The sequence below is a fragment of the Corynebacterium hiratae genome, assembly GCF_009708045.1.
GTDB classification, from domain to species: Bacteria; Actinomycetota; Actinomycetes; order Mycobacteriales; family Mycobacteriaceae; genus Corynebacterium; species Corynebacterium hiratae.
This window is the reverse complement of the sequence record NZ_VIOG01000001.1, coordinates 230,554-288,224: the sequence shown is the minus strand read 5'-3', so window position 1 is coordinate 288,224 and position 57,671 is coordinate 230,554. Positions and strand designations below refer to the sequence as shown.

Here is a 57,671-nt window from a genome sequence, read left to right as displayed (position 1 = left end):
TGAGATCCTTGAGGGCCTTGGAGGAATACTCGACGCGTTCTGCGCGGTAAATTTCCGTGGCGATGGTCTCGATGGATGCCTCGATACCATCGGCGGGATCGTAAAGCTGGTGAGAGGAGCCTTCGGAGAGGCTGTCCAAAAGGCGCTCAGCTAGCGCGGTGGCGCCGGAGCCTCCCTTGGCCCACACCTCTGCTTCCTCGAGCGCGACGTTAAAGTCTGCCGCCCACTGGCGCATGAACTCGCGCTCGGCATCGGTATCGCTGCCAAAGAGGTTGAGGGCCACCACTGGGGTCAGACCAAACTTGCGGAGGTTCTCCACGTGGCGCTCGAGGTTGACCACACCCTTCTTCAACGCTTCCAGGTTTTCCGTAGTCAGTTCCTCACGTGGCTGGCCACCGTTGTACTTCTGGGAACGGATTGTCGCCACGACGACGGCGCCGGCGACATCGAGGTCACCGAAGCGGGACTTGACGTCGAGGAACTTTTCACCGCCGAGATCCGCGCCGAACCCTGCCTCCGTAAGAACGATATCGCCGAAGCGCATCGCGGTCTGGGTAGCGAGGAGCGTGTTGCAGCCGTGAGCGATGTTGGCAAATGGTCCGCCGTGGACGAAGGCCGGGGTTCCGCCGAGAGTTTGCACCAAGTTGGGGTTGAGTGCATCGCGCATCAGTGCCGTCAGCGCGCCTTCTGCCCCCAACTCGCGGGCAGTGACCGGCTTCTGGTCATAGGTGTAGCCCACGGTAATGTCGCCAAGGCGCTTCTTCAGGTCTGCCAAGTCAGTGGCGAGTCCCAGGATGGCCATGATTTCGGATGCCGCGGTAATGGTGAAACCGGTCTCCCCCGGTACACCGTGGGCTGGGCCGCCAAGACCGGTGACGACATTGCGAAGCGCGCGGTCGTTGACGTCGATACAGCGCTGCCAGGTGATGCGACGCGGATCGATGTTGAGAGCGTTGCCTTGGTGGATGTGGTTATCGATGATGGCGGCCAAGGTATTGGTCGCCGCAGAGATGGCGTGGAAGTCACCCGTGAAGTGGAGGTTGATGTCCTCCATGGGAACAACCTGGGAGTAGCCGCCTCCCGCGGCACCTCCCTTAATGCCCATGACGGGGCCCTGGGAGGGCTCGCGCAGTGCCACGATAGCCTTCTTCCCCAGCTGGGTGAGGGCATCGGTCAAACCGATAAGGACAGTGGATTTGCCCTCACCTGCTGGAGTCGGCGAGACACCAGTAACGAGGACGAGTTTGCCGTTGGCGGGTGTATCCCCAACTTGGGTGATATCTACTTTGGCTTTGTTCTGCCCATAAGGGATAAGGGCGGGCGCTGGGATACCGGCGCGGGCGGCAATATCAGTGATGGGTTCGAGCTGGTGGGCTTGAGCGATCTCAACATCAGAAGGTTGCGTAGTCATGCCCACCAGCTTAGCGCGCTAAAGAAGTGTCTTGAGCAAAATCAAATAATTTTTTGATAATGCTAGAGAACGACTGCGCCGATGGCGTAGCACAGGAGGACCGACAAGGCGATGCTCACAGTGCCAGGAATGATGAACGGGTGGTTGAAGACAGCCTTTCCGATGCGGGTCGAGCCAGTGTCATCCATTTCAACGGCCGCCAACAGGGTCGGGTACGTCGGCAGAATGAACAGAGCGGATACCGCGGGGAAGGCAGCGACTGCAGTCAGCGGGTTGACGCCAAGGGCCAGGGCCGCAGGCATGAGAGCCTTGGTGGTAGCTGCCTGGGAGTACAACAGCGCCGCAGCAAAGAAGAGCACGATGGCCAGCAACCATGGGGCGGACTCGATGATGGACCCGGAGATAGCCTGGATGTCCTCCATGTAGTGGTTAATCAGCGTGGTGCCCAACCAGGCCACACCAAGCACACAGATACAGGCAGACATGCCAGACTTGAACACTGGGGTGTTGAGAACATCGCCAGCGGAGATCTTGGTGATCATGACGATGAGGGTTGCAGCGGTAAGCATCACCGTCATGATGGCTTCGTTACGGGGCAGAGTCGGCTCTTCGATGAGTCCTACCTGGGAGGAGGTCAGGGTGGCCCACAGCATAACGATGACGATGGCAACCAAGAAGATGATCACGGAGGTCTTGGCGCCCTGCATCGGGCTGTAGTTGTGGGAGCCCTGTGGCATCTTCACCAAGCCTTGCGCCTTGCGTTCTTGGTAAACGGGATCATCTTCGAGCTCAGCGCCTGCTCGGTTGGCAATCCAGGCGGCAGGGAAAATGGAGAGGAACGTCGCAGGAATGAGTACGGCGAGGATCTGCAAATAGCCCACGCCCATGGGCTCCAACAGGGAGGCCAGCAAGACGACGGCCGCAGAGATGGGTGAGGCGCAGATGGCCATCTGCGAGGCAACAACCGCGATGGACAACGGGCGTGAGGGGCGGACCTTGCCTTCCTTGGCTACCTCGACGATAACCGGGAGCGTGGAAAAAGCGGTGTGTCCAGTGCCTGCCAGAACGGTCATCAGCCACGTGACGACCGGGGCGTAGAACGTGATCTTCTTCGGGTTTTTACGAAGGAACTTCTCTGCCAGGTAGACGAGATAGTCCATGCCACCGGCGCGCTGCATGGCAGCGATGGCCGCGATAACGGTCATGATGATGCCGATGACATCGAAGGGGATATCTTCGCGGGTGACGGGGACGCCGGTGAGGCCCAAAAGTAGAACGCCCAAGCCGCCGGCCATACCAATGCCAATTGAACCGATTCGGGCACCGAGATAGATCGCCGCAAGGACGATGAGGATGTGCACTACAACCATTGTGTAACTCCAATATGTGCAGTTGAACTGCAGTATGGGTGGTAATTCGCGCGGCGGTCAGAACACGACCATGGCGCGAGAACTGACAGTTTTTATTCTTCCCTATTAGTGTGGCTTTAGCGAGTATTCAGGCCCGATTGTGTCCGTTTCCACAAAAGTGCGCACCGACGGCTCGGTCTCGAGAGAGGGCGTGATACCTGGTGTGGTTGAAAACGGGCACACGCCCGCGCCGCCATCATTGAGGCAGCGCGGGCGTGTGTTGTACAGCATGAGCGATTCGCTCTCGCTAGTGCTGGGCGACGATTTATTCGTCGATGTACAGCTGGCCGCGGAACTCCGGGTGCATGAGGTTTTCCACGGACAGAACCTTGTTGAGGGTTTCCTCGTCGAGCAGGCCCTTCTCCAGAACCAGTTCCTTGACTCCCTTGCCGGTCTTCAGGGACTCCTTGGCAATGAGGTCACCGTTGTGGTGGCCGATGAACGGGTTCAGGTAGGTGACGATACCGATGGAGTTCTCCACATAAGCACGGCAGACGTCAGCGTTGGCAGTGATGCCCACGACGCACTTCTCACGCAGGGTGTCGACGGCGTTGCCCATGATGCGGATGGACTGGAACAGTGCCTCACCGATGACCGGCTCCATAACGTTGAGCTGCAGCTGGCCTGCCTCAGCGGCCATGGTAACGACGTGGTCATTACCAAAGATCTTGAAGCAGACCTGGTTAACAACCTCCGGGATAACCGGGTTGACCTTACCCGGCATGATGGAGGAACCAGCCTGACGCGGCGGCAGATTAATTTCTGCCAGGCCAGCACGCGGACCAGAGGACAGCAGGCGCAGGTCGTTACAGATCTTGGCCAGCTTCATTGCTGCACGCTTGATGGTGGAGTGCAGCAGTACGTAAGCGCCACAGTCAGAGGTTGCCTCAATGAGATCGCGGGCGGTCTTAATCTCCAGACCAGTGACCTCGGACAGTGCGGCGGTGACCTGGTGGCGGTAGCCGGCCGGGGTATTCACGCCGGTACCGATAGCGGTTGCGCCGAGGTTGATCTCCAGCAGACGCTTCTGGGCGTCACGCAGGATGGCCTGCTCTTCCGCCAGGTTGTGCGCGAAGGCCTTGAATTCATCGCCAAGGGTCATCGGAACGGCATCCTGCAGCTGGGTGCGGCCCATCTTTAGGATGTCAACGAACTCATTGCCCTTGGCGTGGAATGCTGCCTGCAGGGTATCGATGCGCTCGATGAGGTCTTCCATGGCGTAGTAGATGCCCAAGCGGAAGCCGGTGGGGTATGCGTCGTTGGTCGACTGGGACATGTTGACATCATCGTTCGGGTTGATGATGTCGTAGGCACCCTTTTCCTCACCGAGGTGCTCGAGCGCCAAGTTGGCCACAACCTCGTTGGTGTTCATGTTGAGCGAGGTGCCAGCGCCACCCTGGAAGACATCCAGCGGGAACTGGTCCATGCAGCGGCCCACTTCGAGGATCTGGTCACAAGCCCAGATGATTGCCTCTGCCTTCTTCTTAGGAAGGACGTGCAGACGGCGGTTAGCCATCGCGGTTGCCTTCTTGACCTGCACCATACCGCGGATGAAATCCGGGATGGTGTTGATGGTGACGTAGGAAATCTGGAAGTTCTCGATAGCGCGCAGCGTATGAACGCCGTAGTACGCATCGCTCGGAACCTCCATGGAGCCGAGAAGATCAGTCTCAGTACGCGTCTTTTTGCTGGACGGGGACTTCGGAGCCTTGTTGGTGGCTTTTTCCTCGACCTGGGACTTCACGTCCTTGGTCTCCTTGGCCTCCGGCTGAGCATCCTTCTTAGTTGTCTTTGCCATCGGGGCTGACTCCTTGCATAAAAATCGAAGAACGATGATGGTCAGCCCCCATCGTAGCTAGGAGCGCGAATAAAATGCTTGGATTCTCCCCCTAAAAGCGGGCAATTCGCAGATCCGAGGCCAAGATTGCCTCGGCGCCGAGCCCTTCCAGCGCGTCCATCACCTGATTAGCCTGCTTGCGGGGCACCATGACGCGCACAGCCACCCACCCTTCGCGTGCCAGTGGTGAGATGGTGGGACCAGTCAAGCCGGGGGTCACAGCTTCGACGTCCGGGAGCTTCTCTTCCGCCACGTTGTAATCGAGCATGACATAGTGGCGGGCGTTGAGGATTCCGCGAATGCGGCTGAGCACAACGTTCTCTTCGGCCGTGACTTCTTCGCCCTCGCGCTTGATCACGACCGCCTCGGAAGAAACGATGGGTTCGCCAAAGGGCTTAAGCCCTTGCTGACGCAGGGTAGTTCCCGTTGAGACAACATCTGCGATCACGTCTGCGACACCGAGGTGAATCGAAATCTCTACCGCTCCGTCGAGGCGAATGACGTCAGCCTCAATTCCATTCGCGCTGAGGTGATTGCGCACAACGTTAGGGTACGAAGTGGCGATGCGCTTGCCCTGGAGCTTCGGAACATCCCACTGCTCCCCCGCTGGTGCTGCGTAGCGGAACGTCGAGGCGCCAAAACCGAGGTCCAAGACTTCGTTGAATTTCGCGCGCGAATCGAGAGCCAAGTCGCGGCCAGTAATCCCGAGATCAAGGACACCCTGCGCGACATAAATGGCGATATCTTTCGGACGCAGGAAGAAGAACTCGACGCCGTTGTCCTCATCCACTACGTTCAACGATTTATTGTGACCACGGCCCTTATATCCTGCTTCCTTGAGGATCTCCAGAGCGGCCTCGGACAGAGAGCCTTTGTTAGGGACGGCGATTTTGATCATGAGTGTGCGGTGCTTTCTACGGTGATTGCGCTGGTTGTTGAAACTGCTGGAAGCCCTCGTACTGGGCGGCCGATTAGAGGTAGGTGTAAATGTCCTCGAGCTTCAGGCCACGCTTGTGGGCCATGACTTGGAGCCAGTACAGCAGCTGCGACATCTCCTCGGCGAGCTCTTCATCGGACTGATACTCTGCGGCAATCCACACTTCGCCAGCCTCTTCGATGATTTTCTTGCCCAGGTGGTGGATCCCTTTGTCAAAAGCTTCCACGGTGCCGGAGCCTTCAGGGCGCTCGGCGATTTTCTGGGACAATTCCTCAAACAGGCTCTCAAAATTCTTCACAATGGCTTATTCTTCCACACTGCTGCATAAAATGCTTCCTCCCTAGCCGAAATCCCGACGGAAGGAGTCAACCGCTCCACCGCCCCGCAGCGAATCCGCGGCGGCTAGAGTGCGCGTAGGCGGTTGTACCAGTCGTGGACGTCGGCGGCTGAAGCGCCGTCGAGATGGCGGTGCTGGGTTCCGCGCAACTCGGTGATGACGGTCGCCTCCTCCGGTACCGCAACGTGGTCGCCCTCGGGCAACGCGATAACGGTGCAGCCGGCGTCGACAGCCGCGCGCATGCCGGCTGCAGAATCTTCAAAGACCAGGCAATCCTGCGGTAAGGCGCCTACCCGGCGGGCAGCTTCGGCATACATGTCCGGAGCGGGCTTGCCCCGCGGGACTTCGTCACCGCAAATCGTGTCCACGAAGTAGTGTCGGCCTAAAGCAGCAATCGCGGAGTCAGCCACGTAACGTTCGGTATTCGTGGTCACCATCATGGACACACCCAGCTCCTTGAGCTCACCAAGCAGCTCCGGAATACCCGGGAAAATCTCGAGGTGTTCGGCGAAAAGGGACTTGACATAGTCGAACATGAGCCGGCGGTACTTTTCGGTATCTCCCGGCTGAAGCACGACGCCCGCCTTATCGGCGCAGATGGCTAAGGTGTCCTCGAACGTGGCACCTACCGTGGCTAACCGCTCCGTCGGCGTTAGTCGGCGTCCCAGCGTTTCGGAGAGGTGGAAGGTGGCTTGCTCCCAAAGGGGCTCGGAATTAGTAAGGGTGCCATCCATATCCCAGAAGATCGCTGCGGGACGGGTAGCACCTGCAGCCTGCTCGCTATCAGTCAATTAAAAATCCAGTTCCGGTAGCTGTGCCAAGGCATCGTCATCCGCGCCGGTGGCCGCCGAGGCAGAGTGAATAAGCTCCGTGAGCTCCTCCTTTTCCTCCGGCTCCAGCACTGCGTCAGCATTCTTTCGGTTGAAGGCGGCGAGTTTCTCCACGGAGGGGCGCACCGCTGCACTCAACAGCCCACCTTCCGGATCATCGGGCAGCTTATCCAGATCATCGAGGAAGGACTCGAGGATGCTGCGAAGATCCGGGAGCACCGTTGCATCGAACGGTGCCTCCCAGAACTCCTTTTCCTCTTCCTTGAGATAATCCCCGGTGGCAAAGGACTCGAGGTTGGACATGAACTCATCTACGGTGGGCTGGAATTCGGCGCGAATCGTCATGAGCTAAATCATGCCTGAAGTTGTCTAGAGGCGCACGCCCAGCAGAGAATTAAGTGCAGTGCGCAGCAAGCCGGACGCCTCCTCATCCGAAGCACCAGCCTGCAGTGCCTTATCTGCCCATTGATCGATGACCTCAAGGGCACGTGGCGTATCGAGGTCGTCGGCCAAGGCACGACGCACGTGGTGCACGACCGCCTTGACTTCCTCCACGTTGCCTGCCGTGCGGGAAGCCGCCCACCAGCGCTCCAGCCGCTCCTGCGCGGTGTTCAGGACCGCATCGGACCAGTCACGGTCGGCTCGATAATGGCCGGCGAACACACCGAGACGGATGGCCGAAGGGTCGACGCCCGCCTCGACGAGCTTGTGGACGAACACCAGGTTGCCCAATGACTTCGACATCTTGGTGCCATCCAAACCGATCATGCCGGTATGCACATAGGACTGGGCCATGCGCTCTACACCCAACGCTGCTTCCGCATGGGCCGCGGAGAATTCGTGGTGCGGGAACTTCAGATCCGATCCGCCGCCCTGGATATCAAAGCTGGACCCGAGCCGGTTGGTCGCGATGGCGGAACACTCGATGTGCCAGCCCGGACGCCCCGGGCCAAACGGAGATTCCCAGGCGGGTTCGCCCTCGCGGTGGGCGCGCCAAATGAGCGCATCCAAAGGATCCCGCTTGCCGGGACGGTCCGGGTCACCGCCGCGCTCGGCAAAGAAGGTCTCCATCTGCTCGCGAGAATAATTCGACTCGTAGCCGAAGTTCTTCGTGGCCTCAATGGAAGCGTAGATGTCCGGGAACTCAGGATCGTCGACAACGTAGGCTGCATCGGCGTCGAGAAGCGCCTGCACCATGACCGTAATCTCGTCGATGGCCTCCATCGCTCCGACGAAGTGCTGAGGCGGAAACACGGAGAGCAGCTCCATGTCCGAGCGGAAAAGATTAATCTGCGAGGTGCCCAGTTCGCGCCAATCCACACCGTCGCGCTCAGCGCGCTCGAAGAGCGGATCATCCACGTCGGTGATGTTCTGGGCGTAATTCACGGTGTAGCCATTATCCAGCAATTGGCGGTAAATCAGATCAAACGTCAGATAGGTCGCTGCATGGCCCAGGTGAGTGGAATCATAAGGGGTAATGCCACAGACATACATCGTGGCGGTCTCCCCCTTGATGTTGAGCTTCTTTACCTCTTCATCAGCGGAATCATAGAGGTGAAGCGGCGACGGGGCGCCAGGGACGGAATCGATGTGCGGGACAGGCCAAGATTGCATGGGCACCATCCTAACGTGTGGTCCCACCGCCGCGGGCGCATGGCCGGTTAGGGGGCAAGAACCCCGAGGCCCAGCAACAGCATGACGAGAAGCCCGACAGGAATGCGGTAGGCCGCAAACCATTCGAAGGAGTGGCTGCCCACGAACTTCAGCAGCCACGCAATAGACGCATAGCCGACGACGAATGCGATGAGCGTGCCGACGAGCAGCTGGGCGCCGGTGGCAGACTGCCCCACGGTGGGGCCGAAGGCGTCGCCAAGCGAAAACAGCCCCGAAGCCATGACCGCAGGAATGGCCAAGAGGAAGCTAAAGCGCGTCGCCACCTCGCGATCCAAGCCCAAAAAGAGGCCGCCCGAAATCGTTCCTCCCGAGCGCGAGACACCTGGGATAAGTGCCAAGCACTGGCACAGGCCCATGACGATGGCATCGCGCATCGTCAGTTCCTCGAAGCTGCGTTCCTTCTTCCCTACCCTCTCGGCGATGATGAAAACGAAAGAGAAGAGCACAAGCATAGATGCGGTAATCCACAGGTTGCGCAGGTTATCCCTAATCAGGTCCTTGCCCAGCACACCCAGGATGCCGATGGGGATAGAACCGACGATGACCATCCATCCCATGCGATAATCCTGGCCGCGCTGCTCCTTGTGCACGAGGCCTATGAACCAGCCTTTGAGGATCTGCCAAATCATTCCCGCGAAGTACACGATCACTGCCAACTCGGTGCCGAGCTGGATGACCGCAGTGAAGGAGGCACCTGCGTCTTGGCCCCAAAACAGGGTGGACACGATGCGCAGGTGTCCGGAAGAGCTCACGGGCAGGAATTCGGTGAGGCCTTGGACGAGGGAGAGGATGATGACCTGCATCCATGTCATGGCTTCAGTTGTCGCTGTTGTAGTCACCCGCGACAGCCTACTAGCGCGGTCCATGGCTTCCGGTTTCCACCACGCTGACTGCTAGGATGAGGGATCGTGAAAATGCGTCGTGTTCTGCTTTCTTCTGCCCTTCTCACCAGTGCCTGCGCTCTTGCCGCCTGCAATCCCACGGTTGGTGTTGGCGCAGATCCCAATTCCGCGGTCTATGGCAAGGCCGAACCCGCCTCCTCCCCGGCGGCCACCAAGCCGGTGGGCAACGTCGTCCCCTTCGATGCCGTGTCGGATCTCGCCGCAGTCGGTGACGTCCTTGCAGTTCGCACCGATGAGTCACTCGCCGTAGGTACTGCCGATGACTTCACCGAGGAGAAGGCCACCACGGTATCCGTCGATGCGAAATGTGGCGACCTGACTGTCTCCGACCAGCACTTCCTTCTCGCCTGTGGGGATAAGGTACTGCTTTTTGATCCCCAGAAGCCTGATTCCCCCCAGGAGTTGGCAGTGAATGAGGAGACGCCGGTGACGGTGGCCGCAGAGGCCTCCAGCGGCGAGGTTTTTGTGGGCTCTCGGGAGTCCACGACTATCGGGGTCTACGTGGACGGTGAACGGAGCAGCGATATCACGGTGGAAGCAGGCTCGGATCAGCTCATCTCCGTGCCTAATCCGGATGGCGCCGACGGCATCGTCCGCATCTTCAGGGAGGACTCCACAATTCAGTCGTTGGACTGGGAGAAGGATCGCGCGGGTGGACGCCTTCGCTCTGGCCAGGGCGTGGGACAGATCGCGGGCGGTGAGGGCGCCGTGGTCGTAGCTTCAGACACCGTGGGCAAACGCGTGGCCATTTACACCGCCAGCGACGTCATCCGCCTGCATCAGTACGGAAACACCGACGGCACGCCGTGGGGCGTGGCCTGGGACGCAGAGCGTTCCTTGGCTTGGGTGACCACCACTGACAACAATCTGTTGCACGCCTTCACCGTCGCTGCGGGTGTTCCGGAGTCCGTCGGCAGCATGGCCACGGTGGCGGACGCTCAGAACGTTGCCGTGCTTGGCGACGGCACCCTCGTCACCGCCTCAGCTAGCGGTGACGGCCTCCAGTTCATCAGCGATCCGCAACTCGACGAGACACCCCGCTAACTTTCACCATCCCGCCCCTTTTGATTTTCACTTCTTTTTAAGGACACCGCATGCAGTACTCAGCCCTTGACCGTGCCCGCCACGCGGCCTACCAGGCCGCGTTGAAGGGAATGTTCAAACTCAGCCCGGAACGTATCCACGGCATCATCAATGGCGGTCTCGCCGCGCTTCAGGTCGCCTCGCCGCTTAACCGTGCGCTGGGCAAGATCGTACCGGTCACTGATCCGGTCCTAGCGCAAGAGGTCTTTGGCGTGCGCTTCCCGCGCCCGCTGGGGCTGGCCGCAGGTTTTGATAAGAATGCGGCGGCTGCCGACGTCTGGTCCCCCATCGGCTTCGGATACGCCGAGCTCGGCACCATCACCCCGAAGGCGCAGCCGGGCAATCCAGCTCCCCGACTTTTCCGGCTCAAGGCTGACAAGGCCATCTTGAACCGCATGGGCTTTAACAACGAGGGCGCGCTGGTGGCTGCCCGCAACCTACGCAAGCGCCGCTCTAACGATGTCGTGGGCATCAACATCGGTAAGAACAAAGTCACTGAAGCTGAGCATGCGGTGGATGACTACCGCCAATGCGCATCAGTGTTAGGGGATCTGGCCGATTATGTCGTGGTCAACGTCTCCTCCCCTAATACCCCGGGCCTGCGCGACCTGCAGGCGGTGGAATCCCTGCGCCCCATTATGGAGGCCGTGGTGGAATCGACGTCCTCGCCGGTCTTGGTGAAGATTGCACCGGACCTCAGCGATGAAGATATTGATGCCGTAGCTGATATGGCCGTAGAGGTTGGACTAGCAGGCATTGTGGCCACAAATACCACCATCTCACGCGAGGGGTTGGTAACCCCGGCTGAGGAGGTCGCGGCGATGGGAGCCGGCGGCGTGTCCGGCCCTCCGGTGGCTGCGCGCTCGCTGGAGGTCCTGCAGCGCCTCCACTCCCGTGTGGGCGATAAGCTGGTTCTGATCTCGGCCGGTGGTATCTCCACCCCGGAGCAGGCGTGGGAGCGTATCACCGCAGGAGCCTCGCTGCTGCAGGGCTACACCGGCCTGATCTACGGCGGCCCGGATTGGATCCGCGACATCCACCGTGGCATTGCTCAGCAGATTCACGCTCACGGCTTGAGCAACATCTCGGAGGCTGTAGGTTCCGGCCTGGAATGGGCGGACTAGACCGCCACGGCGGTCCTAGCGCAAGGTGCGGCGGATAATGACCGCACACAACCCTGCTGCGACGGCGTACAGGAAGACCACGTACTGGCCCATCGTGGTGAGAACCGTGTTGGGAAGCGCCCGGCTGGCGATGATGAGGACGAGCGCCAGGACCAGGGCGATGATCTGCTCGCGGCTGCCCCGCTGATCGCGGCGTTGGGTGCTGAATGCGCCGACGAGAAGCGCCGCACCCACAATGGCCAGGCGGCGCCATGTCCATTCGAAGGTAGCTCCCCAGCCGTCGGTAAATATGGATACGAGCCCGAATAGCGCGAGCACGGCGGCCAGCAGCATGAAGGCGCCGCCCACGCGCAGGGCGGCGGGGATGTCTACTCCGTCGGTGGTGGGGTTGGTCTCCGGATTCTTACTCATTGTGATGAGTGTAATTGGCCCTTTTAGTGGGCTTCGTACCAGCCCCAGGTAACCGCACGGCCAAGCGTGTGGAAGAAGAGGTTGAAACCGAGGACCGTTGGAGTGGCGTCCGGATCAATGTCCAGTTTTTCTACGTCAACGGCGTGTACGGCGAACAAGTAGCGGTGCGGAGCATGCCCGGCTGGCGGCTGGGGTCCGTAGTAGACGCGTTGGCCGCTATCGCCTCGCAGGCTGATGACACCGTCGTGGCCGAGGTCTTCAGCAGAGCCGGCACCAGTAGGTAGCTCGCGGACATCGGCAGGAATGTTGAAAGCCGCCCAGTGCCAGAAACCTGAGCCCGTTGGTGCGTCAGGATCAAAGCAGGTGACGGCGAAGGACTTAGTTCCCTCCGGTACGTCGGACCACGACAGCTGCGGGGACACATTCTCAGGCGCGCGGAAACGCTCCGCGATCTCTGAGCCTTCCTCGATGTCAGAGGACGTCACGGTGAAGCTGGGGACATCTCCCAACGGTGCGTAAGGGTCCGGGCCCGGGAAACGAGAGTCAGTGGCGTAGTTCACGGTGGTATCTGAAGTGTTGCTAGTCATAGATCCCTTTGTACCGGAAAGCTATATTCAGCGCGCCGATTTAGGGTGCAGACGCCATATACAGGGCTTGCGGGTGCACCGTCCGGCACGCGCAAGCGCTAACGAACAACGTACTTTCACCGGTGTGTTTTCAACCCTTAAAAGTAGCGTGAAAACATGGCGTGTAGTGCTGATTTGTGAAGTGGCACCGGTTCGGGATACAGTATTCGAGTGCCCAGCCGAGAGGCTGAACAAACACCCTAGCCCGGGTGGCGGAATGGCAGACGCGCTAGCTTGAGGTGCTAGTGTCCTATTAACGGACGTGGGGGTTCAAGTCCCCCCTCGGGCACAACCGAAACCCCGTGTTTCGCACCATCGGAAAAGATGATGTGAGACACGGGGTTCCTGCTTTCGTAGGTCCGGCCCGGCGGCCGCGGGCGCCCCGACTTGGAGGCCCCGCACAATCCCCTATCCCGCTGTAGTAATAGTGGGTTCCCGCTCTTCGACTACCGTGGCTTTCTTCTTCGACGTGACGTAGCTGTGTACTGCCTTGATCGCAATGGGAGCTACTGACAGCGCAATAATGAGCAGCATGATCTTCTCAATCGAGTTGGCGATGCCCGGAATATTGCCCAGAAAGACGCCGACGAGGTTCATAGAAAGCACCCAAGCCACTGCCCCGCTGACATTCCAGCCAATGAACTTCTTATAGCGCATCCCGGCCGTCCCGGCAGCCACCGGGATGAAGGTACGTACGATCGGAACGAACCGTCCCAGCACCAAAGCAAGAGGGCCGTGCTTGCGGAAAAAATTCTCCGCGGTGTTAAGGTACTCCAACTTGAGAAGCCGTGCATCCTGCTTAAACAACCCGCGCCCGAAGCGGTGGCCAATCCAATAGCCCACTTGATCACCCGCAATAGCAGCAACGATGCCCACGGTGATAAGCAGCCACAGTGAGACATGGAGATCGTGGCGCAGAATCGCGGCGGTCACCAGAAGGGAGTCTCCCGGAAGAAACGGAAAGAGCACGCCTGATTCGATGAATACAACGAGCGCAATTCCGCCAATCACCCACGGCCCGAACGCTTCGAGTAAGGTGGCCGCGTCCATATAGGACGTGAGGTTATGAAGAAAGTCCAAGATCCACTCCACAAAGATCATCGGTGTCAGGACAGACACGAAAGGAAAGCAGTGCGGATGAGCACCGCTCTTCAGTATCCTCCGCGAAGTCCATATCGTATGCACTGGATCGGGGCTTGCCAGCAAGTTGGGGCGAAACTGCCAGCACCTGCCCAGACGGCGTCGATATCTGCTTTACTTTCCTCGCCGCTGGGGATGGTGCGAGTTTTCTTCATGCAGCCTGAATGAGGGATCAGCAGCCTTGTAGCGCTAGGCTTGAAGCCCTATGAAATCTGGTTGGGTGCGCAGCGTCGGTGACTTCTTCGTGTCACTGGGACGATCGGCGCGGCAGAGCTTTCGTCGCTGGAGCTGGAAGCGGTGGGCAGCAGTAATCGTCGCCGGCGCGGCGTTGATTGTAGGTGCCGTGCTTGTCGACGTCCCCTCGCTCGCCGTGCTGCGTTTGTGGTCGGAGCACCTTGGGCCTTGGTTCGTTGTGGCCTTTACAGGGGCCTATGTTTTCTTCACGCAGTTTCCTATCCCCCGAACCGTATGGACGCTCGCCGCTGGACTGCTTTTCGGTCCGTGGCTGGGGTTGGCCATCTCCCTCGTGGCGCTGACCATTTCCGCTACCGTTTCCTTGCTCATTGTGCGCAGCCTGCTCGGTGAGTGGATTCGTCCACACCTCACGCACCCAGCGGTGTACGCAATCAACGCTCGACTCGACCGGCGCGGCTGGCTGGCTGTAGCGTCACTGCGGATGGTGGCGGGAGTTCCTTTTTCCTTACTCAACTATGTCGCCGCGCTGACTCCCATTTCGGTCATGCACTTCTCCGTAGCCACGCTCATCGGCTCTATCCCCACGACCGCCATCGGCGTCTTCTTTGGGGATGCGCTCACAGGCTCCACGAGCCCCTACACCATTGTCGCCTTCCTGTTAGCGGCCGCGCTCGGGGCCGTTGGGCTCATCCTTGACACGCGTTTGCCGCTTGCCCCCGGAACGCACGGCTCGGTCAAGCGCAAGGGGTAGACTGGGCCTTGTTTCTCTCTGGAAGGAGTCCCGCACTGTGCTAGCAGTCCACGCCCGTTACCGCGGCCGCTCGGTACGCCGAGCTGATTTGGTTCAACGCTCCGCCGCTGCCTTGTCCACCCTGGAAGGCATTGGTGAATTCGAGGTTCTCGGTGTCGAGGATATCTGCGCCGTGGCCTATTCCTCTTCCGCAGTCTGCGATGTTGTGATGGCGCTGCTTGCGGACGGTGATTGGGCCATCGGCATCGGAGTTATTCCCGGTCAAGGGGCTGGTGACGCCGAAACTCGGGCGGTGGCTACCGCCGCGGTCAAAGGCTCCGCTCGTGCGGGGCACGTCTACGCCAAGGTGGATCGTCGCGGAAGGGCACAGCAAGCACAGGATATTGCGGCGGCCTTCGCCCTTTTAGGCTTTGTCTTGAACAAGCGCACGATGGAGGGCCGCGAGGCCACCTCGCTGGTACGCGGCGGGCTGAACCAAAATGAGGCCGCTGAAGAACTGGGCATATCCAAACAGGCGATGTCCCAACGCCTGCAAGCTGCGGGCTGGGCGGCAGAGACCGCCGGCTGCCAGCTGGCGGTCAACCTCATCGACCGAGCAAATGCGGATTAGAGTAAATCCTCTTTGCTCAGCTCCGGTGTGGTGACGAAGTCCACGAGCCGCTCTACCGCACCGATCAGCGTGGAATCCAGATCCCGGAATGACGTCACGGCGTTGTAGACGCGGCTCCAGCCTTCCTTAGGGTCAGACCATCCAACACGGCGGCAGATGCCAGTCTTCCAGTCCTCTCCAAAGGGCACGTCCGGCCAGGCTCGCAGCCCGAGGCGCTCAGGTTTGACTGCTGCCCAGATATCAATGAAGGGATGCCCGGTAACGAGCACGTGCTCGCCGACCGTCTGCGTCAACCGCGTCTCCTTCGATCCTTCGACAAGGTGATCCGCCAAAACCCCTACGCGGCGTCCAGGGCCCGGCTGAAATTCGGCGAGACGTTCCTCGAGGTTGTCCAGACCTTCGAGGTATTCGACGACCACACCTTCCACGCGCAGGTCGTGGCCCCACACCTTTTCCACGATGGCGGCATCGTGGATGCCCTCGACCCAAATGCGTGATGGCGCGGCTACCTTCGCTTCCACATTTTCCACGCGGCGTGATCCTGAATTGGACTTGCGGGGTGCTTGCTTTTCGACGTAGCGGGTCAGCGTAACCGGCTGCCCCTCCAATAAAAATCCACCTTTGACGAGTTTGAAGACACGTGCGTTTCCGTGCCGATCCTCGAGCCGCACTACTGGGCCCCACACGGTCTTGTCAACGCCTAAGACCGCTCCCACAAAATCATCACCGCGAACCTCGACCACCATGCCTGGTTCTGCGGGTACCTCGGGGTACTCCGTCTTCTTGTTGCGTGCATGTCCGGCAAAAATATCGCCGCCATAGGGGTCCCGGGAATTCAAGCTCATAGCGGTCTACCCTATCGTCTACACTGTCCAGCCATGGATATGCGCGCCGAAGTCTGGTCCCCTCTACAAAACGTTGCCGTGTGGCTTGGAGCGTGGTTGTGGGGCCAGGAATCTACCGATGACTTCCTCGACGCTCTCACTGAGCTTGGCGGCGAGCAAGTAGCCGCTGACGGTAAGCCTTTCGTTAATGTTATGTCACTTCTAAGGCGCGAGTCGGCCGCGATCATCGAGCGCGGTGAACGCGAGCCATTGCTGCGGCTGGTCCTTTCTGGGCCCGGCGAAGCGCCGGCTCTTCCGGCGGGATCCGAGTCCGCTCAAGCTGCGGTCGAAAACCCGGCCGGCGCCATCGTTGTGCGCACCAACGATCCTGATAGGAATTTAGTGCTTATCCCCACCTACATCGCAGGTGTGACGCGGTGGACGGTGATTGAGGAAACGGACCCGTTGCCCTCGCCCGCGTGGCTGAGCCCAGGAGAAGCGGATGCGCTGCTGAGCACTGCAACGAATGAATCGGCCTCTCTCATCGAAGCAACGGGGTATCGCAGCGATGCTCTCCCCAACCCGCGGCTGACCGTAGGTACGCTGAGCGACTTCTACGACACCCCGGGCTTGCCCTCAGCGGTGCCGGGGCGTGCGGCAAAGCTCTTTGCTCGGGCTGACCGGGTTGCTGCCATTATCGAGACGGTGACTGATCGAGTCCAAGACCACAGCCTCGATCCGCAGCTTCTGCGCCTGTGGCGCCACATCCGCCAAGCGCGCATGGCGGGAGTGGCCTACGCGTTAAGCGAATTCGCACGCTAGTGAGGCTTGCGCAGCGACCAAATATCGCAGCAACCATCGGCGCAGGGCTCGCCGTTGACCGTGCACCCCTGCACTGTGACCTCGCCGAGGGACGCGGGCACACTGCCCTGCTCTAGTTCCTCGATCAGATCCACGATCAGCGATGCAAAGCGCTCAGACGGCCCGGCGGTGCGGGTGCGGTAGACACTGACGCCCATCGCATCGGCGGCCTGCTTGAGCTCGGAATCGAGATCCCAGATCACCTCCATGTGATCAGAGATGAATCCGATGGGACAGACGACGACGCCGTCGACGCCTTCCTCTTCGTGGATCCGTGTGGTGTGGTCTACGATGTCTGGTTCCAGCCACGGTGTGGCCGGGTTACCAGAGCGCGATTGCCACACGAGGTCATAGTCCTTAACGCCGGCGCCTCGGCGACGAGGCGAGAGGCCGCCGCCACCTGGCGGGAGTAAATATGTTTATCCCCTTCGTCACCTCCAACCGCATCGTGTGCCGTGGGCACTGAGTGCGCGGTGAAGAGCATGCGAGTGCTAGCCAGCTTGTCGTCCGGAACCTGCGTGTAGGCCTCCCGGACAGCGGCAGCCATTTCCTCTACAAACTTCGGGTGATCGAAGAACTGGCGCAGCTTGGTGAAGGTTATGTCTGGAAGGTTCTTATCCTCAACGTGCTGACGCAGGGCAACGATGTCTTCGTTGTATTGCCGGCAGGCGCTGTAGCCGCCCCAGGCCGAGGTGGCAAACACGGCGACGCTGCGCACTCCGTCCGCTGCCATCTGGTCAACGGCCTCTGTCCCAAAGGGATGCCAGTTACGGTTGCCAAAATAGACCGGCAGATTATGTCCGCGATCCGAAAGCTCTGCCGAGATATTGTCGATGATCTCTCGATTCAGTGCATTGAGCGGGCTTACGCCGCCGAAATGAAAGTAGTGCTCCCCTACTACTTCGAGGCGCTCACGGGGAATGCCACGGCCGCGGGTTACATTCTCCAAAAATGGAACAACCTCCTCGTTTCCTTCCGGGCCACCGAAAGAAAGAACGAGGAGGGCGTCAAATGAGGAGGGCACCGAATCGGTGCTGTGGGCGTTGCCCTGGGCAGTACGCAGTGTGTCAGTCATACAGCCCAGTCTAGCAACGCGCCTTGTTAGATCAGGCGCACGGCATAGGGGGCCATGCCGCCTTGGCGTACTGGGGTGATACTGACGTTTTGGCCAGACTGGGGAGCTTCAACCATGGTGCCATCACCAAGGTAGATCGCCACGTGCTGGTTGCCGTTCGGGCCATAGAAGATAAGGTCGCCGCGCTCCATTTCGCTCGGAGAAATCTTCGTTCCCTTCTGGTACTGGTAACCGGTGTAGTGCGGCAAGGAGATACCCACACCCGCGAAGGCATACAGAACCAGACCCGAGCAGTCGAAACCAACCTTGTTGTAGTCACCGTGGGAGTCTGCAACGCCTCCATCACGGATGCCCTTGGTAGGGCCATTTGCGTCACCGCCGCCCCACGCATACGGAACTCCGACCTGGGAGGTGGCGCGCTCAATCACGGTCTCGATCTTTGCTTCGCGGGAGGCGTCGCCCAGCGTTGCCGATGCCTCCTTGGTCACGCTGTCGGTGGTATCAAGCTCTTCTAGGACGCCGGACACATCGGAGGCAAGAAAATCCTCGTCCTCAGTGGCCGTGGTTGTGGATGCCGATTCGCTCGTCGACGTCTCGGTGGATCCCGCTGCCGTGGACCCCGTGCTCTCGCCTTCGCCCTGAAGAGCAAACAGCTTCGAAGAGCCCTGCACAAGCGCGTCGATCTCGTCCTGGGTCAAGCTGTTGTTGTGGTTAGGCTGGGACGCCGCCACCATCGAGGCGACGGTTCCAACTACGCCGATGCCGAGGGCAACAGTCTCAGGATCGATGTCACCCGGATCAAAAGAGCTGCCGCCTCGGGGCTGCCCTGTCTCCTTCTTCTCAGAGCCCGTTGCGCGAGTAGAAGACAGCTCCTGCACGTTTGGATCCGAAGCAACCGCGTTTGCAGCGCTTGAAAGTTCCTTCATCTCCTCCGCAGAGGCCGCAGGGGTCGAGCGTTGTGCTTGGAGCGTAGGAGTCTTGGCATCAGAGGCCGAAGGGCCAGCCGGTGCGTTGGTCGTGGACTCGGCGGCAGTCGTTGTGTTGGCGGGCTCGGACGGGACTACCGTGGGCTCATCGGCGTCGTCGGTGGCCTCGGTGGCGTCCTGCGTATCGCTCTGCACCTCCGAAGTCAACGCTCCATCGTTGACCTCTGTTCCAGCCTCAGGGGTTGACACTTCATTTTCGTCAACCCCCTTAGCTTGATTGAGGGCCTTATGGAGAGCGGAGAGTTGTGAGAGAAGATCATCGCGCTCGGATGCCGAATCCTTGATGGAGGCTTCGGAGGCGGTGAGCTGATCGCGTGCCGCGGTCTCGGCATCGGCGGCCCGGTCTGCGCGCTCCTCAGCAAGCTGCTGGGTCTTACGCAGCTGAGATTCCTTATTGGCCTTTTCCGTCCGCTGCTTTTCCAAGTCACGCAACACGGCCTGTTGCTTATCGGATTGTGAACGGAGATAGGACTGACGTTCAAGCATATCCGAGCGGGCATCCTTACCTGCTGCATGCGCAACAGTGTCGGAGGTATTGGCGCGGCGGTAGGCCGAACGTGAGACCTCGTCCAACTTTGCTTGCGCATCCGCGACATCCGCCTGCGCGGCGTCGAGTTGCTCGCGCGCCGTCGTGGTCCCCTGGCGTGCCTGGGCCGCCTTGGTCCGAGCGTCGTTGAGATCGACGAGCGCCCGGTTCACAGATTCGCGTTGGATACCGATGGCCGCTTCAGCTTGAGCGATACGTTCCTCGATCTGCGCGATAGCGCCGGCGAGGTCAGCGATGGACGGATTATCGGAGGATAGCAGGGAGTCGATGTTGAGCTGCTCAGGTTCCGCCGCCACTGCAGGAGTGAGCGAGGAGGCAGTAGATAAGGCTGCAGTGGTCGCAATAGCAGCGAAGGCTGCTTTGAAGCGCCGGAAGCCGAAGGATGATGTGGTGGCCACGAGAGTTATCTCCTAGACACCTACCCATGTAGTTGTGCATCCCTACAGTATTTCCTCATGGCTGGGCGAAGCCGGATGCGGCAGCAGAAAACGCCGCCGGGACTTGAGGATGTTTCTTCGCCAATAGCGAGTAGGTACTGCGGGGGTGCGTCGCCTCCCCCACCACTTCGAAGCTGAAAGGTTGCATGCGTGCCTAAGGAAAGCCGTGCGCTTCCTAGAGTTACGCCTTCGAGGCTGATGAAGCGGAGATGGATACGCGAACAAGAGTGGTCGAACGAGGCATGTACGTCCTGGCGCAGGCAGGAGTATTCCTGCGTTCGTGCTCCCTAAAGGGCACTGTGTCCTGCCAACAACGGAGACACTAAAGGTACTGCGCGGGCGCTGTGTATGCACCAACGTCTCATCAGACCGCCGCCCCAATCTTCCAGTTGCAGAGCGTCCCTCGCTCGATAGCGAGTACGCCTAGGACTAGCCGCGATCCGACGACGAAGGGGCACACATCTGGCTGAGGGCCACGTCTCTCACGGTTCCTCCTCGCTGGACGCCGCGCTCATGAAAGCAGCAACCCGCGCCCACATGGCACAAGTGCCCGCCTCCATGGCTGGCACCCAACCGGAAACCGGAAGAGCATACGGCCGCTTCTTGCCCGCTACAAAGACGCGCACAATGAAGTGTGTGAAGCCTCTTCCACTCGGAAGGTAGGTGTTTCGATTTTTAAAATTTGAACACTGGTACCGACTGCCTCGAGCAAACTGTTCTGCTACTCGCGTCAGCAGCGACACGACGTTCATCCACCAGGCGGTGAACCCCAACTGTTCCCTTCGCTCGTGGCGTGCTTCCCCACATACCCGTGCGACAAATCAATTGAGAGTCAAGGCTTGGTCCATGAACGTATGGAGCAATAGTCAACCCGTGAGTCGATACGTGAACCATACGTCACCGACACGCCATCTCGCACACTTTCCTCAGCTTTCACATCAGCCACGTGCAGCCACAGGGCATGGCAGGAGCACCTAACCTGCAATGACTTTGTTACCAAGGTGTGATTGTGATGTTTGTCACTTTTGGGTAACGCCCGCTCCTAAGGCCCTTTTTCAAGTCGGCCTGTCAGCGCATGTGAGGCGTCACGCCTTGAGGCTTGTCTCGCCGACCGCTCCCGTGATTGCCCCAGATTGCGACATCCGTCCTTCATGGCGGACTGGGGCACGATGCTCTAGCGGGCCACTTGACCCTCGGTGAAATTTCGCGGCCTGGCAAGCCCCGCAATAACGGATACCTTGCCGTTCGGCGCGCGACGCCAACCACTCCCCCGCTTCGAAAGTAAAGGGATAGTGGTTGACTTTTGCCACTTCCCCACTCCCCCTGCCGTCAAGCCCCAACGAGTAGCGAAGTGCGCGCCGTAGTTATTCCGCCTATTTTTCGGCGATCAAATTGTGCCGAGCAGACGCGCGGAAGGCTATCCATCCGACGGCCGAGGCGAGGCAGAAAAGGAGCCCCAGAATGATTCCCCATGGTGCCGAAAAATGGTCAGCGGTGGCATAGAAATCATTGAGCAGCGTGACCTGATCGAGACCGGTTGGCAACGCATCTTCGGCCGCCTCCAAGGTTGCGCGGTCATAAGAATTGCTCACCGCGGAGACCTTCATGGGCGCCTGCAGGATGACGGTGTCTAGCCCTGTCTGTTGCTGGAGGGTTGTCGCTAAGTCGCGGAGATCCGGAATCTTCTCCGGGAAGACGTCAACCACTGCGATACCGTGTCCGGGTTGTAATGAGGCTGAGATGTGGGCCTGGAGGTCGTCGTCAAGCGCCAGCTCCGGATTAGAGAAGGCAACGCCGTCGGCTGACAGCTGTGCGGCAATATCGTCTACATTTACGTCCGCCGGGATCATCTGCCACTCCTCGTTGTCTTGTAGCGCTTCGGTTCCCCAGATTCGTGGTCGAGCCTAAACCGTCGGACCCGGGCAACCCCCGCGACGCGCCGCTACCCCCAAAATGGATGAAACAGAACGCGCGTACTGTTATAGTGGTGTCGACCGAGGGTTCTTACATCTACAATGTATTAGAGAACATGCGCGTTCAAAGATCGTCGACACGCCTGGCCCCCTGAAAGGTCAGTGCTAGTCGGATAGTTCGACGAACCCTCGACAAGTGTTCGATAACCCACAAGCGAAAAGCAAGGAATGGAGCTCCTTATGACTGAAAGCCTGAACTCCTTCGGCGCCAAGAAGACTCTTGAGGTCAATGGTAAGTCTTATGACTACTTTGACATCAATGCAGTCGAGGGCCTGGAGAAGCTTCCGTACTCCCTCAAGGTTCTGGCTGAGAACCAGCTGCGCTACGAGGACGGTAAGAACGTAACCAAGGATCACATCAACGCTTTGGCCAATTGGGATCCGTCCGCTGAGCCGGATACTGAGATTCAGTTCACCCCGGCCCGCGTTCTCATGCAGGACTTCACTGGTGTCCCCTGCGTGGTGGACCTCGCAACCATGCGTGAGGCAATCACCGCACTCGGTGGCAAGCCGGACCAGGTGAACCCGCTCAACCCGGCCGAGATGGTTATTGACCACTCCGTCATCGTCGAAGCCTTCGGCTCCACCGAGGCCCTTGAGAAGAACGTCGAGATCGAGTACGAACGCAACCAGGAGCGCTACCAGTTCCTGCGCTGGGGTGCTGAGAACTTCTCCAACTTCCGCGTTGTTCCTCCGGGAACCGGTATTGTCCACCAGGTCAACATTGAGTACCTCTCCCGCGTGGTCTTCGACAACGACGGTCTCGCATACCCGGATACCTGTATTGGTACCGACTCCCACACCACCATGGAGAACGGCCTGGGCATCCTGGGCTGGGGCGTTGGCGGTATCGAGGCAGAGGCCGCAATGCTGGGCCAGCCGGTGTCCATGCTGATCCCGCGCGTCGTGGGCTTCAAGCTCACCGGCGAGATTCCGACCGGCGTGACCGCTACCGACGTGGTTCTGACCATCACCGAGATGCTGCGTCAGCACGGCGTGGTTCAGAAGTTCGTTGAGTTCTACGGCAACGGCGTGAAGGCCGTGCCGCTGGCCAACCGTGCCACCATCGGTAACATGTCCCCCGAGTTCGGCTCCACCGCTGCAATCTTCCCGATCGACGAGGAGACCATCAAGTACCTCGAGCTCACCGGTCGCCCACAGGAGCAGATCGACCGCGTCGAGGCATACGCCAAGGCACAGGGTATGTGGCTGGAGCAGGATGCTCCGGAGGCAGAGTACTCCGAGTACCTCGAGCTGGACCTGTCCACCGTGAAGCCGTCCATCGCTGGCCCGAAGCGCCCGCAGGACCGCATCCTCCTCTCCGAGGCCAAGGAGCAGTTCCGTAAGGACCTGCCGACCTACGCTTCTGGCGAGGTTGTTGCCGACGAGTCCACCGTGGAGGCCAAGCGCATGACCGCCGAGGGTGGCGACGAGAACTCCCTCGTTGACGTGACCGGTGGCCTGAACAAGTCCCGCGCAGGCGAGGGTGAGTCCGCTGCCAAGGGCAGCTCCGGCCGCCAGTCCAACCCGGTGACCGTCACCTCCCCGAACGGCGGTGAGTACACCCTGGACCACGGTATGGTTGCCATCGCTTCCATCACGTCCTGCACCAACACCTCCAACCCGTCCGTTATGGTCGGCGCTGGTCTTATCGCACGTAAGGCTGCTGAAAAGGGCCTGAAGTCCAAGCCGTGGGTTAAGACCATTTGTGCTCCGGGTTCCCAGGTTGTCGATGGCTACTTCCAGCGCGCAGACCTGTGGAAGGATCTGGAGGCCCTGGGCTTCTACCTCTCCGGCTTCGGCTGCACCACCTGTATCGGTAACTCCGGCCCGCTGCCGGAGGAGATCTCCAACGCCATCAACGAGCATGATCTGGCTGCTACCGCGGTGCTTTCCGGTAACCGTAACTTTGAGGGCCGTATTTCCCCGGACGTCAAGATGAACTACTTGGCTTCCCCCATCATGGTCATTGCCTACGCTATTGCGGGCACCATGGACTTCGATTTCGAGACCCAGCCGCTGGGCCAGGATCAGGATGGCAACGATGTCTTCCTCAAGGACATCTGGCCTTCCCCGCAGGAGATCGAGGACACCATCCAGCAGGCCATCTCCCGCGAGCTCTACGAGGCTGACTACGCCGACGTGTTCAAGGGTGACGACGCATGGCGCAGCCTGGACGTTCCGGAGGGCGAGACCTTCAAGTGGAACGAGGACTCCACCTACATTCGCAAGGCACCGTATTTCGACGGCATGCCGACTGAGCCGGAGCCCGTTCAGGACATCAAGGGCGCTCGCGTCCTGGCCAAGCTTGGTGACTCCGTGACCACCGACCACATCTCCCCGGCCTCCTCCATCAAGCCGGGTACCCCTGCCGCTCAGTACCTGGATGCCAACGGTGTGGAGCGCCAGGACTACAACTCCCTGGGTTCCCGTCGTGGTAACCACGAGGTCATGATGCGCGGTACCTTCGCTAACATCCGCCTCCAGAACCAGCTGGTCGACGTCGCCGGTGGCTACACCCGCGACTTTACCCAGGAAGGCGCACCGCAGGCCTTTATCTTCGATGCCTGCGAGAACTACAAGGCAGCCGATATCCCGCTGGTTGTCCTGGCGGGTAAGGAGTACGGCACCGGTTCCTCCCGTGACTGGGCTGCTAAGGGCACCAACCTACTCGGCGTGAAGGCTGTCATCACTGAGTCCTTCGAGCGCATCCACCGCTCGAACCTTATTGGTATGGGCGTTATTCCGCTGCAGTTCCCGGAGGGCGAGTCCCACGAGTCCCTCGGCTTGGACGGCACCGAAACCTTTGACATCGAAGGTATCGAGGCTCTCAACGAGGGCGGCATTCCGAAGTCGGTTCACGTAACCGCCACCAAGGAATCCGGCGAGACCGTTGAGTTTGATGCGAAGGTTCGCATCGACACGCCTGGTGAGGCCGACTACTACCGCCACGGCGGCATCCTGCAGTTCGTTCTGCGCCAGATGGTCAAGGCCTAAACCAACCTTGCCCACCATGCAGGTTCCCCGGATACGGTGCGGCCTGCATAGTTAGGCGGATAGCCAGCTAGCAACATCGAGTGCTGGCTGGCCTTTCTGCTTCTCTCCCCCTCATCCCTTCATACTTGTGTTACCTGTCTATCCCCCAGCCGTGCTTTAAGGAGCTTTCCCCAACCATGCCGATTATGAGCGACTCCGAACTGAACCGCCGCCGCCATGACATTCTGGTCGGTGCACGCAGATGCTTCGCTGAGCACGGTTATGAAGGTGCCACTGTTCGACGCCTCGAAGAAGCCACGGGCAAATCGCGCGGGGCTATCTTTCACCACTTCGGCGATAAAGAGTCTCTCTTTTTGGCCCTGGCCCGGGAAGACGCGGCCCGCGAAGCCGAGGTTGTCGCAAACAACGGTCTCGTTGAGGTAATGAGCGAGATGTTGCGTCACCCAGAGCGCCACGATTGGCTCGCCACACGACTCGCGGTGACCTCGATGTTGCGCACCGATCCCTCCTTCGCTGCTCGGTGGCATGAAGAGCAGCAGGTTTTGGATAAGGCGGTTCGCGCGCGCTTGGAATCAAACGCTGAGAAGGGCCGGCTGCGCGACGACGTCTCCATCGATACCCTCGTAACTTATCTGGAGACCTTCATGGACGGTTTTATCAACCGTCTGGCCCTCGGGGACACAAAGAATCTAGAACAGGTGTTGTCCTTAGTAGAGCAATCGATTCGTGGCCCACACGCCGATCACTAAGCGCCTAACACTCAGTGCCGGAGTGTGGTTGGCGCTACACTGTGGCGCATGGACCATACTCCCCTACAGCTTCCGCGGACGCAGTGTGGAATTAGTCTGAACGCCACACCCCGGCTTGCCCCGAAAGAACAGCGTGCCCACGATGCTCAGCCGAACCCCCGAATGGATAATTCGGGGCTCCGCGAGGTCATCGAGGAGGCTGGGCCCCAGCCTGGGCGCCTGAAGCTCAGCGACCTGGCAGTCTGGGTCATCATAGGTCTAGTTGGACTATTTATGTGCAACATGACGTTCTCTTTCTTCTCTGGTGACTTTGGCCCTCCGCGATTCAGCTTCTCTGACATCGGCATATTTTCGCTAATCCCTATTATTTTGTGTTTCCTCAGCGCGACCTTTGTCGCTGTGAGTCTGTGGAGCATTTTCAAGGAAATCGGTAAAGCCCGGCGTCTGCGCACCGCGTGGCGCAATGGCTGGGTAGAATACCGTCCCGCTCTCATCGGTGAGTTGGTTTACTTGCGCAGCAAAACCGAAGGTCCCGACGATCGTGAACGGACCTATTTCTATTACTCCGCGCCGCTCATGATCCTTCAACCAGACGGCACACTAGCGAAGGCCATGTCCGGTGAGTTCCGCGCAAACAACCCGAACTGGTTGAGATCACGTGGCGCTGCACTGGCAGAGGGCGCCCGGATCGCTACCGTGGATACTGCGAACAATAATGGCTGGACCGTCGCTGCTTACCGCACCGACGGAACGAGCTCAGAGGCGGAACTTTCCAATGGGCTCACCGGCCGCCAAGTTGATGCCGTTCTCCACTTCGCCGAACAGCATTGGGTGCGCTAAGCCGCTGTTCGATTGGTTGGCCCGCCGCCCAACACGGGTCCTACTCCCCATTGGGTGTTGAACCGACGAGAAAGGCAGCTCTAACCCCTTTACACTGTGATCCATGACGCAGTCTTCTATTCAATTGCCTCGGTCACCGCTGAAATTTGATGCAGCCAGCGCCGGCTCCCTCGCGCCTAAGGAGTTAAAGGAGCACGATCAGCAGCCGAACCCTAACGTGGACCGCAGCGGTATACGCGAAGCTATCAATAGTGTCGGGCGACCGATCGGCCAAGCCAATCTCGGCGCGATCATCTTTGGATTCATCTTCATCTCCATGGGTGCCATGTCCCTATTCTTCACAGTGTTCCATGTGCTATTCCTCTTTGTCCTATTTCCGGGCGCAGACGGAACGAACGGCGGGATACCAATAGCCAGCATTATCAACGGGCTTGCCGCACTGGTATTCATCTTTGTCGGAGTCATGCTCGTGCGGGGTCGCTGGGGAAGGAGAACTAGGTTGCGGACCGCCTGGGCGAATGGGTGGGTTGAGTACCGTCCTGCGTTAATCGGGGAGCTCGTCTACAAGCGCCGCGTCGACTACAACGACAACACCGACTACTATTACACCGCCCCGATACTCATCTTGCAGCCAGACGGCTCGTTGACAAAGGGCATGACTGCGGAGTTCATCGCTCCGAACCCGAATTGGCTGAAGCTTCGCGGCCGGCTGCTCGCCGATGGTCCCCTCGTCGCAACCGTTGACTTCAACCACAATAACGGCTGGAGTGTGGTGGGATACCGCGCCGACTCGGACAAACCGCAACTAGAACTCCAGCATGGTCTGCGCAAGAAGAACATCGAGGCGGCGCTGTCTTTTGCTGAGCAGAACTGGGTAAAAGGTTAACGCTCAACAGCGTGCCATCGGGACGCCCCACCTTCTTCAGGAGCCCACCACAATGTCTCAGCAAGCGATAGCCCCCTTCGACTTTCCGGATCATGAATACTCCGAAAGGCTCATTCCTCGTAGCTTAAGGGAAGTATCTTCGCCAAACCCTTCTCCTACAACAGCTACCGTCGGTCGCGCCATTGCCGCAGCTGGGCCACTGCCGGGTGGATCCACATCTGGATGGAAGAACCTGCGAACCAACCTCATCGTGGCGGTAGTGCTACTCGCTATCGCGATATCAGCCATTATCGGCGAAGATACGTCCATCAGCTCGGGGTGGAAGGGATTGGCCGTCGCAGTCTTTGTCCTCGTGCTCGTGGTCGCGGCAGGTAGACAGATCCGGTCCATTCGCAGTTCAACGTGGGGCGCACGCCGGCTGGGCACCGCCGCAGAAAAAGGCTGGATTGAGTACTATCCCGCTCTGCTCAGCGAGATCTGGCAGACCGGTCGCACGTGCCGCATGCCGATCCCACCGAGTACTACTACAAAGCCAAGGTGCGCCTCTTCCTCCCCGACGGCACGGTTCAAGAAATCATCAGCGACGAGTTTGAATCCCACACGTCTCCCCGCGCCTTCCGCGAGCAAGGTATTGCCGTGGTGCGCTTCCAAAGCCAAGCCACCTTCGAGCACACCACGGGGTGGTACATCGCCGCCCACCTCGCTACTAAACCTTTTCGCCAGGCGAGCTTGCACAACGGTCTGACCCGCGAGCAAGTAAGTGCTGGCCTTAACGCCGCGGCGTCTCCTGCATCCTAGATGTCTTTAACGCTGCCCTCACCATCGATGAACTCCAACGGCGAGGCGGGAAAGGCATCGCGGCCGGCAACCTCGGTCACTACGTCGGCAACAAGCTCCCGGGAAGTGGTCAGCTTTCCGGTCCGCTCTGCATCCTTGTCCAACACGGTGATGCCACGCGAAGGCTCTTCAGTCAGGGCCGCAGGGCCCAGGATGAGGTAGTTAAGATCCGTGGAATTGAGCTTATTGTCTACGGCCTTCTTGGACTCCACGTAGGCGTACCACTTCTCATCCGCAGGATCGGTCGTGTTCTCCGTAGCTCCCATATAGGAAATCATCACGTAGGCCGGGGTGTGCTTCCCCTCCTCCGCTAGCTTCTCCAAGCCAGCGATGGAGGCAAGTGCCGCATCGCGGTCGACTGCCCACGTCACTTCCGCGCCCGCGCGGCCGCCGTTGCCGGCGCCCCAGACGACGACGTCATAGTCAGCCAAAAGCTCTGCCCAGTCCTCAACAGAAAGCTCGGTGAGATCGCGCACCACTGCGGTGGCGCCCAGGGCCTCAATATCGGCGACCTGGTCGGGGTTACGGATAAGGGAATGGACGGTGAGGTTGGCGTCGACAAGCTTGGGCGCCGCCAAAAGCCCAACCTTTCCGTGGCCGCCGATGTACAAAACCTTCTTGCGTGCAGTTGTTGTCGTATCAGTCATGTGCGCCACCGTACGCGCTATCTGATCTCTCTGCAGGACCCCAGAGCAGCTGGAAAAACGTACAGGCTACAATCTAGTCATGATCGCCATCATGACTGTTACCGGTGTCGATAACACCGGCATTATCTCCGCCGTGTCCACCGCCCTCGCAGAACTTAACGTCAATATCGTTGACGTCTCCCAGACTCTCATGTCTGAGTACTTCACCATGATCTTGCGCGTCGAATTCGATGAGAACGAGGTCAGCATCCAGCAGCTCCAGGAGCGGATGAACACCGTCGGTGAGTCCATCAAGCAATCCATTCGCGTGCAGTCGGAAGCGCTGTTCACCGCAATGAACGAGATCTAGGGACGATAACCAGTCATGCTTAACCGCTTCAATACCGCCAGCATTCTCGACACCATCGAGATGATCGAGAAGTACCGTCTCGATATCCGCACCGTCACTATGGGCATTTCGCTGCTCGGCTGCACACGCCCCACCATGGAAGCCACCGCAGAGGCGGTCTACGACCTCGTGACATCCCGCGCCGCACACCTGGTTGAGGTGTGCGAGGGAATCGAGGCCGAGCTCGGCATCCCGATTGTCAACAAGCGCATCTCTGTCACCCCCATCGCGCTCATCGTGGCCGGTATCGAAGGAAACCCCGTGGACGTTGCCCGCGCGCTGGATCGCGCTGCCGCAGCGACCGGTGTTGACTTCGTCGGTGGCTACTCCGCGCTCGTCGAAAAGGGCGCAACGACCGCCGAAAAGGCGCTTATCCGTTCCATCCCGGAAGCCCTGGCAGAGACAAACCTGGTCTGCTCCTCGGTGAATATCGCTTCCTCCCGCGCCGGCATCAACATGAATGCCGCGGCACAGATGGGGCGCATCATCAAGGAAGCTGCCGAGCTCACCAAGGATCGCAGCGCCATCGGCTGCGCCAAGCTCGTGATCTTCTCCAACTCCGTGGGCGATAACCCCTTCATGGCCGGTGCCTTCCACGGCATTGAGGAACCGGACTGCGTCGTTTCCGTAGGTGTATCGGGCCCGGGCGTGGTCGATCGCGCGCTCGGCTCCCTTGCGGGCGCCACCCTCAACGAGGTTGCAGAAGAGGTCAAGAAGGCAGCCTTCAAGGTCACCCGCGCCGGCCAGCTCGTGGGTGAGATGGCTTCGGAGCGCCTCGGTGTCCCCTTCGGTATCATTGACCTCTCCCTTGCTCCCACCGCGGAACTAGGTGACTCCGTCGCGCACATCCTGGAGCACATGGGCCTCGACCAGGTGGGCACGCACGGTACCACGGCAGCGCTCGCGCTGCTTAACGACGCCGTCAAGAAGGGCGGCATGATGGCCTGCTCCCGCGTGGGTGGACTGTCGGGTTCCTTCATCCCGGTTTCCGAGGACAAGGGCATGATCGATGCGGTGCGCACCGGTGCCATCTCCATCGACAAGCTGGAGGCCATGACCTCGATCTGCTCGGTGGGCTTGGACATGATCGCCATCCCGGGTGATACCTCTGCTGAGACTATCGCCGGCATGATCGCGGACGAAGCCGCCATTGGCGTGATGAACCATAAGACGACTGCCGTGCGCGTTATCCCCGCCCCAGGCACCAAGGCTGGCGACGAGGTCAACTTCGGTGGCCTTCTGGGCTACGCGCCGGTTATCCCGGTCAACCAGGTGGGCAACTCCACCTTCATCAACCGCGGTGGCTTCATTCCGGCGCCGGTGCACGGCTTCCGCAACTAGTCAGCGGACGAAAGTATGCATCGCCGCCCAAAGCAATGGGGTGTCCTTAACGTGGCCGTCGCGAAACCACGCTTCCGCACGGTCACGTTGCCACAAGTTCATTGCACGCGCCGGATTAGATGAATCTAATGCTTCATCGGCTGCAAGAATCAGTCGCCGCAACGGTGTAGAGGGAAGGTATGAATCCGTGGGTATCGTCCACGAAGCAGCGATGACGTACTGAGCGCCCCGCAAATGCGCGGCCAAAGACAAACCCATGGGTTCGAGAAAAGTATGGTCGGTACCAGAACCACACCCAATGAATGCCACGTGTTCAGGGAACACGAACTCTTCATCGCTTAGAATCTCACCGGCGGTCAACGGATCGTGCTGCCCCGTGTCATCAACACAACACAAGTGGAGTGCTGATGATGCCCCTGAGGAGGTGAGGTCCTGTCCCACGCTAACGTGTCCCACGTACAGAAAAGCGGAAGCTTTAGGCAGTACGGACTTGAGCCACCGGCGATCTAGATCACTACGTCTAGCTAGTTCAGAGAATACGGTCGCTGTGGGAATAAGGTTTCCAGTTCGCCGCCCTAAGAGTGCTGCTAGTTCATCGTTGTCTTGGGGTGGTCCCAGGACCGAGCCCAACGCCGAAGTCGGTGGGTATCCAGGAACTTTAGGATCGATGACAGCTACAACCCCGCGCCGTGTTCCGTTAACACGCAAACGCGAAGCTTCTTTATCGCGGCGTTTCGCAAGGCGGGAAGCATTGCGGGGAATAGCTATAGCGACGTACGCAAAGTCTAAAAGTAGCGCACGCTGATTTCCTGCAGCTTCTGTTTGAATACGTAGGAGCCCCCATGGAATCCGAGCTGCAGTTGGGGATACATGGATCTTCATGCAAACGCGCTCGGCGCCATTCCCAGAACGTCGAATTAACGCTTGGGTCAGTTCAGTGGGAAGAAGACCATCAGCTAACCTTGCCCCAAAATCGGCCGATTCTTGTGGAGAGGCCAACGGGCCGCTCAAGGCGCGGTTGAGCGCTTCCTCCGCAGATTCAGCAGGGCGTGCATTGGGCAATGCCTGCTCATAAAAGTTGAGAAGAGTCTGGCGTAGCGCTGGGTCAAGACGAGACGCGTGTGCGTCTTCCTCTCCTTCCCAGCGCCACGTGATCCAGCAAGTGCTTCCCTCAGCAAACCACAAGGTCAGCACTTGTTGCCCACCCACCACGTTTTACCTTGATTAACCGCAGGTAATCTTCAATTCGAACGGCTTCGTTTCCATGCTGGTCGGGTTTTGTGGATCGGTCACAATGCCCTCACCCGACACGGTGTAGCTGTCGCCTTCCTTCGTCGCCGTAGCGGAGCCCATCGGGCTACCCTCAGCGTAGGCCAGGGTATTTCCATCTGCATCCATCATTCCGACACCCTTCACCGTGGGGTTATCATCGGTGGAAAGCATTGCGGAGATACCAGCTGTACCGGAACCTACTGCGAGATTCATCGTGCCAGCTGCCTCCTGGCATACGATGGTTTCGTCTTCTACCACATGGCCTGGCCATCAACTGTGGCTTCATAGCTTCCACCGATTGAAGCGGTCTTCGCATCTGCATTTGCAGACTCATCTTCGCTGTCGTTTGATTCTGCATTCGCATCAGAATCTGTACTAGAGTCTTCAGTCTTTTCAGCCTCGTTGGCAGCAACTTCGGTGGTAGCGTCCGCAGACTTTTCGCCGTTGTCGCCTTCAGATTGAGAACAGGCAGCGAGCGTTGTCAACGAGACGGCGGCAAGAAGAGATACGAGAGACTTAGTGATCTTCACTGGAGTTCCTTTCTTTGCATTTAGCTGTGCATTCGAGTGCCAGCTAGCCTCAGTATTGGAGAATGCTAGCTCTACCACTCACAAAACTGGTCCCCCAAAGGGGGGGATTCGATGCCTTCAATCAGTAAAGAGCAACGCACTCTTCGGCAAAGCTCAACCTGTCGCGAGCTCGCAGTCGCTCCTGAGCAAAGGCCCTAATACGGTTGCGCACTTCCTGGCTCTCGTTGACATCAACCCCAACTTGTACGACCACGTCAGTCCAATCTTGAAGCCATACCTCAGCTACCGTGAGACCTAACGGCACAGACGCGACCCCCCGCTTGTCGAGATATCCGTGGGCTAATTCCTCAGGTCCGCGAAGCACCCGCACCTCAAGGCCTTCACCGTTTGACTGCTTATCAGCGAGTAATACTTGGATGTCTAGCACCGGATTCGGAGCCGCTTCGACATGCCAGTGAACGGGATTCTCTGTCGCATCAACTACATGTGCTGGCAGCCCTTGCCACGCCGGGGAGGATGTACCACTAAAAATGGGGCCCGTGATCGCACACTCTTGAACTGTGCCCGCGACCAAAGCATAGTCAGATTGTGCCTGGTTGTCCCTTGTTCTGTTTAAGGACACTGAGGTGTCCTCAGTACGAGAAAACTGATACCCGTCGACGATTGTTTCTACCTGCATAGCCACGTCGTTCATCTCACGAACCAGCCCCTCATCACTCAGCTTGGGTACCCCATCAACGGCACTGGTCGGCCACCAATCTCGTAGCCACTGGCCATGAGCGAGCTTTCGAAGCGCCAGTAACGTCTCCAGATTCCATTGAGCAGCGACATTGAATGCTTTTCGCATGTTGGGGTTCTGCGCCGACTGTACAAATTCAACATGGGCAGGCTCTCCGATGAGTTCCCACAGCCAATCGCATTCGTCTTCGTCAGTGATCGTGATGCGTGGCCGGCTCCTTTCGGGCTCGTCGATATTCCACTCCAATAGCGCTCCCCTAGCTTCAACAGCTTGGATAAGTGGAAACTCTGAGAAACTAATAACGCCCGATGACCAGGCTCCATCTTTCAATGTCCACTTCATCAGGAGCTCCTCTCAAGAGACTTACGGATTCTTGCGCGGTGGTCAAGAATGACAGAACGGGTAATGCCGGTCAGCAATTCTTTAGGGCTTTCAGCCGGGGGACGTGGCCTAATTTCGCGACCGTGTAGTCGAGACCATAAGCGGTTCAACCAAGGCTTCCAGAAATCTTGCAAATCAGCAACGATCTTGGTTTGGTCAGCATGGATGGCTCCCCCAGCACATAATTGCCGTCGCAAGTGCATTACATATGCCTCCCTCCGTATTCTTTGCTGGAGCTCGCCTACAAACCCCTCTGCCGCTCCGACGTCGTCAGAATCAACGTGAAGCAGCGGAGTTAGCTGAGGTGCTATCACCGTGCCAACAAGGAATAGCGCTTGGCTTCGGGCATCGTGGAGGCCAAATGCATCCACTGCCCTTTCAATCTCTTCGATCACGATTTCCTCAGCTCCGACCTCAGAGTCTGCGTCCCGATGCCGAATTAACGCTGCCCGCACGCGCTGCTCAATGGTGCGGTCAAGCGGAAGAAATGCCGAACCTAACAACTCCGGTGGAACAAGGGGATCCTTCTCAGAAAGAGAAACTGTTTGCGTTTTAGGGACAATAGCTTCCAGAAACTTCTCAATAATTCCTTCTTGATCTCGCATTTCAAAAGCGATAGCCCGAACGTCTTCTGCAGCCACAAAGGCTTCAAGACGCTCCCCTGACTGATCAAGAAGAGCAAGCGCTAGTCGTTCACTAAGTCCATGAGTTTGAGGGGGTACTCTTCTGTTGTACCAAGAGGAAGTCCATGTCTTCTCCGCATAGTCATGCGTTTCCTTTGACCTCAGCACCTCCATCACTTCTCTCGTGCTGGGGCCAATCGTGTGTATGGAATCTAGTAGTGCACTAACGAGCTCGCTTACATCACCCTCGGGGGCTCCCCTAGTAATGGCGAGCTCATAAGCTCGGGGATAATAAAGCTCCTGGGGATTCCCTTCCGAGATTCCCAGTGCTTGTCTCATTTCCTTGAACTCGAGATACCACAAGGACGTCCATGACAACGCCTCTCGGGAATCAACCAGAAGCTGGTACATCTCGGCAGCGTCCGCGGGGTTCAACAGTGCCTTGGCGAGATGCTTTCGTTCCCGCGGCCTAAAAACTAGTGGATCAAGTAGACATTTCTGTGTTCGTGCCAGAGGCAGACCCTTCTTATTTACTAGCGCAGGTGCGTCAATCTCTGCGGCGGTCCACGCATCCGCAATTACTGCAGTGCGTGGTCTCAAGGTAGCCATGGGCTTCGTTACCTCTCAACATAAGTGTCCAAATCATCGACAACAAATTCCAATCTGTGCTGAGATTATAGTGTGTTCGATTCCATAAAAGTGCGTACTTCGGCACGAGCTTTCAGAGCTCGATGTGAGGAAGCAAGCCCGAAAATGCGGGCTGGCGACGATTCGTGGCGAGAAACCCCTGTCCATTGGAATTCCACGAAATTAACTAATTCGGAACAGCGTTCTAAGGGTGTCTCTGAGCTCAGCAACCTACTCTTAGAATTTCCTCAAGTCACTCGTGAAGCCAACCTTGCTTTGTCCATCGACGTTCTCCACGGAGCCCTTTCCACTATTGAGAGGAAAAAGCTAAGGGTCGACGACCCGTCTCAGTTGATGCGCCTCGAAGACCAACAATGGGCAATCACATTCAGCGTCGCTCAATCGCTTCGTTTCGCCAATAAGCTAGAGGAAGCCGAAAAGAGAGTCGCTGCACTCGAAGAACTAGCTCCGCGAACACTTGAACCTGTACAACGCACTTTCCTAACAAAAATTGAACGTGCTGCGTTGTTTATGTGCCAAGGACAACACAATCAGGCCGCTATAGCCTATCGAAACATACAAGCCTTAGCTCGAAGTCTCGGCACCTCTTATCTTGGAATCGTTCTTTTAGGAGTGGCACAAACCGAAATGATGCTTGGTGATTATGCCGCTGCTGAGCTAAACCTCAACCGTGCAGAACCTTTGATAGGCGAAGATCCGAACCACGCGCCAACCCTGCAACTTACACGCGCTTATTTGCGTCTCTTGAGCGCACATCCAGAGTGGGTTAGCAGTGTTTCGCTTGCTATCGCACAAATTGGAACAACCATAGTCACGGTTGAACCGCAAGTTAGCAAACAAATAATGCTTATACAGGCACACCGATTACATCTAGAAGGCCGCCACGATGAAGCTTTACATACCCTCGAAGCGTGTGCAGCCCTGGCGTACGACCAACATGACGTTTGTTTCTTCTCTGATGTCTTGCAACAGCAGGCTTTCGTACACCAACGCCTTGCACATGCCACTAGCGATGTTGATGAGGCCGCACAACATCACCAGATCGCGATGCGAAAGCTCTCGCAGGCCCGCGCCATTCGTCAGGAGCACGGGCACAAATTGTCTACGGCATCGATCGATGTGACGGCAGCCGAGTATATCGTTCAATGGCACGATCGCTATCACGGTGTGTCTCACAATGAACTTAGAGAAGCCTTCCAGCGCATCATCGCGGCTATGCGGACTATTTATAGCGTCAGCCAAAGCATTGCGGAAAGCAGAACCCGCTATAGGTTTGTACGTTCAAGGTTGCGACATGCCTTTGAAGCCGCTTGTTCATTGGCACTTTTCCTTGGGGATACTCCAGCGCTTTCGGCCCTCATCGTAGAAGCCACCGCACAGTATGACTGGAGCGTAGTTCACAAGGCTGACACCGATAACTGAGAACAACCTATCCGGTGGATGAGGAGTTGGCCTACTAGTTTTCGAATGTCGGCGCTGTTGCCCCGGGCCCCCTCATTGAGGCACCCAATACTCCCCTGTTCCTCAGTAAGCCGGCCCAAGCATCACCAGACGGCTCCCCATGGCAGCACGCTCTCCCGACGAAGGTAACGAAGGTCCGTTTTATGGTGCTGCTTCTCGGTAATCACTAGCGTTGCGTAGTTTCGCCTCAAGCTCCGCAATTATCGGCAAGGCCAGCTCGTGGGTGAAATGGCTTCGGAGCGCCTCGGTGTCCCCTTCGGCATCATTGACCTCTCCCTCGCCCCCACTGCAGAGCTGGATGACTCCGTCGCGCACATCCTGGAGCACATGGGACTCGACCAGGTGGGCACGCACGGCACCACGGCAGCGCTCGCGCTGCTTAACGACGCCGTCAAGAAGGGCGGCATGATGGCCTGCTCCCGCGTGGGTGGGCTGTCCGGTTCCTTCATCCCGGTTTCCGAGGACAAGGGCATGATCGATGCGGTGCGCACCGGTGCCATCTCCATCGACAAGCTGGAGGCCATGACCTCGATCTGCTCTGTGGGACTAGACATGATCGCCATCCCGGGCGATACCTCTGCTGAGACCATCGCCGGCATGATCGCGGACGAAGCCGCCATCGGCGTGATGAACCATAAGACAACCGCCGTGCGCGTCATCCCCGCTCCTGGCACCAAGGCTGGCGACGAGGTCAACTTCGGCGGCCTTCTAAGCTACGCTCCGGTCATCCCGGTTAACCAGGTAGGCAACTCCACCTTCATCAACCGCGGTGGCTTCATTCCGGCGCCGGTGCACGGCTTCCGCAACTAGTCAGCGCACGAAAGTCTGCATCGCCCTCCCAATAATCACGTAAACCAACAAGTGCTGGCCTCTACACACCACAGGGTCAGCACTTGTTGTCTATTCACCCCGACTCACTCCGATTAGCTGCAGGTAATCTTCACTTCGAATGGCTTCGTTTCCCCAGTGGTTGGATTACTCCCATTAGACAAAAGGCCTTCACCCGACATCGTGTAGGTGTCGCCTTCCTTCGATGCCGTGGCGGAACCCATCGGGCTGCTCTCGGCGTATGCCAGCGTGTTGCCCTCCCCATCTACCATTCCGAGAGCCTTGACCGTCAGGTTTTCATCAGTACTAAGCACGGCGGTAATGCTGGCTGTACCAGCCCCTTCGGGTGCTACGGTCAGGTTCATCGAACCAGCTGCCTCTTGGCATAGGATAGTTTCGTTTTCTACCTCGATCGCCTTTCCATCGACAGTGGCTTCATAGCTGCCGCCTGTTGAACCGGACTGATCGTCTGATCCTGCAGTGGACTCTGCGTCGGAGTCAGTGCTATCGGCAGACTCTGAGGTTGCGGCGGAATCTACGTTGGTGTCTTCGGAAGTTTGCTCTCCTCCAGCTGCAGCTTGGGTGGTATCAACTGCTGATTTCTCGCTGACGTCACTGTCAGATTGTGAACACGCGGCGAGCGTTGTCAACGCGATAGCCGCTACAAGAGACGTAATAGACTTGGCTATTTTCATTGGCTTTCCATTCTTTGAGTTTGGCCACTCATGCGTGACGCAGGTAACACAAACACTAGTGAAGGTTCGTTTAGCGGGGCGCAGACATGCTCCCCCACGCGGGGGTAATCATTCTCAATGGTGTTGATCAATGAAGAGTGACGCCCCCTTCGACTAGTCCACTCCACTGACCGCTTGACCCTCACACAATGTGAGGGTTTAGTTTGGTCCTATGAAGATCTCAGACGTTGCCGCGGTTGCTGGTTGTTCAGTGCGATCCGTGCGCCATTTGCACGAGACAGGTGCGGTTCCCGAACCAGCACGCACCAGCGGAAACTATCGCGATTACTCGATCTCTGATCTCGCCGCAGTTGTTCGTGCGCGAGCGCTGATCGACGCCGGCGTTGCCGTCGCTGATGTCTCCTCTCCCGACGCCATCGAGCGCTCGTTCGCCATTGTGGACGAAAGAATCGCTCGTCTGCAGCGACAACGTGAGAAGCTGCGTGCTTTAGCCGCAGCACCTCATGGAACCCCCAACGATATTCGAGAGTCCTTGAGCGAAGTTATCGAAGACCCAGCAATGCTGCAGCTGGAATTGGACTCCTGGGATCTCATGGCGCTTACCGGCGTCGCTACATCAGCGACCTGGGAACAGCTGCGTAAGAACCTCGCTGACGACGATTGCCGTGCAGTTCTCCGCAGAGTGGAAACCTTGTGGCGAGAGCTTGGCTCGCTGTCTCCGCGTGATCGTAGGGTTGCGCTTATCGTCGAGAAGCTGCGCAACATGGGCGAACAGGGGTTGATGCGAGGAATCTACCCAACGCTGCTGCCTGGCAACGCTTCGCTGACCGTGACTGATGCGCCGACGACTGGTGCGCAAGGTGTAGCACTCGAGGCTTTGGCTGGAGGATCACGTGACTAGGGTCTGGCGATGTGTAGAAAGGCATCCTGGATTTCGCCTTGCCAAGTATGAATTGGGCCTCTACCGGGATCTGTGGCGCTGGATGCGAGGACAAACGCTGCTTCCAGTTGGCGCCGTGGCACTTCCCCACCCTCCTGGAAGGCTCCACATGCTTGGCTTCATCACCGCGATATTGCTGGTTGAAATGGTAGTTGTTCACCTTCTTTTGCCCGCGGGCGTTTTGCGAATCGTGGCATTGCTGTTGGCGCTGTGGGCCATCATCTTTGTGTGGGGCCTGATTGCCGCTGAACGCATTCGCCCCAGTTATGTCACCGAAGACCTCACGGTTTTGCGGCGCGGGAAAACAATCTTCGTTGAGGTACCGATGGCTTTTGTCCGCACCACACAGACGGACCGCACCTTCGAATCAGCGGTTATCCTAAGCAACGACGAGCTCATAGTAGGCGGCCCAGCCGGGACCGATACTCTCCTCGACCTCAGTGAGCCGGTCCAAGCATCACCAGACCGCTACCCTTGGCAGCGTGTTCGCTCGATGGAGGTTACGAAGGTGCGCTTTTATGGTGCTGCTTCTCGGTAGTCGCTAGCGTTGCGTAGTTGCTCCTCAAGCTCCGCAATCATTGGCAAGGCCAGCTCCGCGCGTTCGGCATCAATTCCCCACTTCTCCGGTTCACTGCGGACCATGTGGGCTGTGGCCTTGAGAAAGCGGGCGAAGTTTTCCACGACGGCGCGGTTGTTGTTGCGCACGCCTTCGGTGAGCACGGTATTGCTTAGCCTTTCGATCCAGATTTGGAGGATGTGAGTCGAGGTGCTTTTGCCAATTGTGGTGCAGGCGGCACGCGCAAGCCGCAAGCCCTCATCGTCATGCCACACTCCTCCGGGGGCGCGAAGGCGGCACGAGATGATCGCTGCGCCTTCGACGGCTGGGATCATCCCTTTGCGAACACAGGTTTCTACATAGTCAGCGCCGTAACCAACGGCCATGATAGGGCCGATGTCTTTGACAATGCCGCGTGTGTCATCCTCCGTGACATACCACGCGCGGAAGGTGAGGTAGTCCTCATAGTGGAAGTGTCCTGCCTCCGTGAGCACGTTGAGCAACCGAGCGGACAAAGCCTTCGTCCACACCTTGTCTGTACGCAGGTAGCCGCTGAGGCGTTCACGAATTTGATCAAGATGGTCATCCCACTGACCGGACTCAATGCCCTCTTTCAATTCGGTATAGGCCCAGTCCACGCGGACCTCAGGTCGTTTGCTCACTAATCCGGTGAGCAACGGTTCAATAACGGAATCGAGGTTATTGGCGGTGTTCATGACTTCTTCCTCTCCTGCGGCAGCACGCCGGGGTCTGACCACTTCTAGACCCTGTGCGTGGGAAGCGGAAGGACCCAAGAGAAGAGTCTTGAGCGGTGTGTGGTTGTGGCCCCGATTCTAGCGCACTATAGGTTTACTGGAAGACCAAGAAGAGATACTGCGCGCAGAAACTCTCGATGGGCGCTGTCAACATCGACGGCGGTGACCAACGCAGCATTAGCGGGCCGACCCCAGTGACCGCGCAGGTCCGCCACGCTCGTTCCGCGCAACCACTCCGGTTCACTGACTACCCGTACGGTGGTCGAGGTGGAAAAGAACGGGACCTTCTGCAACGCCACCATGCAGGTGAGCAGATCATGTATCTGAGCCTGATAACCCGAGCCGTGCGCCTCGTGGAACTCGAAGTAGAAGCGCATGATCTCCGGTAGAACGTCCGCCACTGGGTGCTGCGCGAGCGCTTCACGCAGCCGTTCCAACTGCGTTGGGCCGAGGAGCATCGTCTCAGTGACGTTGAGTGGGCACAGCGTGACAGGACTCGTGGCGGATTCAAAGAAGTCGCGCGCAGCATGTGGGTCGACCCAGAAGTTCCACTCCGCCGTTGGCGTGGTGTTGCCGGGATAGTTCACAGCACCACCCATGACGGTGACACGGGAGAAGCAGGCGTAGTCGGCAGCGTGCTCCGCAGCAAAGTGCGCGGCATTGGTCAATGGACCGGTCACGATGAGCTGCGCGTTGCGGCCCGCAGCTTCGGTCCAGATGCTGGTCCACTCAAGATTCTCCGCAGGAGTATGCTCCTCCGGCACGCTCAGGTACCCAAGGCCGCTGGGGCCGTGGGTTTCCGGAGTGGTCACGAGTTCCACCTGGCTGGGCTTCGGAAGCCCGCCGCGACGGGCACCTCATCCAGGCCACACAGTTGCAGGATGTAGGCAGCATTGCGGGTGGTCTGATCAATCCCAACGTTTCCAGCGGTGGTAGTAACACCGGCCAGTTCGATCTCTCCGGCGCGGTGAAGCGCGGCGAGGTAGATCAACGCTAGGGCATCGTCGATACCGGGGTCGCAATCAAGGAGAACAGGCTGGGCAGTCATGCCCGAAATTCTATTAGGCCAATTCCACGATCTCCATGTACTCGTCGTTCCACAAATCCTCATCGCCATCGGGCATGATGATGACGCGCTCCGGCTTGAGTGCCTTGACCGCACCTGGGTCGTGAGTAACCAAGACCACGGCACCTGTGTAGGTGCCTAGGGCATCAAGCACCTGCTCGCGAGACTGTGGGTCGAGGTTGTTCGTGGGCTCGTCGAGAAGCAGCACGTTGGCGCGTGAGGACACCAGCGTTGCCAGCGACAGTCGGGTTTTCTCACCACCGGAGAGCGTTCCAGCAGGCTGTTCCAACTTGTCACCGGAGAACATGAAGGCGCCCAGCAGACCGCGCAAATCCTGCTGGCCAGCGTCAGGGCATGCCTCAATCGTGTTTTCCCACACGGTCTTGTCTGGATCGATATTGTCGTGCTCCTGAGCAAAGTATCCGATGCGCAGTCCATGGCCGGAAACGATTCCGCCTTCGCCGTCGGTGCGTTCCACGCCCGCCAGCAGCTTGAGCAGGGTCGTCTTCCCGGCACCGTTGTAGCCCAGCACGACCACGCGGGAACCCTTGTCGATGGCCAAATCGACGCCAGCGAAAACCTCCAGCGAGCCATACATCTTGGTCAGGCCCTTGGCGTTCATCGGGGTCTTTCCGCACGGAGCCGGTTCTGGGAACTTGATGTTGGCCACCTTGTCGGCCACGCGGACGTCATCAAGCTCGTTCATCATGCGCTCTGCACGGTGCAGCATCTGCTTGGCGGCGGCGGCCTTCGTAGCCTTCGCTCCCAACTTGGCGGCTTGCTTATGCAGGGCTGCGGCCTTCTTTTCTGCGTTGGCGCGCTCGCGGCGGCGACGAGCTTCATCGGTGGCGCGGGCGGCGAGGTACTTCTTAAAGCCCATGTTGTAGACGTCTGCTTCGGCGCGAACGGCATCGAGGAACCAAACCTTGTTGCACACGGCCTCCAGCAGATCGACGTCGTGCGAAATCATCACGAGGCCACCCTCATGCTTGGACAGGAAGCCGCGCAGCCAGGTAATCGAGTCCGCGTCGAGGTGGTTCGTGGGCTCGTCGAGAAGCAATGTGGTCTGGGACTTGCCTGACCCAGCCGAAGCTGCGAAGAGAATCTGCGCCAGCTCCACGCGGCGGCGCTGACCGCCGGACAGCGTCTTAAGCTGCTGGTCGAGCACGCGCTGCGGCAGCCCCAAGTTATCGCAGATCTGCGCGCATTCGGAGTCCGCCTCATAGCCACCTAAGGTGTGGTATTCCTCTTCCAGGCGGGAGAACTTACGAATGGCCCTGTCGCGGAATTTATCGTCCGTGGCGGTTTCCATTAACTCTTGTTGCTTGGCCATGCGGCGCTTGATCTCATCCAAACCGCGCGCAGAGAGCACGCGCTCACGCGCAGTCTGCTCAATATTGCCTTCTCGAGAATCCTGCGGCAGGTAACCAATCGGACCTGAGCGCGTCACCGAGCCACCATAGGGCTCGGTCTCCCCCGCCAGGATGCGCATCGTCGTGGTCTTGCCCGCGCCATTGCGGCCGACCAGCCCGATGCGATCCCCCGGCTGCACGCGAAGGTGCTGGCCGGGGGCGTCGAGAAGCGTGCGTGCGCCCACGCGCACCTCGAAATCATTGGTCACAATCACGTCGAAACAGTCTAGCAACCAGGGTAGTTAATCCCGAACCAGCGGCAATGACGCTTCAGCTTGTATCTGGGAATCCAGAGTGAAGAGCACCTTGGAAAACCTGGTTCCTGTTCGGCGCGTTTCACTTATGCATGAAGTTCGATGTGACTAGATTGGCGTCATGAGCACATCAGACACATCGAGATCTCCATTAATCCTCGCGATTACCGCATGTCCGACCGGAATCGCCCACACCTACATGGCCGCTGAGAACCTAGAGGCTGCTGCCGCTGAACTGGGTTACCGCATCAAGATTGAGACACACGGCTCAATTGGCGTCGAAGGCACTTTTAGCTCTCAGGACATCGAGGAAGCCGATGCCATCGTGATCGGTGCCGACACCGTCATTGCAAAGGACCGCTTTCGCGGAAAGCGCCTAGCAGCGACTGGTGTCGATGAAGCGATTAAGCATCCAAAGGAACTCCTCACTCGCGCTCTGTCAGCGGCGAAGTGGGAAGAAAAGACTTCGGGCGAAGAGCCGCAAGAAGCTCAGCGTAATGAAAACTCCAGCAGTACCAAGGGGTTCCGTGCGGTGGGTCAGACTCTCTACAAGGCGCTAATGAATGGTGTCTCCCACATGATTCCGTTCGTGGTCACCGGTGGTCTCCTCATCGCGGTAGCACTCTCAATCGGAGGAACACCCACGCCCGAGGGCCTAGCTATCCCCGAAGACTCCTTCTGGAACACCCTGAATGAGCTTGGTGGTCTGGCCTTTTCTCTCATGGTGCCGATTCTTTCCGGCTATATCGCTGTCGGCATTGCGGACCGCCCCGGTTTGGCGCCGGGACTCATCACTGGTCTTATCGCTACGACCGGCTCGCTTTACGGCTCTGAAGCTGGAGCGGGCTTCCTAGGAGGCATCGTCACAGGCATCCTGTCAGGCTACGTAGCCCTGGGAATCAAAAAGATTCCCGTTAATAAGTACATCGCCCCGATTTGGCCGATCATCGTTATTCCGATCTTCACCACGCTCATTGTGGGGCTCATCTTTATCTACCTTGTCGGTGCGCCAGTAGCCGGCGCCTTTGAAGCCATGACCGAGTACCTCGCCGGGATGGAAGGCTCCTCTGTCATTGTCCTCGGTCTCGTCATTGGCGCGATGATCGCTTTCGACATGGGCGGTCCCTTTAATAAAACTGCCTTCCTGTTCGGCGGGGGCATGATTGCAGCCGGCAATGCGGCTCCGATGGGCATGGCGGCTACCGCCATCGCTGTACCGCCCCTGGCGGTGGGTGTTGCGACCCTCGTACGCCGTGCTTGGTTCAATAAGGCGGAGAAGGACGCCGGTATCGCTGCGCTCTTCATGGGGTTCTTTGGCATCACTGAAGGCGCTATCCCTCTTGCGGCGGCACGCCCGCTGCAGGTCATCCCGGCCAACGTCATCGGTGGTGCGGTAGCAGGCGCCCTGGCAGGTGTATTCGGGGTCAAGGACCATGTCATGCATGGTGGCCCCATCGTTGCTGTGCTCGGGGCTGTCGACAACGTCGTGGGCTTCTTCATCGCACTGCTTATTGGTGTCGTTGTCTGTGCTTCCATCATGCTTCTGTTGATCGGACTTACCCAAAATAGAAAAGCCCAGAGTAAGCATGAGAGCTCGGGTGAACGGGGTGAAGCGGGCATAGCTAAGGAGGATGTGTCAGAAGCATCGGTCCAGGAAGAACCTTTGCTTTCTACCGACACGGTGAGCCTTGACCAAGACCTTGGCACGAATCGCAAGGAAACCATCGAATCGCTGGTTCAGCTTGTCTCCCCTCGGCTTTCTGATCCTTCCGCAGTTATCACTACGGCCTTTGAGCGGGAGGCGAAGCATTCGACCGGTGTGGGGCATGGAGTGGCTATCCCGCATGCTCGTTCCGCGGGAGTGACAGTGCCGACTTTGGCCTTTGCTCGTCTTCCCGAGGGGATTACGTGGGCGGAGGGCGAGGAGCCAACGACGTTGGTCTTCCTCATCGCTGTGCCTGAGGATGCTGGCAAGCAGCACCTCAAGCTGCTTTCCAAGCTGGCGCGGGCGATCATGAAGGATAACTTCCGTACTCGCCTTCAATCCGCCGCATCCAAGGATGAAGCGGTGGACATCATCTCCTCGGCTTTGGATCCGGCATCCTCACCCGCTTCGTCATAGCAGTGAGTACTCAAGCTCTTAAAGCTATTTAAAACACCGCGCATTATGGAAAAAGAAATCGCCAGCCCGAGTGCGCAAGGTCATGTTGTGAAGACCTTAGGCGCCTCGGGCTGACGGTAATGGGGACTTGCAGCCGAAACTAAACGGCGAAGCCGAGGGCCTGGAGCATCTCGCGGCCCTCTTCGGTAATCATGTTCGGGCCCCACGGCGGCATCCAGACCCAGTTGAGCTGGACTGCCTCGGCGAGCTTGTTGCCTACGATGACATCCTCGATCTGCTCGCCGATGACATCGGTGAGCGGGCAGGCCGGGGAGGTCAGCGTCATGTTGATGACGCAGGTGTTCTTGCCGTCAATATCGTCGAGCCAGACGTCATAGACCAAGCCCAGATCAACGATGTTGATTCCAAGCTCTGGGTCGATGACATCACGAAGGTACTCGGTGATATCGAAGGTCTTCGCAATCTGCTCTTCGGTTTGTTCAGGCTTGACAGCAGCGCCATCGAAGGAGGCATTCTGGTCCTGGTAAGGATCCGTGCTGCCACCGGTGGTTTCAGTGTTATCAGCCATCTACTTCTCCAATTCATTCAACGCTTCCACGGTGGCGGCTTGGAAAGCCTTCCACCCGAGGAGAGCGCACTTAACACGGGCGGGGAACTTGGCTACGCCGGCGAAGGCGATGCCGTCCCCGATGATCTCGTCGTCACCTTCCACTTCGCCGCGGGAGGTCACCATCCTCTCGAATTCGGCCAGCTTGGCGTTTGCCTCCTCGAGGGGGATGCCGACGATTTCCTCCGCCATGACAGAGGTCGAGGCCTGCGAAATGGAGCATCCCTCGGCGTCGTAGGACACGTCCTCGACGGTTGTGCCGTCGGGGGAAAGCTTCACGCGCAAGGTGAGTTCATCACCGCAGGAAGGGTTGACGTGGTGAACTTCTGCCTGGCCTTCGCGCAGGCCAGAGAATTTCGGGTTCTTGTAGTGGTCCAGGATGACGTCCTGGTACATGGAATCTAGGTTCATTCGCTCACTCCAAAGAAGGTGCGGGCAGCCCGCACCGCCTCTATGAGGGCGTCGACCTCGTCCTCAGTGTTGTACAGGTAAAAGCTAGCGCGTGCGGTCGAATTAGCCTTGCACGCGCGGTGCAGCGGCCACGCACAGTGGTGGCCGGTGCGGATGGATACACCATGAGAGTCAAGAACCTGGCCTAGGTCATGCGGATGGATCCCATCCACGATGAAGGAGACCGCTCCTCCGCGATCCTCGGTGTTTTCAGGCCCGATGATACGCACGCCGGGGATGTCAGACAGCTTCTCCAAGGCCAGTGCAGTGAGTTTCTGCTCATGGGCGTGGATGGCCTCCATGCCCACCTCGCTCAAGAACTTCACTGCTGCACCAAGGCCCACAACCTGGCTGGTCATTTGGGTTCCGGCCTCGAAGCGGGTGGGAGGCGCGGCAAACGTCGAGCCTTCCATCTTGACTACCTCGATCATGGAACCGCCGGTGAGGAAAGGCGGCAGCTGCGCCAGCAGCTCTTGCTTACCGTAGAGCACGCCCACGCCGGTCGGCCCGCACATCTTGTGCCCAGAGAACGCGGCAAAATCCACATCAAGTTCGTGGAAATCCACCGGCATGTGCGGCACCGACTGGCAGGCGTCGAGGACCACCATGGCACCTACGGCACGGGCACGACGTACCAACTCTGCGACGGGAGCCACGGCCCCGGTCACGTTGGACTGGTGAGTAAAAGCCACGACCTTGACGGAGTCATCGAGCTCGAGCGAATCGAGATCAATGCGGCCGTCCTCGGTCATGGAGTACCACTTCAGCGTCGCGCCAGTACGCTGGCACAGCTCCTGCCAAGGCACCAAGTTCGCATGGTGCTCCAGTTCGGTGACCACGACGGTATCGCCCTCACCGACGTACAGCTCGCCGGCGCGCTCATCGCTGAGCACGTAAGCAACTTCATTCAACGCCTCAGTGGCGTTCTTGGTGAAGGCAATCTCATCGCGGTCGGCACCAACGAAGGCGGCGATGGCCTGACGAGCGGACTCATAGGCATCATCGGCCTCCTCCGCCAGCTGGTAGGAACCGCGGTGCACCGGGGCGTTGGTGCCGAGCACGAACTCTTCCTCGGCCTTCCATACCGGCAGGGGACGTTGCGAGGTCGCTCCCGAATCCAGGTACACCAAAGGTTTACCGTCGCGCACCGTGCGCGAGAGGATAGGGAATTGTTCCCGAATCGCATTAACGTCTAGTTCAGGCATAGGTCCTTGTGCTCGGTTCTTTTTCTCTAGCGTGTCGTGGTGTGGTCTGTCGTGGTGCTACCGGGGTCGGCGGTACGGCCTACTTGAGGAACTGCTCGTAGCCGTCTGCCTCAAGCTGGTCAGCCAGCTCGGCGCCGCCGGTCTTGATGATCTGTCCGTCGGCGAAGACGTGAACGAAGTCCGGGACAACGTAGTTGAGGATGCGCTTGTAGTGCGTGATGAGGAGGATGCCGCCGTTGGTCTCCTCCTGATAGCTGTTGATGCCATCGGAGACCACGCGCAGGGCGTCGACGTCTAGGCCGGAGTCGGTCTCGTCCATGACGGCGAACTTCGGCTTGAGGATGTCCAGCTGCATAACCTCGTGGCGCTTCTTCTCACCACCGGAGAAACCCTCGTTCACGGAGCGGTGTGCAAAGGACTTATCGATGGCCAGCTTCTCGCGGGCCTCGGTGAGCTCCTTGTTCCACTCGCGCAGCTTCGGAGCCTCGCCACGGATAGCAGTCACGGCGGAGCGCATGAACTGCGACATCTTCACGCCCGGCACCTCAGTCGGGTACTGCATGGCCAGGAAAAGACCAGCGCGGGCGCGCTCATCGACTTCCATCTCGAGGATGTTCTCGCCGTCGAGAAGCACCTCGCCCTCGGTCACCTCGTACTTGGGGTGGCCGGCGATAACGTAGGACAGGGTGGACTTGCCGGAGCCGTTGGGGCCCATGACCGCGTGGGTCTCACCGGAGTTGATGGTGAGGTTGACACCCTTGAGGATCGGCGTGGGCTCACCGTCCTCCTCGTGTGGGAGCACCTGCGCGTGGAGATTCTTGATTTCCAGAGTAGACATTGAGTTGGTACCTGCTTTCGGGAAGTTTTAAGCGTTGATCTTGGCGAGCTCGTCGACGACGCGGGATTCCAGATCCTCGCGCAGGGACTCGACCGGGATGCGGGAGATGACTTCGGAGAAGAAGCCGCGGATGATGAGGCGGCGTGCCTCGGCGGCAGGAATACCGCGGGACATGAGGTAGAACAGCTCAAGGTCATCGAAGCGGCCCACCGTTGCGGCGTGGCCAGCACCGACGATCTCACCGGTCTGGATCTCCAGGTTCGGGATGGCGTCAGCGCGCGCACCCTCGGTGAGGATCAAGTTGTTGTTCGTCTCATAGGTGTCCGTGTTGTTCGCATTCTTGCGGATGAGCACGTCACCGACCCAGCAGGTGCGGGCCTCCGGGGTGCGGGAGGCGGAGCCGGCCTCGGCCTTCTGCGCAGCCGTAGCACCCTGCAGAGCACCCTTGTAGAAGACGCGAGAGCGGCAGTTAGGCACGTCGTGGTCCACCAGCAGGCGGTTTTCGAAGTACTGGCCGGCATCAGCAAAGTAGACGCCGAGCAGCTCGGCATCGCCACCGGGGCCATCGAAGACTACGCGTGGAACGAGGCGCACAATCTCGCCGCCAAAGATGGCGGTGTTGTGGCGCAGTACGGCGTCGCGGCCCACCTTCGCGATCTGGTGGGACAGGTGCACTGCATCGTCTTCCCAGTCAGCGTCGACGACGACGGTGACCTGGGAGCCGTCGCCCAGCACGAACTCCACGTTGTCTGCGTGGGTACCGGAACCGACGTACTTAAGAACGATGGTGACCTCCGCGTGATTGCCCACGTGGATGGAGGTCGCACCAAAGGAGGTCACGCCCTCACCAGCGCCGGTGATGGTGATCTCCACCGGCTTATCCAGTCGTGCATCGGCGTCAACGCTGACGATCTGCGCCTCCGGCATGGAGCACCAAGCCTGAGCTGCAACGCGGTCAGCAGGTGCACCGGCGGTGCCGAGGCGGTCGTCGTCAGGCGCCACGGTCTCGGCCGTTACGCCTTCCGGGGCCACCACGTCAATCTTCTGAGCGGTTGCCGGCGCGAACTCACCATTGTGCAGCCCGCGCAGGTTACGCAAGGAGATGAAGCGCCAGACCTCGTCGCGGCCGTGCGGGACCGGGAAGTCCTCTACGTTGAAGGAGGTGAACTGGTCTCCCTTAGTGACGTCAGCCGGATTAAATTCGTTGGAAGCTACCACTTAGCCCACCGATCCTTCCATCTGCAGCTCGATAAGACGGTTCAGCTCCAGCGCGTATTCCATCGGGAGCTCCTTAGCAATCGGCTCGACGAAGCCGCGCACAATCATAGCCATGGCCTCTTCCTCAGCGATACCGCGGGACATGAGGTAGAACAGCTGCTCCTCAGAGACCTGGGAGACCGTTGCCTCGTGGCCGAGGGTGACGTGATCATTGCGGATGTCGTTGTACGGATACGTATCCGACCTCGAGTCATTGTCCACAAGCAGGGCATCACACTCGACGTTGGCAGCGGAGTTCGTAGCGTTAGCGTTGACCTGCACCAAGCCGCGGTAGGCCGCGCGGCCGCCGTTGCGGGCCACGGACTTCGAGACGATGTTGGAGGACGTGTTCGGCGCCATGTGGATCATCTTGGAGCCGGTGTCCTGGACCTGGTTATCGCCAGCAAAGGCCAGGGAGAGGACCTCACCCTTGGCGTGCTCGCCAGTAAGCCAGCAGGACGGGTACTTCATGGTGACCTTGGAGCCAATGTTGCCGTCGACCCATTCCATGGTGCCGCCCTCTTCGACCTTGGCGCGCTGGGTCACCAGGTTGTAGACGTTGGTGGACCAGTTCTGAATGGTGGTGTAGCGGCAGCGGCCGCCCTTCTTCACGATGATCTCGATGACACCGGTGTGCAGCGAATCCGAGTTGTAGATCGGCGCGGTGCACCCCTCGATGTAGTGAACGTAGGCTCCTTCCTCCACGATGATGAGGGTGCGCTCGAACTGGCCCATGTTCTCGGTGTTAATGCGGAAGTAGGCCTGCAGCGGAATATCCACGTGAACGCCCTTCGGAACGTACACGAAGGAACCACCGGACCAGCAGGCGTTATTCAGCGCGGAGAACTTGTTGTCGCCGGCCGGAATCACGGTGCCGAAGTACTCTTGGAGGATCTCCGGGTACTCGCGCACCGCGGTGTCGGTATCAACGAAGATAACGCCCTGGGCCTCCAGGTCCTCGCGGATCTTGTGGTAAACCACCTCGGACTCATACTGCGCGGCAACACCGGAGACCAGACGCTTCTTCTCAGCATCCGGGATACCCAGCTTGTCGTAGGTCTCCTTAATGTCGTCCGGCAGGTCATCCCAGGTTTGGGCCTGCTTCTCGGTGGAGCGGACAAAGTACTTGATGTTGTCGAAGTCGATTCCGGACAGATCTGGGCCCCAGGTCGGAACTGGCTTCTTGTTGAAGACGCGCAGCGCCTTCAGACGGGACTCGAGCATCCACTCCGGCTCGTTCTTCTTCCGAGAAATATCGCGGACGACGTCCTCACTCAAACCGCGGTGTGCTGCCTGGCCGGCTTCGTCGGAATCGTGCCAGCCGTACTCATAGCCGCCGATAGAGGAGATGATCTCGTCATCGCTCATCTTGGTTTCAAGGCCTGGTGCCGGTTGTGCCTGTGTCAAAGCCCGCTCCTTTCTAGTTCGATTAGTTCTTTCCCGGTTCCGCCGCGGAAGGCGGGACTGGGGTTAAGGGGATATTCGTGGTGCAGATTCCGTGACCGTCCGCAATGGAGGCCAAGGGCTGCACATGTTTGCCTAATAGCGCGGAGAAGACTTCCTGTTCAGCTTCACACAACTCCGGATGCTCGGCCGCCACGTGGGCGACCGGGCAATGGTGCTGGCAAATCTGTACTCCGTTGCCCACCGACGTCACCGTGGCCGCGTAGCCATGCGCGTCGAGCACTTCGGCCAGCTGACGCGCCACCTCCGGAACGGATTCCTGATCTTCCACCAGGGGCTTCACGTCCTCCACGAGGCGCTCGAAGCGAGCCTTGGCGAAGCGACGAACAGCTTCCGGCCCGCCCGCTTCACGCAGTGCGGTGAGCGCTTCCGCCGCCAGCTGATCGTAGGCGTGCCCAAATTGGGCGCGGCCCTGATCCGTGAGGCGGAAATGCTTGGCGGGGCGACCACGGCCCACCGACTGCCCGGGGCGGGCTGATGGGCGGCGATGCACCACCTCGGTGAGTCCTTCCTCCACCAAAATGTCTAAGTGCCGACGGATGCCGGCTGCAGAGAGACCGAGACGTTCACCCAGATACGACGCCGTTACCGGGCCATCCTTGAGAAGCAACAACATGACGTGTCGGCGGGTATCGCCCTCAGTCGAGCGAGTCTCCCTAGGTAGCTCCTTCGTCACGGTGTACACCTCCTTGAATGAAACATTCTCTCTTTAGACAACACTAGTGTTCCTTAATTCATTCCCGATTTCCACTCTTTCATTCGTGTCGCGGGCAGCTCGTCCTCTCTCAGCACCGAGCGACTAAGGTAGACACTCATGAATATGGAGCGCGATTACACCCGATCGGGGCGATTGCACCGCGTCTTTTGGGGCGTGCGCGATGAACTCCCCCGCATGGGCCTGCCCGGATCCCGTTCCGCGCTCTTGCACCAAGATTTTCCAGATTCTGCTGGCGACGCAGAGGGCGCCGCGCTTGGCGACGTCCACCGCCACACCATCGCCCAGCTGCGCACGCTCTTTAGCCTCCGGTGGCTCGGCACCATTGGTGCGCTACTCATTGCGCTCGGCGGATTGGGCGCCGGTGCGCTTCCGGTGGTGGGCAACCCCTATGAGTCTTTGCCTTTTGGCTCGCTCATGACACGGATGCTGCAGTCAGCCTCCGCCATTGTGTTCATCGGGGTCGGTTTCATGGTCACGGCGTGGATTTGCATGGCACCGCTGGTGGGCGCGCCCTGCGCCTGCAGAAGCCGGCCAAGGTTCGGCGGTTTAGCCACTCGCCCCGGGTGGTCACGCAGAGCCAGATGTGGCGCACCTGGCTAGGGTGGGTTCTCCCGCTTTTGGTGACCGCTCCCCTGTTCACGCAGGACATTTACTCCTACCTCGCTAACGGCTCCATCGTGCTCCAAGGCCTCGATCCCTATTCGGCGGGGCCGGTGGAGCTACTGGGCGCCGATAACGACCTGGCCCGCTCCGTCCCGTTCATCTGGGCGAACTCACCTTCCCCTTATGGCCCGGTGGCGCTAGGTGTAGCGGCGGTGGTCAGTTGGCTGACCAACGACTCCATTATCTGGGGTGTTGTGCTCCACCGGGTGCTGTCCCTCGTCGGCATCATCGCCGCCGGTTGGGCCATCGCGCGGCTTGCTACGCGCTGCCGAGTATCCCCGGAAGCAGCGCTGTGGCTGGGCATCCTTAACCCTTTGACAATCCTCCACCTCGTCGGAGGCATCCACAATGAATCCTTCATGCTGGGGCTAGCTCTCGTCGGTGTGGAGCTGGGGTTGCGGGCGGTCAACGATGCCCACGAGGCCCGCTGGCGAGCATGGTCGTTGTTTATCGCATCTGGCGTCCTGATCTCGTGTGCCGGAATGGTCAAGGTGACTGGCTTTATCGGCCTCGGCTTCGTCGGCATGGCGGCGGCGCGCAGGCTCGTCGACAAGCACGGCGTGTCCGGCGTGCGGGCAGTGCTGGGCGCAGGGGCCGCGCAGCTTCTCCTACTTGCCGCCTCCATCGCTGCAGTGACGGTACTCACGGGCATCGACATTGGTTGGGTCTTTGGCCAGGGCGGCGCGGCCACCATCCGGTCGTGGCTGTCTGCGACGACCTCCGTGGGCGTCGGCGCCGGCTTCCTCGGGATGCTGTTGGGATTGGGCGATCACACCGAGGCCATCCTCACCGTGACCCGGACTGTGGGCGTCATCATTGCCGCGGGCTTTATGATCCGCATGCTCTTTGCCACCTACCGCGGCGCCATCCACCCCGTGGGCGGCCTGGGGGTATCGACCTTCGTGCTCGTGGTGTTCTTTCCCGTCGTCCAACCCTGGTACATCCTGTGGGCGGTGCTGCCGCTGGCGGCTTGGGCCAACCGACGCTTCTTCCGCATGGCTGTGATCATCTACTCCGGGTTCATGAGTTTCATCGTGCTTCCCCGCGGCCTCGGCCTTCCCCCGGGGACAGTCTTCGTCATTTATCTTGCCGCCTTGGTGACTTTCCTCGTCCTCGCCGGCGTGGGGTGGGTTGCTTTGCGCAGGGCGGGCGTGCGTGTCCTAAACTAGCGATTCGTGACTACATCAGCTCTTGTCTTAGATAACGTCATGAAGACCTATGGCGACGTCAACGCAGTGAATGGGCTGAGTTTCCGTGCCAACTACGGTGAGATCCTGTGCTTGCTGGGCCCTAACGGTGCAGGCAAGACCACCACCATCGAGATGTGTGAGGGTTTCAAGAAGCCTACGTCGGGCCACATCGAGGTGCTGGGTCTTAACCCCGCGCGCAATCCCGATGCTGTGCGCTCCCGCATCGGCATCATGCTGCAGGGCGGCGGCTCCTATTCCGGAATCAAAGTCAAGGAGATGCTTGAGCTTAGCGCCTCCTATAACGAGAATCCCTTAGACCCGGAGTGGCTGCTGGACACGCTCGGACTGCGCGGGGTGGCGAAGAGCAGCTACCGCCGCCTGTCCGGTGGGCAACAACAACGTCTCTCCCTAGCCCTAGCGATCATCGGGCGCCCAGAGTTGGTCTTTCTCGATGAACCCACCGCAGGAATGGATGCCCAGTCGCGCCTTGCCGTGTGGGACCTCATCCGCGCCCTCCGGGCCGATGGCGTAACCGTCATCCTCACCACGCACCTCATGGATGAAGCGGAAGCGCTCAGCGACCGCGTCGTCATTATTGACCACGGCCAACTCGTGGCGAGCGGCACCGCAGCATCGCTGACGGACTCGGCCGATGTTCCACAGGTGAATTTCGATACCGCCACACCGGTGGACCTCGAAGCGCTGCGGGACGCCGGCATCGCGGCGGAAGCTCTCCGCCCGCTGCATTACCGTCTCACTTCGGAGGCCAGCCCCGCCGGCATCGCGGCGCTGGCTTCGTCCTTGGCCGCGCAAAACGTCATCCTCCGCAACCTGCACACCTCGCACCGGAATCTCGAGGAAGTCTTCCTCGATCTCACGGGCCGCGAGATGCGCAGCTAGAACCGCCCTCGGCCATTTAGCACGATTCTTTCATCAAATTGTTTGAACAAGGAGAAGCTCCATGAGCACCTTCGCACCCGGCACTTTTAGCCCGCACCCGCAGCGCGTGGGCGTAGCGGCTATGGCACGTGCCCAAGGGGCTATCGAATCCAAGCTCATGCTGCGCCACGGTGAGCAGCAGCTGCTGAGCATCATCATCCCAGTGGCCATCCTGATCGGCGCCGCGACACTGCAAGACAGCACCGGCCACGGCGTGGAGGAAATCTTCCCCATGGTGCTGGCCGTTGCGGCGACCTCCTCCGGTTTCACGGGTCAAGCCATTTCCTTAGCCTTCGACCGTCGCTATGGTGCGCTGAAACGCACAGGCGCTTCAGGCGTTCCTGCCTGGGCCATCGTGGTAGGAAAGATTCTCGCAGTGCTGTCGATGGTGGTGCTCCAGGTCCTCGTGCTGGGGACGATCGCCGCCTTCCTGGGCCTGCGCATCACCGCTGGGGGTGTGGCCATCGGCGTGCTCACCCTCGCCTTGGGTGTGGCCACGTTTACGGCCTTAGGCCTACTGCTCGGCGGCACGCTGAGTTCGGAGGTGGTCTTGGCGGTGGCCAACCTCATTTGGTTTATCCTTCTCGGCACCGTCGGATGGGTCATGTTTTCCCAGGGGCTCGGTGATAACGGGGTGTTCACCCTAGTGCCCACCGTAGCGATGGCCGCCGGACTCGATACCGCCCTGAACGGGTCCTTCCCGGGCTTTGAGCTCCTTGTACTCGTCGGTTGGTCAGCGGTGGCGTCGTTTGCCGCGGTGCGTTGGTTCCGCTTCGAAGGCTAAAAGTGATTCTTCTCCCTTGCGTGGTGTGACCCACCCGTCGATATTGGTTCCCGGATGGGGCCGGGCGGTAGGCTGAATAGCCGTGAGTACCGCCAATATTTCCTCTCCTCAACATTCCACCGCGCCCGCTGCGCCGACCACCGGTCCCTCGGTGAAGACGCAGCGCATCGTCGCGCTCATCCTCCTGCTCTGCCAGGGTGGCATTACAGTATCGGGTTCCATCGTGCGCGTAACCGGCTCCGGCCTTGGTTGCGTCACCTGGCCTAACTGCCACCCTGGTTCCTTGGTTCCCATCCAGGGCGCGGCTCCCATGCTCCACCAGGCCATTGAGTTCGGCAACCGCCTGCTGACTTTTGTTGTGGCGGCGGCGGCCATCGCCAGCATTGTGGTGGTCCACAAGGCGCAGCGCCGCAAGGAGCTCAAGGTCTATGCCTGGGCGGGGCTCGCAGGTATTTTCGTGCAGGCACTCATCGGCGCCCTGTCGGTGGTGCTGAAGCTTTCCTGGTGGAGTGTGGCAATTCACTTCCTCCCATCTATGGTCCTGGTGTGGATCGCGGCCATGCTGTTCTCCCGCATCAACGAACCCGATGACGGAACCCCTACTCGCCTCTTCCCCGCCGCCGTGCGCACGCTCGCAGTGGTGGCCACAGTAGCCCTGTCCATCGTTCTGCTGACCGGTACCTTTGTGACTGGCTCAGGTACCCACTCCGGTGATGCCGGTGTGGGTATGGAGGGACGCCTCGGCGTGGACACCTATGGCATGGCCATCATTCACGCGGTCTGCATGTACGTCTACTTAGCGCTGACACTCATCGTGGTCTTCCTCCTGCACCGCACCGGCGCCCCCAAGGTGGCCAAGAAAGCCGGCTGGGTGCTCATTGCGTGCATCGTCATCCAGTGGGCTATCGGTGTCACCCAGTTCTATCTCCACATCCCCCGCTGGACCGTCCCCTTCCACGTGGGCATGTCCTCAGTGGTCACGGCCTTCACCGCCTTGCTGTGGGCGCATGGCTTGCGCCGCGTCGGAAACGAGGATGGCACTACTGCCAGCACTGCCCAGCGCGGTGACGAGAACGTTCCCGCCGCCCAAGGCTAAGCAGAGTCAGCGGAGACAGTAAAGCCACTACAACAGGTACTCGTAGCGCCGCCGTTCTCACCAGGAAGTGAGGATGGCGGTGCTTTTTGCTGCGCGGGTGCCTGTGCTTCGTTTAGCCTAGACACCATGCATGCTATTCAGGTGACCACGACCGGAGGGCCCGAGGTCCTCACCTACGCCGAGGTAGAATCCCCCACGCCGACGAAGGAGCAGTTGCTTGTCGACGTCTCCGTGGCCGGTGTCAACTACATCGACACCTACTACCGCGAAGGCATCTACAACGCCTCCGTGCCTTTCATCATCGGTCTCGAAGGAACCGGACGCGTTGTGCACGACCCCCAGGGAGAAATCGCCCCGGGCACGATGGTGGCCTGGGATCACGCTTTCGGCTCCTATGCGGAGCAGGTCTGCGTGCCGCGCGACCGCGTGGTGGCCGTCCCCGACGAGATTCCCTCCGCCGTCGCCGGTTCGATGCTCCTGCAGGGCATGACGGCGCACTACCTCACCCACGGTGTGTATCAGCTAGGGGAAGGAGCATCCTGTCTGATCACTGCCGGTGCAGGCGGCGTGGGCTTGATCCTCACCCAGATGGCGAAGTCCCTGGGCGCCACCGTCTATTCCGTGGTCTCCACGGATGAGAAGGAAGAGCTGGCCTATGGCGCGGGCGCAGACCACGTATTCCGCTACAGCAGCGGCTTGGCCGAGCAGGTGCGTCGTCACAACGGTGGGCGCGGCGTGGACGTGGTTTACGACGGCGTCGGCAAAGCCACCTTCGGTGAATCCCTTGAGGTTGTGCGACCGCGCGGCACGGTAGCGCTCTTCGGTGCCGCATCGGGCCCCGTCCCGCCGATGGACCCGCAGCTGCTGAACAAGCACGGCTCCATCTTCCTCACCCGCCCCTCACTCGGCGCCTGGACCTCCCAGGAAGGCGAGTTCCAGATGCGCGCCCAGGCCGTGGTGCAGGCGGTCATCGATGGCGACCTCGACTTCCGCATCTCCGCGGAGTATCCGCTCGCCGAAGCTGCTCAGGCCCACCGCGACCTCCAAGAGCGCAAGACCACCGGCTCGATTGTCCTCCGGGTACGCGAAGACTAGCTCGCTAGAACAGCGCGGCCGACCAGCCCAACATGCGCCCGATGGGCTCCCAGCCCACGACGGCGTCGATGGACAGGCCGATAAAGAGCACCGACAGGTAGTTGTTGGAGTAAATAAACAGGCGCATGGGCTTGACCTTTGCGCCCTTCTTTACCCCTTGGTGCAGACGAATCGCCATCCAAAGGAAGACCGCGCCGGAAGACACCGCGGCCACCAAGTAGATCCACGAGGCCGCAGGGATAATAAGGAAGGTTACGATAACCGTGCCGATCGTGTACCACACGATTTGGCGGGTCACCTCTACTTCCCCGGCAACGACGGGCAGCATCGGCACCCCAGCCTTGCGGTAGTCCTCCTTGTACTTCATGGCCAGCGCCCACGTGTGGGGCGGGGTCCAGAAGAAGATAATGAGGAACAG

The 57,671-nt window shown here is 59.4% G+C and carries 54 protein-coding genes, 1 tRNA gene and 3 pseudogenes (2 of these 58 only partly in view); 24 read left to right on the top strand and 34 right to left on the bottom strand.

The window, feature by feature from the left end:
- The 9 genes from FME68_RS01310 to FME68_RS01270 all read right to left on the bottom strand — a co-directional run.
- On the bottom strand, positions 1-1,411 hold the 5' portion of the coding sequence (locus FME68_RS01310) for a formate--tetrahydrofolate ligase (protein ID WP_158395480.1). The gene continues 257 nt to the left of window position 1, outside the view; 1,411 of the gene's 1,668 nt are visible here — the first part of the coding sequence; it begins with the start codon at positions 1,409-1,411; its stop codon lies off the left edge, out of view.
- 62 nt (positions 1,412-1,473) lie between these two features.
- Positions 1,474-2,781, bottom strand: coding sequence for an anaerobic C4-dicarboxylate transporter (locus FME68_RS01305; RefSeq protein ID WP_071410120.1), 1,308 nt, complete (start codon positions 2,779-2,781; stop codon positions 1,474-1,476).
- A gap of 304 nt (positions 2,782-3,085) precedes the next feature.
- Complete coding sequence (aspA, locus tag FME68_RS01300; RefSeq protein WP_158395478.1) at positions 3,086-4,618, bottom strand: aspartate ammonia-lyase; 1,533 nt, start codon at positions 4,616-4,618, stop codon at positions 3,086-3,088.
- A 91-nt stretch (positions 4,619-4,709) separates the two neighbouring features.
- Positions 4,710-5,555, bottom strand: a complete 846-nt coding sequence (gene hisG, locus FME68_RS01295) for an ATP phosphoribosyltransferase (protein WP_046649145.1) — start codon at positions 5,553-5,555, stop codon at positions 4,710-4,712.
- 73 nt (positions 5,556-5,628) lie between these two features.
- Complete coding sequence (locus FME68_RS01290; protein WP_046649144.1) at positions 5,629-5,892, bottom strand: phosphoribosyl-ATP diphosphatase; 264 nt, start codon at positions 5,890-5,892, stop codon at positions 5,629-5,631.
- Positions 5,893-5,996: 104 nt separating this feature from the next.
- Positions 5,997-6,722: an HAD family hydrolase gene (locus tag FME68_RS01285; protein WP_070547426.1), complete on the bottom strand. Its 726-nt coding sequence runs from the start codon at positions 6,720-6,722 to the stop codon at positions 5,997-5,999.
- On the bottom strand, positions 6,723-7,106 hold the full coding sequence (locus FME68_RS01280; protein WP_046649142.1) for a hypothetical protein: 384 nt from the start codon (positions 7,104-7,106) through the stop codon (positions 6,723-6,725).
- 24 nt (positions 7,107-7,130) lie between these two features.
- Complete coding sequence (gene mshC, locus FME68_RS01275; RefSeq protein WP_158395476.1) at positions 7,131-8,375, bottom strand: cysteine--1-D-myo-inosityl 2-amino-2-deoxy-alpha-D-glucopyranoside ligase; 1,245 nt, start codon at positions 8,373-8,375, stop codon at positions 7,131-7,133.
- 47 nt (positions 8,376-8,422) lie between these two features.
- A complete protein-coding gene (locus FME68_RS01270; RefSeq protein WP_180963872.1) occupies positions 8,423-9,274 on the bottom strand; it encodes an undecaprenyl-diphosphate phosphatase in 852 nt (283 codons plus the stop codon).
- Positions 9,275-9,349: 75 nt separating this feature from the next.
- Here FME68_RS01270 and FME68_RS01265 point away from each other — a divergent pair, with 75 nt between their 5' ends.
- Positions 9,350-10,381, top strand: coding sequence for an NHL repeat-containing protein (locus FME68_RS01265; protein WP_158395624.1), 1,032 nt, complete (start codon positions 9,350-9,352; stop codon positions 10,379-10,381).
- 50 nt (positions 10,382-10,431) lie between these two features.
- Positions 10,432-11,544 carry a quinone-dependent dihydroorotate dehydrogenase gene (locus FME68_RS01260; protein ID WP_046649138.1) on the top strand — a complete coding sequence of 371 codons (1,113 nt, stop codon included), beginning with the start codon at positions 10,432-10,434 and terminating at the stop codon, positions 11,542-11,544.
- Between the two features lie 15 nt (positions 11,545-11,559).
- On the opposite strand, the gene FME68_RS01255 is transcribed toward FME68_RS01260, so the two are convergent.
- Entirely contained in the window at positions 11,560-11,955 is a 396-nt protein-coding gene (locus FME68_RS01255; RefSeq protein ID WP_046649137.1) for a hypothetical protein, read from the bottom strand.
- Between the two features lie 23 nt (positions 11,956-11,978).
- Positions 11,979-12,542 (bottom strand): YbhB/YbcL family Raf kinase inhibitor-like protein, encoded by a 564-nt coding sequence (locus tag FME68_RS01250; RefSeq protein WP_046649136.1) that lies wholly within the window; start codon positions 12,540-12,542, stop codon positions 11,979-11,981.
- Positions 12,543-12,784: 242 nt separating this feature from the next.
- Here FME68_RS01250 and FME68_RS01245 point away from each other — a divergent pair.
- Positions 12,785-12,870 (top strand) — tRNA-Leu (locus tag FME68_RS01245).
- A gap of 119 nt (positions 12,871-12,989) precedes the next feature.
- Here FME68_RS01245 and FME68_RS01240 read toward each other — a convergent pair.
- Positions 12,990-13,661: a DedA family protein gene (locus tag FME68_RS01240; protein ID WP_439329279.1), complete on the bottom strand. Its 672-nt coding sequence runs from the start codon at positions 13,659-13,661 to the stop codon at positions 12,990-12,992.
- A 265-nt stretch (positions 13,662-13,926) separates the two neighbouring features.
- On the opposite strand from FME68_RS01240, the gene FME68_RS01235 reads away from it, so the two are divergent.
- Both FME68_RS01235 and FME68_RS01230 read left to right on the top strand, forming a co-directional pair.
- Positions 13,927-14,667: a TVP38/TMEM64 family protein gene (locus FME68_RS01235; protein ID WP_158395474.1), complete on the top strand. Its 741-nt coding sequence runs from the start codon at positions 13,927-13,929 to the stop codon at positions 14,665-14,667.
- A gap of 37 nt (positions 14,668-14,704) precedes the next feature.
- Positions 14,705-15,277, top strand: a complete 573-nt coding sequence (locus FME68_RS01230; protein ID WP_046649134.1) for a hypothetical protein — start codon at positions 14,705-14,707, stop codon at positions 15,275-15,277.
- On the opposite strand, the gene FME68_RS01225 is transcribed toward FME68_RS01230, so the two are convergent.
- Positions 15,274-16,122, bottom strand: a complete 849-nt coding sequence (locus FME68_RS01225; protein WP_070547421.1) for a DUF3097 domain-containing protein — start codon at positions 16,120-16,122, stop codon at positions 15,274-15,276. The two genes, FME68_RS01230 and FME68_RS01225, sit on opposite strands and share 4 nt — an antisense overlap.
- 33 nt (positions 16,123-16,155) lie before the next feature.
- On the opposite strand from FME68_RS01225, the gene FME68_RS01220 reads away from it, so the two are divergent.
- Complete coding sequence (locus tag FME68_RS01220; RefSeq protein ID WP_049157678.1) at positions 16,156-16,923, top strand: Rv1486c family protein; 768 nt, start codon at positions 16,156-16,158, stop codon at positions 16,921-16,923.
- On the opposite strand, the pseudogene FME68_RS01215 reads toward FME68_RS01220, so the two are convergent.
- The 3 genes and pseudogenes from FME68_RS01215 to FME68_RS01205 form a co-directional block, all read right to left on the bottom strand.
- Positions 16,920-18,037: pseudogene (locus FME68_RS01215) on the bottom strand (ferrochelatase). The gene FME68_RS01220 and the pseudogene FME68_RS01215 sit on opposite strands and share 4 nt — an antisense overlap.
- A gap of 26 nt (positions 18,038-18,063) precedes the next feature.
- On the bottom strand, positions 18,064-19,968 hold the full coding sequence (locus tag FME68_RS01210; protein WP_328287672.1) for a DIP1281 family NlpC/P60 protein: 1,905 nt from the start codon (positions 19,966-19,968) through the stop codon (positions 18,064-18,066).
- 1,412 nt (positions 19,969-21,380) lie between these two features.
- Positions 21,381-21,857 (bottom strand): Rv1476 family membrane protein, encoded by a 477-nt coding sequence (locus tag FME68_RS01205; RefSeq protein WP_049157675.1) that lies wholly within the window; start codon positions 21,855-21,857, stop codon positions 21,381-21,383.
- Positions 21,858-22,160: 303 nt separating this feature from the next.
- Between FME68_RS01205 and acnA the strand changes: the two genes are divergently transcribed.
- From acnA to FME68_RS13135, 5 genes are all read left to right on the top strand, one after another.
- Positions 22,161-24,977: an aconitate hydratase AcnA gene (gene acnA, locus FME68_RS01200; RefSeq protein WP_230308838.1), complete on the top strand. Its 2,817-nt coding sequence runs from the start codon at positions 22,161-22,163 to the stop codon at positions 24,975-24,977.
- A gap of 176 nt (positions 24,978-25,153) precedes the next feature.
- Positions 25,154-25,726 (top strand): TetR/AcrR family transcriptional regulator, encoded by a 573-nt coding sequence (locus FME68_RS01195; protein WP_049157671.1) that lies wholly within the window; start codon positions 25,154-25,156, stop codon positions 25,724-25,726.
- A 48-nt stretch (positions 25,727-25,774) separates the two neighbouring features.
- Positions 25,775-26,566, top strand: coding sequence for a hypothetical protein (locus FME68_RS01190; protein ID WP_158395469.1), 792 nt, complete (start codon positions 25,775-25,777; stop codon positions 26,564-26,566).
- Positions 26,567-26,669: 103 nt separating this feature from the next.
- Positions 26,670-27,452: a hypothetical protein gene (locus FME68_RS01185; protein ID WP_158395467.1), complete on the top strand. Its 783-nt coding sequence runs from the start codon at positions 26,670-26,672 to the stop codon at positions 27,450-27,452.
- Positions 27,453-27,947: 495 nt separating this feature from the next.
- Positions 27,948-28,250 (top strand): hypothetical protein, encoded by a 303-nt coding sequence (locus tag FME68_RS13135; protein WP_230308837.1) that lies wholly within the window; start codon positions 27,948-27,950, stop codon positions 28,248-28,250.
- Here FME68_RS13135 and FME68_RS01175 read toward each other — a convergent pair.
- Positions 28,247-28,936 carry an SDR family oxidoreductase gene (locus FME68_RS01175; RefSeq protein ID WP_144013180.1) on the bottom strand — a complete coding sequence of 230 codons (690 nt, stop codon included), beginning with the start codon at positions 28,934-28,936 and terminating at the stop codon, positions 28,247-28,249. The two genes, FME68_RS13135 and FME68_RS01175, sit on opposite strands and share 4 nt — an antisense overlap.
- 79 nt (positions 28,937-29,015) lie before the next feature.
- On the opposite strand from FME68_RS01175, the gene FME68_RS01170 reads away from it, so the two are divergent.
- On the top strand, positions 29,016-29,285 hold the full coding sequence (locus tag FME68_RS01170) for an ACT domain-containing protein (RefSeq protein ID WP_010186707.1): 270 nt from the start codon (positions 29,016-29,018) through the stop codon (positions 29,283-29,285).
- 15 nt (positions 29,286-29,300) lie between these two features.
- Positions 29,301-30,665 carry a PFL family protein gene (locus tag FME68_RS01165; protein ID WP_070511789.1) on the top strand — a complete coding sequence of 455 codons (1,365 nt, stop codon included), beginning with the start codon at positions 29,301-29,303 and terminating at the stop codon, positions 30,663-30,665.
- Here the strand turns inward: FME68_RS01165 and FME68_RS13425 are convergent, their stop codons facing one another.
- The 5 genes from FME68_RS13425 to FME68_RS01140 form a co-directional block, all read right to left on the bottom strand.
- Positions 30,666-31,859: a CHAT domain-containing protein gene (locus FME68_RS13425; protein ID WP_158395465.1), complete on the bottom strand. Its 1,194-nt coding sequence runs from the start codon at positions 31,857-31,859 to the stop codon at positions 30,666-30,668.
- Between the two features lie 30 nt (positions 31,860-31,889).
- Entirely contained in the window at positions 31,890-32,195 is a 306-nt protein-coding gene (locus FME68_RS01155) for a lipoprotein LpqH (RefSeq protein WP_328287671.1), read from the bottom strand.
- On the bottom strand, positions 32,189-32,467 hold the full coding sequence (locus FME68_RS01150; RefSeq protein WP_158395461.1) for a hypothetical protein: 279 nt from the start codon (positions 32,465-32,467) through the stop codon (positions 32,189-32,191). The genes FME68_RS01155 and FME68_RS01150 overlap by 7 nt, the downstream gene beginning before the upstream one ends.
- A 121-nt stretch (positions 32,468-32,588) precedes the next feature.
- Positions 32,589-33,548: a hypothetical protein gene (locus FME68_RS01145; protein WP_158395458.1), complete on the bottom strand. Its 960-nt coding sequence runs from the start codon at positions 33,546-33,548 to the stop codon at positions 32,589-32,591.
- Positions 33,548-34,228: a hypothetical protein gene (locus FME68_RS01140; RefSeq protein ID WP_144013177.1), complete on the bottom strand. Its 681-nt coding sequence runs from the start codon at positions 34,226-34,228 to the stop codon at positions 33,548-33,550. Before FME68_RS01140 ends, FME68_RS01145 begins: the two co-directional genes overlap by 1 nt.
- Positions 34,229-34,963: 735 nt before the next feature.
- Here FME68_RS01140 and FME68_RS01135 point away from each other — a divergent pair.
- Together FME68_RS01135 and FME68_RS01130 are read left to right on the top strand one after the other, a co-directional pair.
- Positions 34,964-36,280, top strand: coding sequence for a tetratricopeptide repeat protein (locus FME68_RS01135; RefSeq protein WP_158395456.1), 1,317 nt, complete (start codon positions 34,964-34,966; stop codon positions 36,278-36,280).
- A 234-nt stretch (positions 36,281-36,514) separates the two neighbouring features.
- Positions 36,515-37,129: pseudogene (locus FME68_RS01130) on the top strand (DUF711 family protein); the annotation flags it as partial.
- A 113-nt stretch (positions 37,130-37,242) separates the two neighbouring features.
- Here the strand turns inward: FME68_RS01130 and FME68_RS01125 are convergent.
- Entirely contained in the window at positions 37,243-37,842 is a 600-nt protein-coding gene (locus FME68_RS01125; protein WP_144013175.1) for a lipoprotein LpqH, read from the bottom strand.
- Between the two features lie 211 nt (positions 37,843-38,053).
- Here FME68_RS01125 and FME68_RS01120 point away from each other — a divergent pair, with 211 nt between their 5' ends.
- On the top strand, positions 38,054-38,743 hold the full coding sequence (locus FME68_RS01120) for a MerR family transcriptional regulator (protein WP_144013174.1): 690 nt from the start codon (positions 38,054-38,056) through the stop codon (positions 38,741-38,743).
- Positions 38,744-38,891: 148 nt separating this feature from the next.
- Positions 38,892-39,320: a hypothetical protein gene (locus tag FME68_RS01115; RefSeq protein WP_230308836.1), complete on the top strand. Its 429-nt coding sequence runs from the start codon at positions 38,892-38,894 to the stop codon at positions 39,318-39,320.
- On the opposite strand, the gene FME68_RS01110 is transcribed toward FME68_RS01115, so the two are convergent.
- From FME68_RS01110 to FME68_RS01100, 3 genes and pseudogenes are all read right to left on the bottom strand, one after another.
- Positions 39,299-40,054: a hypothetical protein gene (locus FME68_RS01110; protein ID WP_144013172.1), complete on the bottom strand. Its 756-nt coding sequence runs from the start codon at positions 40,052-40,054 to the stop codon at positions 39,299-39,301. The two genes, FME68_RS01115 and FME68_RS01110, sit on opposite strands and share 22 nt — an antisense overlap.
- A gap of 125 nt (positions 40,055-40,179) precedes the next feature.
- Positions 40,180-41,141, bottom strand: a pseudogene (locus tag FME68_RS01105) (nucleoside hydrolase).
- Between the two features lie 13 nt (positions 41,142-41,154).
- Positions 41,155-42,786: an ABC-F family ATP-binding cassette domain-containing protein gene (locus FME68_RS01100; protein ID WP_046649119.1), complete on the bottom strand. Its 1,632-nt coding sequence runs from the start codon at positions 42,784-42,786 to the stop codon at positions 41,155-41,157.
- Between the two features lie 160 nt (positions 42,787-42,946).
- Between FME68_RS01100 and FME68_RS01095 the strand changes: the two genes are divergently transcribed.
- Positions 42,947-44,947 (top strand): fructose-specific PTS transporter subunit EIIC, encoded by a 2,001-nt coding sequence (locus tag FME68_RS01095; RefSeq protein ID WP_158395449.1) that lies wholly within the window; start codon positions 42,947-42,949, stop codon positions 44,945-44,947.
- 139 nt (positions 44,948-45,086) lie between these two features.
- On the opposite strand, the gene FME68_RS01090 is transcribed toward FME68_RS01095, so the two are convergent.
- The 7 genes from FME68_RS01090 to FME68_RS01060 all read right to left on the bottom strand — a co-directional run bounded on the left by FME68_RS01090 (position 45,087) and on the right by FME68_RS01060 (position 51,384).
- Positions 45,087-45,515, bottom strand: coding sequence for a metal-sulfur cluster assembly factor (locus FME68_RS01090; protein ID WP_010186729.1), 429 nt, complete (start codon positions 45,513-45,515; stop codon positions 45,087-45,089).
- Entirely contained in the window at positions 45,516-45,965 is a 450-nt protein-coding gene (sufU, locus tag FME68_RS01085; RefSeq protein WP_046649118.1) for a Fe-S cluster assembly sulfur transfer protein SufU, read from the bottom strand.
- On the bottom strand, positions 45,962-47,209 hold the full coding sequence (locus FME68_RS01080) for a cysteine desulfurase (protein ID WP_158395448.1): 1,248 nt from the start codon (positions 47,207-47,209) through the stop codon (positions 45,962-45,964). Before FME68_RS01080 ends, sufU begins: the two co-directional genes overlap by 4 nt.
- Positions 47,210-47,288: 79 nt before the next feature.
- Complete coding sequence (gene sufC, locus FME68_RS01075) at positions 47,289-48,047, bottom strand: Fe-S cluster assembly ATPase SufC (protein WP_046649116.1); 759 nt, start codon at positions 48,045-48,047, stop codon at positions 47,289-47,291.
- Positions 48,048-48,074: 27 nt separating this feature from the next.
- Positions 48,075-49,265 carry a Fe-S cluster assembly protein SufD gene (gene sufD, locus FME68_RS01070; protein ID WP_144013168.1) on the bottom strand — a complete coding sequence of 397 codons (1,191 nt, stop codon included), beginning with the start codon at positions 49,263-49,265 and terminating at the stop codon, positions 48,075-48,077.
- Complete coding sequence (sufB, locus tag FME68_RS01065; protein WP_175972985.1) at positions 49,266-50,672, bottom strand: Fe-S cluster assembly protein SufB; 1,407 nt, start codon at positions 50,670-50,672, stop codon at positions 49,266-49,268.
- A 61-nt stretch (positions 50,673-50,733) separates the two neighbouring features.
- Positions 50,734-51,384, bottom strand: a complete 651-nt coding sequence (locus tag FME68_RS01060) for a helix-turn-helix transcriptional regulator (RefSeq protein WP_158395618.1) — start codon at positions 51,382-51,384, stop codon at positions 50,734-50,736.
- A gap of 198 nt (positions 51,385-51,582) precedes the next feature.
- Here FME68_RS01060 and mptB (FME68_RS13485) point away from each other — a divergent pair, with 198 nt between their 5' ends.
- The 6 genes from mptB (FME68_RS13485) to FME68_RS01035 all read left to right on the top strand — a co-directional run bounded on the left by mptB (FME68_RS13485) (position 51,583) and on the right by FME68_RS01035 (position 57,253).
- Complete coding sequence (gene mptB / locus FME68_RS13485; protein WP_439329277.1) at positions 51,583-52,086, top strand: polyprenol phosphomannose-dependent alpha 1,6 mannosyltransferase MptB; 504 nt, start codon at positions 51,583-51,585, stop codon at positions 52,084-52,086.
- Positions 52,068-53,318, top strand: coding sequence for a polyprenol phosphomannose-dependent alpha 1,6 mannosyltransferase MptB (gene mptB, locus FME68_RS01055; RefSeq protein WP_439329278.1), 1,251 nt, complete (start codon positions 52,068-52,070; stop codon positions 53,316-53,318). The genes mptB (FME68_RS13485) and mptB (FME68_RS01055) overlap by 19 nt, the downstream gene beginning before the upstream one ends.
- 6 nt (positions 53,319-53,324) lie before the next feature.
- Positions 53,325-54,239, top strand: a complete 915-nt coding sequence (locus tag FME68_RS01050) for an ABC transporter ATP-binding protein (RefSeq protein ID WP_328287670.1) — start codon at positions 53,325-53,327, stop codon at positions 54,237-54,239.
- Positions 54,240-54,300: 61 nt separating this feature from the next.
- Positions 54,301-55,062, top strand: a complete 762-nt coding sequence (locus tag FME68_RS01045) for an ABC transporter permease (RefSeq protein WP_144013166.1) — start codon at positions 54,301-54,303, stop codon at positions 55,060-55,062.
- A gap of 82 nt (positions 55,063-55,144) precedes the next feature.
- Positions 55,145-56,158: a COX15/CtaA family protein gene (locus FME68_RS01040; RefSeq protein WP_049157444.1), complete on the top strand. Its 1,014-nt coding sequence runs from the start codon at positions 55,145-55,147 to the stop codon at positions 56,156-56,158.
- Positions 56,159-56,284: 126 nt separating this feature from the next.
- Complete coding sequence (locus tag FME68_RS01035; protein ID WP_049157446.1) at positions 56,285-57,253, top strand: quinone oxidoreductase family protein; 969 nt, start codon at positions 56,285-56,287, stop codon at positions 57,251-57,253.
- 4 nt (positions 57,254-57,257) lie between these two features.
- Here the strand turns inward: FME68_RS01035 and FME68_RS01030 are convergent, their stop codons facing one another.
- Positions 57,258-57,671: the end of a heme o synthase gene (locus FME68_RS01030; RefSeq protein ID WP_049157448.1), read on the bottom strand. It continues 531 nt past the right edge of the window; 414 of the gene's 945 nt are visible here — the last part of the coding sequence; its start codon lies off the right edge, out of view; the stop codon is at positions 57,258-57,260.

Coding starts and splice junctions, on each gene's coding strand:
- FME68_RS01305 (WP_071410120.1), bottom strand. CDS start 2,781: ATGGTTGTAGTGCACATCCTCATCGTCCTTGCGGCGATCTATCTCGGT.
- aspA (WP_158395478.1), bottom strand. CDS start 4,618: ATGGCAAAGACAACTAAGAAGGATGCTCAGCCGGAGGCCAAGGAGACC.
- hisG (WP_046649145.1), bottom strand. CDS start 5,555: ATGATCAAAATCGCCGTCCCTAACAAAGGCTCTCTGTCCGAGGCCGCT.
- FME68_RS01280 (WP_046649142.1), bottom strand. CDS start 7,106: ATGACGATTCGCGCCGAATTCCAGCCCACCGTAGATGAGTTCATGTCC.
- mshC (WP_158395476.1), bottom strand. CDS start 8,375: ATGCAATCTTGGCCTGTCCCGCACATCGATTCCGTCCCTGGCGCCCCG.
- FME68_RS01265 (WP_158395624.1), top strand. CDS start 9,350: ATGCGTCGTGTTCTGCTTTCTTCTGCCCTTCTCACCAGTGCCTGCGCT.
- FME68_RS01260 (WP_046649138.1), top strand. CDS start 10,432: ATGCAGTACTCAGCCCTTGACCGTGCCCGCCACGCGGCCTACCAGGCC.
- FME68_RS01255 (WP_046649137.1), bottom strand. CDS start 11,955: ATGAGTAAGAATCCGGAGACCAACCCCACCACCGACGGAGTAGACATC.
- FME68_RS01250 (WP_046649136.1), bottom strand. CDS start 12,542: ATGACTAGCAACACTTCAGATACCACCGTGAACTACGCCACTGACTCT.
- FME68_RS01235 (WP_158395474.1), top strand. CDS start 13,927: ATGAAATCTGGTTGGGTGCGCAGCGTCGGTGACTTCTTCGTGTCACTG.
- FME68_RS01225 (WP_070547421.1), bottom strand. CDS start 16,122: ATGAGCTTGAATTCCCGGGACCCCTATGGCGGCGATATTTTTGCCGGA.
- FME68_RS01220 (WP_049157678.1), top strand. CDS start 16,156: ATGGATATGCGCGCCGAAGTCTGGTCCCCTCTACAAAACGTTGCCGTG.
- FME68_RS01205 (WP_049157675.1), bottom strand. CDS start 21,857: ATGATCCCGGCGGACGTAAATGTAGACGATATTGCCGCACAGCTGTCA.
- acnA (WP_230308838.1), top strand. CDS start 22,161: ATGACTGAAAGCCTGAACTCCTTCGGCGCCAAGAAGACTCTTGAGGTC.
- FME68_RS01195 (WP_049157671.1), top strand. CDS start 25,154: ATGCCGATTATGAGCGACTCCGAACTGAACCGCCGCCGCCATGACATT.
- FME68_RS01190 (WP_158395469.1), top strand. CDS start 25,775: ATGGACCATACTCCCCTACAGCTTCCGCGGACGCAGTGTGGAATTAGT.
- FME68_RS01185 (WP_158395467.1), top strand. CDS start 26,670: ATGACGCAGTCTTCTATTCAATTGCCTCGGTCACCGCTGAAATTTGAT.
- FME68_RS01175 (WP_144013180.1), bottom strand. CDS start 28,936: ATGACTGATACGACAACAACTGCACGCAAGAAGGTTTTGTACATCGGC.
- FME68_RS01170 (WP_010186707.1), top strand. CDS start 29,016: ATGATCGCCATCATGACTGTTACCGGTGTCGATAACACCGGCATTATC.
- FME68_RS01165 (WP_070511789.1), top strand. CDS start 29,301: ATGCTTAACCGCTTCAATACCGCCAGCATTCTCGACACCATCGAGATG.
- FME68_RS01145 (WP_158395458.1), bottom strand. CDS start 33,548: ATGAAGTGGACATTGAAAGATGGAGCCTGGTCATCGGGCGTTATTAGT.
- FME68_RS01135 (WP_158395456.1), top strand. CDS start 34,964: ATGCGGGCTGGCGACGATTCGTGGCGAGAAACCCCTGTCCATTGGAAT.
- FME68_RS01125 (WP_144013175.1), bottom strand. CDS start 37,842: ATGAAAATAGCCAAGTCTATTACGTCTCTTGTAGCGGCTATCGCGTTG.
- FME68_RS01120 (WP_144013174.1), top strand. CDS start 38,054: ATGAAGATCTCAGACGTTGCCGCGGTTGCTGGTTGTTCAGTGCGATCC.
- FME68_RS01115 (WP_230308836.1), top strand. CDS start 38,892: ATGCTTGGCTTCATCACCGCGATATTGCTGGTTGAAATGGTAGTTGTT.
- FME68_RS01110 (WP_144013172.1), bottom strand. CDS start 40,054: ATGAACACCGCCAATAACCTCGATTCCGTTATTGAACCGTTGCTCACC.
- FME68_RS01095 (WP_158395449.1), top strand. CDS start 42,947: ATGAGCACATCAGACACATCGAGATCTCCATTAATCCTCGCGATTACC.
- FME68_RS01090 (WP_010186729.1), bottom strand. CDS start 45,515: ATGGCTGATAACACTGAAACCACCGGTGGCAGCACGGATCCTTACCAG.
- sufU (WP_046649118.1), bottom strand. CDS start 45,965: ATGAACCTAGATTCCATGTACCAGGACGTCATCCTGGACCACTACAAG.
- FME68_RS01080 (WP_158395448.1), bottom strand. CDS start 47,209: ATGCCTGAACTAGACGTTAATGCGATTCGGGAACAATTCCCTATCCTC.
- sufC (WP_046649116.1), bottom strand. CDS start 48,047: ATGTCTACTCTGGAAATCAAGAATCTCCACGCGCAGGTGCTCCCACAC.
- sufB (WP_175972985.1), bottom strand. CDS start 50,672: ATGAGCGATGACGAGATCATCTCCTCTATCGGCGGCTATGAGTACGGC.
- FME68_RS01060 (WP_158395618.1), bottom strand. CDS start 51,384: ATGTTGTTGCTTCTCAAGGATGGCCCGGTAACGGCGTCGTATCTGGGT.
- mptB (WP_439329277.1), top strand. CDS start 51,583: ATGAATATGGAGCGCGATTACACCCGATCGGGGCGATTGCACCGCGTC.
- mptB (WP_439329278.1), top strand. CDS start 52,068: ATGTGGCGCACCTGGCTAGGGTGGGTTCTCCCGCTTTTGGTGACCGCT.
- FME68_RS01045 (WP_144013166.1), top strand. CDS start 54,301: ATGAGCACCTTCGCACCCGGCACTTTTAGCCCGCACCCGCAGCGCGTG.
- FME68_RS01035 (WP_049157446.1), top strand. CDS start 56,285: ATGCATGCTATTCAGGTGACCACGACCGGAGGGCCCGAGGTCCTCACC.